This is a genomic window from Pseudochelatococcus sp. B33, assembly GCF_053570585.1.
Genome location: NZ_JBSEFH010000006.1, coordinates 113,814 through 170,824, shown reverse-complemented (window position 1 = coordinate 170,824; position 57,011 = coordinate 113,814). Strand labels below are relative to the sequence as shown.

Below are 57,011 nucleotides of genomic sequence, written 5' to 3'. Positions count from 1 at the left end.
GTGTGGCGCGTTTGGCCTCCTCGGTCACCTGCTGCGAGGTCCGGGACAGGTGCGAGGAGGCGGCGTCGAGTTCGCCCGCCGCCTCGTGCACCTGCCGGATCGCACTGTTGGCGCGGCCCTCGAACGCGGCGATGAGCGCCTCGATGCGCTCCGCGCGCTCCCTGTCGAGCTGCGTCGCCCGGTCCTGCTGCTCGGCCAGCCTGCGCCGCTCGACGGCGTTGTCGCGGAACACGAGGACGGAGCGCGCCATCTGGCCGATCTCGTCGCGCCGCTCGACGCCGGGGATGTCGATGTTGATGTTGTCGTTGGCCAGTTCCTCCATCGATGCGACCAGCCGCGCCGTCGGCGGGGCGATGGAGCGGCCGATCATCACGGCGATGACGATGCCGACGAGCGTCGCCGCGAGCTGCGACAGCAGCGTCATGATCTTGAAGCTGCTGGCGGACTCCTGCACCGCCATCTGCACTTCCTCGTCGAGGCTTGCCTGGTGGTCGATGAAGCGGTTGATGGCGGCGAGCCATTCGATAAAAGCGGGCCCCGCCGCGCCGATGAGCAGGCGCCGGGCCTCGAAATCGGCCGACGCGCTTTCGGCGTCCTCGCGCAGGTCGATGATTCGCGCGACGATCGGCAGCGTCCTCTCCTGAACGGTCGCGATGTCGGCCAGCATCTCCCGCTCGATGGCCGATGCATTCTCGGAGGAGGCGATCATGCGGTTGAGGTCGGCCTCGTTGCGGGCGTAGTCGTCCGCCAGCTTCCGGATCAGCGCCACGGCCGACGCCCGCTGATCGGCGTCCGTCAGCAACACCACATCGCGGATGGCGATGGCACGGTCGTGCACGCTGCCGCGGAAGTTGATTGCATAACGTGCCTTGACGCCATTGACGTCGTTTATCACGCGTATTCCCCTGTTCAACTCGTCCACTTTGGAGATGGACAGTATCGTCAGGGCGATTGCTATCAACATATTGAACGCAAAGAGGAAATAGATGCGATAGTTGATGCTGTAACTATCGAACTGAAATATTCTCATTTTCCTGCCTATGGGCGCTGTCACGGGCCAAACACCGTCTGATATGGCATGCACATGTTAAATAATGATTTGATTTTTCATAAAAATACGTAAATTTAAAATCTCATCGAATGTTAATTTTAAGCGATATATTATCAAGTTTTATCATATATACTTTTTATATATTAATAATATGTCTATTATGTTTTATTTATAATTCTGATTTATCAATTATATTTCATGAATTGCTTCAATATTCTCTGGTGCAGATACGTCAATGCTGCGGAGGGGCCTGTCGCCTCGTAACGCTATGATATGGAACGGTTTTGCGGCGGCCGGCATAGAATGCAAAATCGGTAGATAATTTCGCCGGCGAATGCGAAGCTCGAAGCGGTTCTCCGGGCCGGCATCCCGCCGGAAGCGCCAGTGGGAGATTCGCCGCCAACCAGATGAAGATGCGATCGGATGCCGCGGTGCCGGCCCGTGCCGGCGCGGGTTTCCGCCGGTGCCAAACCGCCATCAGCGCACAGGAAGGATACAATGTCAGATCAGTCCGCCCCCGACACGCCCGCGCCCCTCCATCCGCAGACCCTCGTGCTCCATGGCGGCGCCTACCGCGCCGATCCCGCAACGGGTGCGGTCGCGGTGCCGATCTACCAGACGACGTCCTACCAGTTTCAGGACACCGGCCACGCCGAACGGCTGTTCGCGCTCAAGGAACTGGGGTTCATCTATTCGCGCATCTCCAACCCGACGCAGGACGCCTTCGAGACGCGCATCGCCGCCGTCGAGGGCGGTGCCGCCGCGCTGCTTCTCGCCTCGGGGCAGGCGGCGTCGGCCTATTCGGTACTGAACGTCGCCGGCGCGGGCGACAACATCGTCAGTTCCACCGATCTCTATGGCGGCACCTGGGCGCTGTTCGCGGCCACCCTCAAGCACGTCGGCATCGAAGTGCGCTTCGTCGATCCCGCCGATCCCGAGAACTTCCGCCGCGCCACGGACGACCGCACGCGGGCCTACTATGCCGAGTCGCTGCCCAATCCCAAGCTGCAGGTGTTTCCGATCGCCGAAGTCGCCGCCATCGGGCGCGCGCTCGGCGTGCCGCTGATCGTCGACAATACGGCCGCGCCCCTCACCATCCGCCCCTTCGAGCACGGCGCGGCCGTGGTCGTCTACTCGACGACGAAATACATCGGGGGCCACGGCACGTCGATCGGCGGGGTCATCATCGACGGCGGCAACTTCCCCTGGGAGCAGCACGCGGACCGGTTCCCGACGCTGACGCAGCCCGATCCGAGCTATCACGGCGCGACGTGGCTGGAGATGGCGGCCCCGCTCGGCCCGGTCGCCTATGTGCTGCGCGCCCGCGTCGTGCTGCTGCGCGATATCGGCGCGGCAGTGTCGCCGCTGAATGCGTTCCAGTTCATCCAGGGTCTGGAGACGCTGCATCTGCGCGTGCGCCAGCACAACGACAACGCGGTCGCGGTGGCGAACTTCCTCAAGGACCATCCCGAGGTCGAGCGCGTCATCTTCCCCGCCTTCCAGACCGGCGAGGAGGGGCGGCGTGCACGGGCCTATCTCAAGGATGGCTACGGCGCGCTGGTCGGCTTCGAGCTCAAGGGCGGCAAGGAAGCCGGGCGCAGGTTCATCGACGCGCTCAAGCTGCTCTATCATGTGGCGAATATCGGCGACGCCCGTTCGCTCGCCATTCATCCGGCCACGACGACGCACTCGCAGCTGTCGGAGGAAGACCAGCTGCTCACCGGCGTCACCCCCGGCTACGTACGGCTTGCGGTCGGCATCGAGCATCCCGACGACATCATCAACGATCTGAAGCAGGCGCTGGCCGCTTCCGTGGCCTGACCGCGGGCAAAGAAAAGCCCTTCGGGAAACCCCGGCAGGCGCTGCCGGGGGTCTTTTGTCATCGATCGGCGAGAAGCCTACCGCTGCGGCAGCAGGTGCAGCGCGTTGATGAAGGCGTCGACGTCCTCGCGCGTATTGTAGAACGCGAGCGAGGCGCGCACCGTCGTTTCCACGCCGAAGCGGCGCAGCGCCGGCTGGGCGCAATGGTGACCCGAGCGCGTGGCGATGCCGTGCTTGTCGAGGTGGCGCGACACCTGTTCCGGCTCGAAGCCCTTGACCACGAACGACAGGACGGAAGCCTTCAGCGGCGATGTGCCGATGATGCGCAGCCCCGGCACGGTGGCAAGGCCCTCGTTGGCGTATTCGAGCAGCGCATGCTCGAAGGCCGCGATATCGGCGATGCCGACGCCGTTGATGTAGTCGACCGCCGCGCCGAGCCCGACCGCGCCGGCGATGTCCGGGGTGCCGGCCTCGAATTTCTCGGGCGGCCCCTGGAACACCGTGTGCTCGAACGTGACGTCCTTGATCATGTGCCCGCCGCCCTGCCACGGGGGCAGCGCCTCGAGCCAGTGCTCCTTGCCGTAGAGAATGCCGATGCCGGTCGGGCCGAAGATCTTGTGGCCGGACAGGACGAGGAAATCGGCATCGAGCGCGCGCACGTCGATGGGCAGGTGCGGCGCCGACTGGGCCGCATCGACCAGCACCGGCACACCGCGCGCATGCGAGAGCGCGATAATCTCCGCCACCGGATTGATGGTGCCGAGCGCGTTCGCGACCTGGGTCACGGACACGAACCTCGTCCGCGGCCCGAGCAGGGCCGCGAACCTGTCGAGCAGCAGCGTGCCGTTGTCGTCGACGGGCGCGACCTTGAGCACCGCGCCCGTGCGCTGGGCCAGGAGCTGCCAGGGCACGATGTTGGCGTGGTGCTCGATGTGGGTGATGATGATCTCGTCGCCGGCGCCGATGAACTTTTGCCCATAGCTGTTGGCGACGAGGTTGATCGCCTCCGTCGTGCCGCGCAGGAACACGATCTCGCGCGAGCTTCCCGCCCCGATGAAATCGCGCAGCTTGTCGCGCGCGCCTTCGAACAGGTCGGTGGCGCGGGCGGCGAGCGTATGCGCAGCGCGGTGGATGTTCGAATTATGCCGGGAGTAGAACTCCGACGTGATGTCGATCACGCTCTGCGGCTTCTGGGTCGTGGCGGCATTGTCCAGCCAGATCAGCGGCTTGCCGTTGACGGTCTGGTGCAGGACCGGGAAGTCCTTGCGCACGCCCCGCGACTCGAAGGCCGTGAGCACGCTGTCGCGCGGGGCATTCGCCGCCGTCTCGAAGGCGGGCGCCCGGGCGCTTGCCGGCCGGGCCTGCGCCGACCCGCCCGGCCCGACGCTCGTGGGCACGACGTCGGTGCGCGGCGGTTGGCTCTGCTCCAGGAAGTAGTAGTTCGACGCTGAATCATGGCGCGCGTGATGCTGCGCAATGACGGTGTCGCCGTTCTGCAGATCCCGGTAGCCCTTGGTGAAGCGCGGCTCGCCGAACACCAGCGCGTCGCCCGGGTGCAGCGCGCTGTCGAGCGCGCCGCCCGAAACGCCCGCACGCGAGGGCAGGGGTTCGCCGCCCGCCGGTGCATAGCTGCTGACCGGCGCATAGCCGCTGACCGTGCCGTAGTCCGCCTGCGGCAGGGAGAAGTCGCCCGGCGGGGGCGCGTAATCGCCGGGGAAGAAGCCGTTGCTCGACAAGGGAGACAGGCCCGGCAGGGCGGCGTGACCGGCATGATCCGGCACGAACGCTTGCGCGAGCGAGGCTTCCTGAACCTGCGTCACCGGGTCCGCCTGCGCGATCACATGCGGATCGGGGGTAGGAGATGCCGACGGCAGCGAGGACGCCGCCACCGACACCGAGTCCACCCGCGCAGGCTGCGCAACCGTGGAGGGCGCGGCGGCCTGCGGGGCGACACCGGCGATCCCCTCCGGAGAGGGGATGCCGGCAAAGCCCGAGAACGCCTCGCGCACCAGCTGCGAGATGAGGGGAGTTTGCGGTGATTGGTCCGGACCCGACGGCAATACCGCGCGGGGCTCAGACTGCGTAGTCATGGTAGCGGCCGATCAGCACGTTATCGAGACGGGCGATGGCGTCGTCCACCAGCACCGCCGTCGAGAAATAGCGGGTGACGAGGTGCGAGGCGATCGAGTGCTCGTCCGTGCCGCTGTAGCGCACCGACAGGCCGGGCTCCACCTCGCCGGCGACGCCGGTCTTCTGCAGGCCGACGACGCCCTGATCTGCCTCGCCGACGCGCAGCAGCAGGATGCTGGTCGTCTCCGGCTCGCCGTTGTAGCCGCCCGTGACGGGCAGCTTGTCGGAGGGCACGAGCGGCACGCCGCGCCAAGTCAGGAAGGGGGCGCCGAAGAGGTGGACGATGACCGGCGGCACGCCGCGGCGCGTCGCCTCGCGGCCGAAGGCTGCGATGGCGCGCGGGTGGGCGAGGAAGAAGCCGGGCTTCTTCCACACGCGGGCGAGCAGTTCGTCGAGGTCGTCCGGGGTCGGCGGGCCCGAGCGGGTCGGGATGCGGTTCGAGGGCGCCACCTCGTGCAGCAGGCCGAACTCGGCGTTGTTGATGAGCTCCCACTCCTCGCGCTCCTTGACCGCGTCGACGGTCAGGCGCACCTGCTCGCGCAGCTGGTCGATCTCGTTGCTGTAGAGATCGGTGACGCGGGTATGCGTGTGCAGCACGGTCTGGATGGTGCTCAGGTGGTATTCGCGCGGATGCTCGGCATAGTCGACGAAGGTCGTCGGCAGGCGCGGCTCGCCACTGTGGCCGGACAGCAGCTCGATGGCGGCCTCGCCCCACTCGTTGGTGCGCGCGGCGAGCGCGTGCTGCTCGTCGCTGGAGCGGGCGATGGCCTGACGCAGGCCCGACTGCTCGTCGATCTTGGCGATGTCGAGCTTGAGCACGGTGGCGGGCGTCAGCGCCGTCGCCGTGGTGGCGTTGGCGCCGTCCTGCAGCAGCGTGCGGTGGCCGAAGTAGCCGCCGGCGCCGATCAGGCGCTGGCGCAGCTTGCCGCCGAACGGGTTGAGGCCGGACTGCTCGACCGTGCCTTCGGCGACGATGAACAGCTTGCGCGAGCCGCTGCCGGCTTCGGTCAGCTTCTCGCCCGCCTCGACGTGCTTGACCGTGAACAGGCCGGCGACCTTCTTCAGCTCGTCGGCGTTGAGGCCGCTGAAGGCCGGGATGGCGGTCAGCGATTCAGGGGTGACGGAGAGCTTGTTGCCCTCACCGGCCACGACGACGGCACCCTCACGGGCGCTCAGCACCTTGCGGCGGTTGACGCGGTAGACGCCACCCGCGACATCGACCCACGGCAGCAGCTTGTGCAGCCAGCGGGGCGTGCGCTCGGTGTTCTGAACGACGGTGACGGTGGCCGTGGCGAGATTGCGTGCCGCAGGCGCGCTCACACTGCGCTGCCCGCCATGGCCGATGGAAGAAGTCGTCATTATTAACCCTCTTGTATCCGGGTGGTTGAATCGAAGTCCGCTCCAGACCGGCATCCGGCCCGAAGGGGGCCGCGCACCGATCCGTCAAGTTTGCCCCTCGCCGCCAAGGCCGGTCCGTCGAGACCGGCACACCGTTGCCGGACGGCCGACAACGGGTCAGGCGATGCGTTGCGACGGCCGCGAGGTAACGAAATACCGGGAGGACTCATGCGCGGCGGCGGAGAACTCGTAACGGCATGTCTGGTGAATTTCAATGCCTCGGTCAAGTAGAAAATACCCGAAAACACTCCAAAATTCTTGTTCTGCATTGTCCATATATGCTATATTGTTTACTGAGTTTGGCATTTGACTTCACTCTATTCCAAACGGGCAACGTAATTTTCCGCATTTTACATTACTTTGAGCGATAGGCACCTAATCTGCGTATCGTTTTGCGAATTGTTTTTATTTCACTTGTTGTCCGATGTGGCTTGAATGCATGCCGCGCAGCCGCACCCGCCACCGCACGGGCGCGCTCGAAGGCCCCTTGGCCAGATCCACGGTGATCCCCGGCCGCGGACGCGTTGCCGGGAGCGAGGGCCGAGCCTCGCCAGAGGAATGGTCATGCGCTAACCCCCACTTGTGCGCATCGGCACCGACCGTGCCGCAAAGCCCCGTGCAGACGGCTGGCGAAACCCGGCCCCGAGCCCCACTTCCGGCAAAGCCCCACTTGCCGGAAATCGGCCGGGCCCACCCGCCCGTGGACAAAAGTTCCCGCTAATAAGATATAATGTCAATAGACAATGTCGACATTAGGGGGCATGCCAGGACGCGGGCAGCCGGATCACGGGCGCACACCGCAATGCGAGAGGATAGAATGGCAGCGAAACGGCAGTTGAAACTCGGCGCCTTCATGCGCCCCGTCAGCATCCACACCGGGGCCTGGCGTTATCCGGGCGCGCAGAAGGACGCCAACTTCAATCTTCCGGCGCTCACGCGCTATGCGCAGAAACTCGAGGCGGCGAAGTTCGACGCCTTTTTCATGGCGGATCACCTCGCCGTGCTCAACATGCCCTTCGAGGCCCTGCGGCGCAGCCACACGGTGACGTCGTTCGAGCCGTTCACGCTGCTTTCCGCGCTGGCGGCCTCGACGCGCCGGATCGGCCTCGTCGCCACTGCCTCGACCACGTTCGAGCAGCCGTTCCACCTGGCGCGCCGCTTCGCCTCGCTTGATCACATCAGCAACGGCCGGGCGGGGTGGAACATCGTCACCACCTCGAATCCCGACGCGGCGCTGAACTTCGGCCTCGACGAGCATGTCGCTCACGCCGACCGCTACGCGCGGGCGCGCGAGTTCTACGACGTCGTCACCGGCCTGTGGGACAGCTTCGCCGACGACGCCTTCGTGCGCGACGCGGAGAGCGGCATCTACTTCGACCCCGAGCGGCTCCACGTGCTCAACCACAAGGGGCCGCACTTCTCGGTGCGCGGCCCGCTCCACATCGCGCGTCCCGTGCAGGGCTGGCCGGTGATCGTGCAGGCGGGCGCGTCCGAGCCCGGCCGCCAGCTCGCGGCCGAGACCGCCGAAGTCGTGTTCGCCGCCCCGGGCAGGCTCGAGGACGGGCGGCGGTTCTATGCCGATGTCAAGGGACGTCTCGCGGCGGCCGGGCGCGATCGCGATCACCTGAAGATCCTGCCCGGCGCCTTCGTCGTGGTCGGAGAGACGGTGGAGGAGGCGCGCGCCATCCGCGCCCATCTCGATTCCCTCGTGCATGCCGAGAGCGCCATCGCCTCGCTGTCGATCGCGCTCGGCCATGACGTGTCGGGCTACGATCCGGAGGGTTATCTGCCCGACATTCCCGAGACCGAGGACAGCAAGTCGAGCCGGGAGCGCGTGCTGGCGCTCGCGGAACGCGAAAAACTCACCATCCGCCAGCTCGCCCAGCGGCTCGGCGGCTATTCGGGCCTCGCCTTCGTCGGCACGGCGACGACCATCGCCGACGAGATGGAGGAATGGCTGGAGAGCGAGGGATCGGACGGATTCAACCTGATGTTCCCCTACCTGCCCGGCGGCCTCGACGCCTTCGTCGACAACGTGGTGCCCGAGCTGCAGCGGCGCGGTATCTTCCGCATCGAATACGAGGGCGAGACGCTGCGCGAAAACCTCGGCCTGCCGCGGCCCGCCAACCGCTTCTTCCCGGGGTGAGGGCGATGGCACGAGGGACGAATTTTTCGCTACTACCCTATAGATTAGGTGGCCTGATGCGGCGCCCTGATATAGACTGCCCGCCTATCAGTTCGCTCCCCGCCCTGTCGGGGACCGTCCGCAACGCGCGGCGGCCGGCCCGGATGGCCGTCGCCGCCCATCGGAGATGACGACATGACGATCCAGCTCGGTCAGATCGCGCCTGACTTCGTTCAGAAGAGCACCGAAGGCGACATCCATTTTCACGAGTGGCTTGGCAATTCCTGGGGCATCCTGTTCAGCCATCCGCGCAACTTCACGCCGGTGTGCACGACGGAACTCGGCGAGGTCGCCCGCCTGGCGGACGAGTGGAAGAAGCGCAACGTCAAGGTGATCGGGCTCTCCGTCGATCCGCTCGACGCGCATGAGAAGTGGGGCGAGGACATCGCCGAGACCCAGGGCCACAAGCTCAACTTCCCGCTGCTCGCCGATGACGACAAGAAGGTGTCGGAGCTCTACGGCCTGATCCATCCGGACGCCGATCCCAACATCACCGTGCGGGCGGTGTTCATCATCGATCCGAACAAGAAGGTGCGCCTGACGCTGACCTATCCGCCGAGCGCGGGGCGCAACTTCTCCGAGATCCTGCGCGTCGTCGACAGCCTGCAGCTGACGGACGGCCAGAAGGTATCGACGCCGGTGAACTGGAATCCCGGCGATCCGGTCATCATCGTGCCGGCCGTTTCCGACGAGGAGGCGAAAGAGCGCTTCCCGCAGGGCTTCAAGACCCTCAAGCCCTATCTGCGCATCGTCGAGCTGGACAAGCAGCCCGGCGGCTGATTCCATGCACACGGCGGAAACGCGCCGTTTCCGGCTGGATTCGATGCGGCAATAATAAGGCGGATCGGGTTGGCTTTGCGTTGAATCGCCACGCCGATCTCCCCATCTGATCGGACATGGTCCGTGCTTGAAAGGCGGTTTCCGCTTCCGGGACCGGGCTTCGGCTATAGCGTCGACCCTAAAGAACGGGTACCGTTTCCGGATGGGTTCGGCGCTTTGACAAGAAGGATGGAGCGGCGGGGCGGTTCAGGCGTGTGTCCGCCGCGGAACGACAGGTTCGAAGCATGCAGCGGTCGCCCGCAGACGCCGGTGGCCGCTTCATTGTCGTAAAGGGGGCATCGCGCGGGCATTTTTCCTAATGTCTATAGATTTAATTGACATTAAGTCTGGGCCCGTTCTAGATATCAGCAACGCCACACCCGCGACGGGTTCCGTGTCGTGCGGCCTGCCCGTTGCCATGTTCGGAAAGTGCCAGACGCCTTTCCGGGAATGGCGATGCAGCAGGGAGATGGAGCGGAATGGCAATTCCGTTCCGGGGCCGCCGGTCAGCGGAGGTATGGAGTCGATCAAGTGTCTGATACAATGAAGATTGTCCCCTTTCCGACCGAGCGCCGCCCGCAGACCGGTGAAGGCGCGGCCGCCGGCGGGGCGGTGGATTCGGTGCTTTTCAAGCAGGGGATGCGTCGCCTGGCGGCGGGCGTGTCCATCGTCGCCACCGAGTTCGAGGGCAAGCGCTACGGCCTCGTCGCCACGGCCGTGAGTTCCGTGTCCGCTGACCCGCCCACGCTGCTGGTCTGCGTTTCCCAGTCCGCCTCCGCCCGCGATTTCATCGCCCGGTCGGGGCGCTTCAGTGTCAACGTGCTGCGCGCGCAGGACCGCGCCGTGGCCGAGAAATTCTCCCTGCCCGCCCTGCGTGCGCGCCGTTTCGAATTCGGCGAGTGGACGACCCTGCACACGGGTGCCCCCGTCCTCGCCACCGCGCTGGCGGGTTTCGACTGCCTTGTCGCCGAGGAGGCGCGGGTGGCGAGCCACACGGTGTTCTTCGGCCGTGTGGTCGGCGTGCACGTGCACGAGGGGGCGGTCGATCCGCTGCTGTTCTGGAACGGCGCCTATCAGACCGGGGAGCCGGACGAGTCGTAATTTTTCGCTTATTGCGTAGTGATCGACATGCCGATCAATGAAGGGGGCAATCCGATGGGGTTCATCGATACCGTAAAATCGCCGGGCGCGAAGGCGTTTCTCGGCCGCGTTCTTGCCGCCTCCCTCGTGGTGGCCGGCGGCCTGCTGTCCGCGTCCGCCCATGCCGGCCCGACGCTCGACAAGATCACCCAGCGCGGGTCGATCAAGGCGGGCGTGGGCACGACGCCGGGCTTCTTCTCGCCCGACAGCGCCGGCCGCTGGCAGGGCTTCTTCATCGATATCGGCCGCGCGCTGGCCATCACCACGCTCGGCGATGCCGAGAAGATCGAGTTCACCGTCTCCTCGCCGCAGCAGCGTCTGCCCGCGCTCCAGGCGGGTGAGTTCGACATCCTGCTGTCGGGCGTCACCATCACCATCACCCGCGCGTTCCAGCTCGGCTTCCACTTCGGGCCGACCGTGTTCTACGACGGCCAGGGGCTTCTGGTGCGCAAGGATCTCGGCGTGACCACCGCCACCGATCTCGACGGCGCCACCATCGGCGTGCAGAGCGGCACGACGGGCGAGCTCAACATCGCCGACTTCTTCCGCAAGACCGGCAAGTCCTTCCAGGCGCTCACCATCGAGGACACGCGCCAGTTCAACGCCGCGCTCGAAGAGGGCCGCGTCGACGCCATCACGCAGGACGCCTCGGATCTCGTCGGCAAGTTCAAGCAGCTCAAGGATCCCGAAAATTATGTCCTCCTGCCCGAGCGTCTGTCCAAGGAGCCGCTGGCGCCCGCCATTGCCCGCGGCGACGACCGGTGGCTGGAGATCGTCAACTGGACCGTGAACGCCCTCATCCAGGCCGAGGAATGGGGCATCACCTCCGAGAACGTCGATACCTTCCTGGAGTCGGAGGACCCGGCCATCCGCCGTTTCCTCGGCGCCGATCCCTCGCTGGGGCAGGCCATCGGGCTTGATCCCAAGTGGGCCTACAACATCGTCAAGCAGATCGGCAATTACGGCGAGCTTTTCGATCGCCACCTGAAGCCGCTCGGCTGGGAACGCGGTTACAACAATCTCTGGACCAACGGCGGTCTGCTCTATTCGCCGCCGTTCCGCTGATCGCACCGGCCGTCGATGGCAAGCATCTCCGACAGGGTTTTGACCGGGGCCGGGCGCCCCGGTTTCGTCACGCGTGCACGCCTGTGGTGGGGGCCGCGGATCGCCACCCAGATCGTGGTCATCGTCGCGGCGGTGGGGGTGCTCTACCTGTTCGGCGCCAATACCGTCACCACCATGGACCGGCTCGGCATCAGTCCCGGTTTCGACTTTCTCGGCCGGCCCGCCAATTTTGAGATCGGCGAGTCCATGATCCCCTTCCGCGCGGGCGATCCCTACATCTACGCGATGGTGGCCGGACTGATCAACACGCTCAAGGTGGCGGTCCTCGGCTGCATCCTGACCACGATCCTGGGCGTTTCCGTCGGCATTGCCGGCCTGTCGGGCAATCTGCTGCTGGCGGGGCTGGTGCGCTGGTACATCGAGATCATCCGCAACACGCCGACGCTGCTGCAACTGTTCTTCTGGGTGTCGCTTGCCAAGGCGCTGGCGCCGCCGCGCCAGGCCGAGCCGCTGTTCGACGCCGTCTATCTCACCAACCGCGGCGTTTTCCTGCCCGGCGTTACGCTCGCCGGCGGAACTGGGCTGACGCCGGCGCTCGTCGCGGCGCTGATCGCGGGTTTCGCCGTCTTCGTCGTGCTGGCCCGCCGACGCGCGGCGCTGACCTTCGTGCGGGGCCTTGCGGCGTTCGCGGTTCTCGTCGCCGGCATCGTCCTCGCCGGCGCGCTGACCGGCGTCGAGGCGGGTCTCGACGTGCCGGTGCTGAGCGGCTTCAACATCCGCGGCGGGATGTCGCTGTCGCCGGAATTCGCGGCGCTTCTGACCGGGCTGACGGTGAAATATTCCGCTGCCATCGCCGAGATCGTGCGCGCGGGGGTGGAGTCGGTGGGGCAGGGGCAATGGGAGGCGGCGCGCTCGCTCGGCCTGCATCGCGGCCAGATCATGCGGCTCGTCGTGGTGCCGCAGGCGCTGCGCGTGATCACGCCGCTCATCACCTCGTCCTATCTCGACCTGACCAAGGACTCGAGCCTCGCGGTCGCCATCGGCTATCCGGATCTCGTCAGCGTGATCAACACCACCGCCAACACCACCGGCCAGGCGTTCGAGGCGCTCGCCATCCTGGTCGGCGTCTTTCTCGTCATCAACCTGTCGGTGTCGGCGCTGATGAACGTCTATAACGAGCGCGTGGCGCTGCGCGGGAACGTGACGCGATGACGACCGTCGACGACGTGCTGGCTTCCATCCGGCGCGAGCGGCGCGAGGCGCAACGGCTCGCCGGGCGCGGGCCGGGCGGGGACCTGCACGGCGGCGCGCCGGAATCGGACGGGCCGGGCGGCGGGGTGCTGCCGGCGCTGCCGTCCTGGCTGCACCGGCTGCGGTCCGGCCTCTTCGGCACCTGGGGCAACACGCTGATCACCCTGCTGACGGCGCTGGCGCTGTGGGCCATCGTGCCGCCTTTCGCGCGCTGGGCGATCATCGACGCCACCTGGACCGGCACGTCGGAGGACTGCGCGCGGGCGGCCGGCGCGTGCTGGGCCTTCATCGGCGCGAAGTTCAATTTCATCATCTTCGCCTTCTATCCGCCGGCCCTGCACTGGCGGCCGTTTCTGGTGCTGGTCATCCTTGCCGTCCTGCTCGTCGCAACCGCCATGCCGCGCCTGTGGCGGCCGTGGCTGCTGCTGGCGTGGCCGCTCGGCATCGTCGGCTCGTGGCTGCTGCTGGCCGGCACGTTCACGCCGCCGCCCGTGCCGTCGAACCAATGGGGCGGGCTGCCGATCACGCTGCTGGTGTGGACGGTGTGTTTCGGGCTCGGCACGCTGATCGCCATCGGCCTGGCGCTGGCGCGCCGTTCCGACATGCGCGGCATCCGGGTGCTGGCGGTGGCGTTCATCGAACTGATGCGCGCCGTGCCCTTCATCGCCATTCTCTACGTCGCGATGCTGATCCTGCCCATGGCGGTGCCGGGCGGGGCGCTGATCGACAAGACCATCCGCGCCATGATCATGACGACGCTGTTCTGGTCCGCCTATATCGCCGAGGTGGTGCGCGGCGGGCTGCAGGCCATCCCGCCCGGGCAGGAGGAGGCGGCGAGGGCGCTGGGGCTCGGCTACTGGCGCACGATGCAGCTCATCGTCCTGCCGCAGGCGCTGCGCAACGTGGTGCCGGCGATGGTGAACCAGGCGATCGGCTTCCTGCTGGCCACCGCGCTGCTCGCGGTCATCGGCATCTTCGATCTGCTGAACGCGGCGCGCGCCTCCACCGCCGATCCCGACTGGCTCGGCTATTACGACGAAGCCTATGCGCTGGTAGCGTTCATCTATTTCATTCTGTGCTATGGCGGCTCGCGCTACAGCCTGTGGCTGGAGAAATATATCAACGCCTCCCGACGGCGCTGAACGGCGGGCCGCGCGGATCAGCCCCTGAGCCGCCGCTGCTGCTCGCCGGGCTGGCGCTCCATGTCGTCCTCCTCGCTCTCGATGCTGTCGAGTTCGGCAAGGACGGTATGCAGCGTGAACACCACCTGGGTGGCGAGCACCGCCAGCCCGAACAGGATCTTCATCCGCTGGTGGACGGGTCTCAGCACGGTGCGGAATCTGGCGATGAGCGACCGTTTGACGCCCATGTTCGCCAGATAGGTCTGCACCGCCACCTCGTCGCGGCTGTTGCGCCTGAGCGTATTCTCCGGCTTTTCGGGCTGCTGCACGGGTATCATGGGCCGCCGCTCGCGGCCGGCGACGCGCCGGGGCATCTCGAACGGCCGCGGCGCCGGCCAGCCGGGGATCATGGCGGCGTTGAGGATGAGGGTCTCCATCGCCGCGTCCGGGGCAGCCCGCTGCTGGTCGAGCGCATCGAGGACGGTGTGCTGCGGCAGCTCCAGCCGCGGATTACCGCCAGGCCGCTCCGGCGCGCGCGCCGCCGGCTGGCCCGCTTCCGGTGCGGCGTGGCCCGGCAGACCGGCGCCATCGGCCTCCTCGCCCGAACGCACGTCGGGGCCGTCCGCCGCATGGGCGCGATCCGTCGCCGGCGTCCGGGCGCTTCCGGCCGATGGCGATTGCACCGGTACCGTGCGCGCTCCCGGCGTCGGCGCGGTTTCCCTCGCGGCTGCCTGCCGCCCGTCGCCGTCCGCGCCGCCGATCCGGCTGTCGCGTCCGCCGTCGCCGGCGTCGTCCCGGCCGATGGTCGGGGCCGCCATTCGCGCGGCGGCTTTCTCAGTGGGCGCACGGATGGCGCTGCCGGCCCGGGCTGCGTCGGCGTCCGGCTGCGTCGCCCGATCGCCCAGCCGGCCCTCATCGACGTCGTCCGGCGCGGAGCCGGGTGCGGCGATCTTCTGGAACGGTACCCTCGCCGCGCTGTCGGAAAGGTCGGATGTCTGGCGGGCGGAAGCGCCGTCGCCTTCCGGCACCGCCGGCGTTGCCGCTGCCCGCTGCCCGGCGTCCCGCTGTTCGGGTGCGGGAGTGCTGCCGGTGACTGTCGCGATATAGGCCGTGGCGAGCGAGGCCGTGGCCGCACCGGCGGGGGCCGGCAGGCGCAGGCCGACGAGCGACAGGGAAGCCGTCTTGCCGGGAAGGCTGGCCGCATCGCGCCGGGGCGCGGCGTCGGGAACCTGCGCATGGCTCTCGCCCGTGACGCCGCGTCCCGCGATGTCGGGGGCGGCATCTCCGGCGACGGACGGGCTTGCGCCGGCAGGGGTGCTGCCCTGCCCGCCGGGGACGGGTTGCCCCGCCGCCTGTCCCGATGGCGCGACACGGCCCGTTCCCGCCGCGGGCGGCTGCATCGTGGCGGGCTGGCCGCGAGCGGGCGAGCCGGCGAAGGGGGCGCCCTTGCGGGCGATATCGATGCCCGCAAGGCTCTTTGCGAGCGCCATATAGGCGTTGACGATGCCGCTAAGCTTCATGGGCGGACCGCGATGCATGGCGGGGCGGCGGCCGTCCGCGCCGGCCGGTTGCCGACCGGAGTCGCGTCCGCGTGTCCGTTCGGGGAGCCGTGTTCCACCACCACCCGCAGCCGCACGGCCTCGGCGGCGATCTCGGCGGGCACATCGGCGCCGGCCCTGGCATCGTAGGCGGCGAGAGCGGCGCGTGCCTGCGGCCACTGCTTGCGATGCAGCGCCAGTTCCAGCAGGTGGAAGAAGGGCACGGCCCAGTCCGGCCGCAGGTTGGTGGCGGTTTCGAACGCCCTTTGCGCCTTGGCGAACTGGCCGGTGAGGCGCATGCAGACGCCGTAGCCCATCCAGAAATCCGCGTCCTCATCCCGCAGGAGACACAGCGCCCGAAACAGCGGTGCGGCCCGGTCGATCTTGCCGAGGGCGAACCAGCGATGCGCCCGCGCGTAGATGCGCTCCACCACGCCGTCCGGCACCGCAAGCGCCTCTCCGATGCTCTGCCCCACTATCAGACGCGCGAAGATCGGGCCGCCGTCGATGCCGAGCGAGGCGGTCAATTCGCCGAACAGCCTGCCCAGAAGGTCGACGTCATCGTTGCCGAGCCGGAGCGATTTGCCGAGCGGCGACGGGGGCGCACCGTGGCCCGCCGTCCCGGGATGCCCGGTGCTTCGGGACGCAGGACCATGAGGCGGGGAGGCTGGCGGCTGGTTCATCGGATAGGCGCGGCGGGCTCACGGGTTGGGGCATCGGAAGGCGGCGGAGGCGCCCGGCTTGCGCCGTGTCGCGTCTTATGCCGAAGCGGCGATCGGTCTCTGGGGCCGCGCCCTCGCGGCTGGATCGTCGCCGGCCGTCCCCGGCCGCGTGGTTCTTTCCGGCAGGGCGGCGAGGCGTGCGAGCATGCGCTCGCTGTCCCGTGCGATCTCGGCGCAGCCGCGGCGCTTGCGGGCGAGGCGCAGCGCCTCGGTGAAGTCGCGGACGGCGTCGTCGTATTCCTCTAGGCCCGCGCTGGCATGCCCGGATAGGTGGTATCCCTCCGGGCTCTCGGGCCTGCATGCGATGACGGCCGAGGCCGCCCGCAGCGCGACGGCGGCAAGGCCCATATCCAGCGCGCAGGCGGCAAGGCCGATCTGGAAGCGCGGCTCGGTGGGGTCGCACAGCACGAGCGTGGCATAGATGCGCAGCGCGCCCTGTTCATCCCCCTGCCGGAACCTGTCCGCGGCGATGTCCAGGCCCGGCAGCAGATGCTCGACGTCAAGCCCGAGCAGCGCGCGAATGGACGACTTGGCGGTCAACGAGTCCGTGAGGGACAGAACAGCCTTGGCAGAATCCGACGCAGTCATAGTCAACGCCTTTCCTCTACGCTCTTGCCGCAACGCCTCCAAAGTGCGTCGTCACCAATCACTCGAAGTATGTCCTATTATACTCTGAAAATAACTTCGTTTTCCATGGGTTTTTCATGCCTTTTGCCATGCAAGTTTTCGCTATCAACTTGCGAGTATGTTTCTTCATGATCTGTTTTTATTATATGGCATACTTTTATGATGTGCGAAATACTTCTTTCTATATTTGAGGTGTCATATTTTCCGTAGGGGATATTTTGTTCAACGAATACGATAGGTTGATCTTGAGTCTGCTTTACATGAACGAGAACGGGCTGGCGTTTCAGGCTGCCCAGCGCCAGTTGCAGCGCCGCCCTGATCTGCGCGCCGCGCTGCGGCTCGCCGCTGGCGAGGGGACCGGCGGTTGCGCGCACGAGCAGGTATTTGCCGCGGTCGGCAAGCAGGATGTCGATATCGTCGACCGTGAGCGCGGCCGTGCGCCCCGGCGGCGGCGCGCCCTGATCGAAGACCTGCCACAATGCGGAGATGATGTCGTCAAAGGCTCCCATGCCGGTTCAGACGGTGCGTTGAGGCGAGCGGCGCGGGCCATGTGCCGCGGGGCGGCCGCCAAGGCCCGCGCGGTCCTGCCGAATAGGGCGCCCTCCCGGCGGGAGAGCGGGGATTCGGGGGTGACTGCAAGCGGCTCCTTGCCGGTTCCCGCGGCGTGTTGCGTGGCGCGATCCTCTCATCTGGCGGACTGTAGCAGCCGCCTTGCGCGCGTATTGTGCCGTAAATGACAGATCGGACATTCCCGGCGCCGGTCCGGATCGGGCCGCGCTCCGCGCTTCTCCCATTCGAGCGAATGACGGTCGATCGGCTGGTTCCATCCGAAGGGCAGGCGCTCCGCCGGCCGCTGTCACTCGGGCTCCTCGACGCCGGAGACGCCGTGGCGCAGATAGGCGTCCAGCGCGTCGCCGGCGTTGTCGCCCATGCCGAGTTCATGCAGGCTGCGCGCCCTGAGATAGCGCCGCATGCGCTGTTTCGGCGACGGCTGATAGGAACCGAAGCGCTCGATCGGGTCCACCCGGTCGAGTTCCTCGAGCGCGGCCAGCGCCGCCGCCCACTCGCTCATCAGGAACCGCGTCACGGCGCGTGCCAGCAGCACGTCCGCGGTGGTCTCGCCCATCAGATAGAGGGCATCGGCGAAGATGCGCGCCTGCTCGATATAGCCATGCCGGGCGAAGACGTAGATGTTCAGCAGCAGGAAGTCGCGCTCCCTGCGCCGCACCGCGCCGGAACGGGGGATTCGGGCGACGATGACATTGCTCATGCCCGGCTCATCCGCGATAGAGCGCAGCGACCGACGCGCGCACCTCCTCATCGAGGAGTTCGTTGCGGTCGATCAGCGCGACGGCACGATCGAACGTCGCCTTCTGCGCGCCGGAGCTGCGCGCCGCGAACTCGCTCAGCAGCGTCCGCGTGTCGATGCGTGCCTCCATGAGCTGGGCCGGCTGCAGCAACTCTGCGTCGATGGTCGCGGGCTGCAGCAACTCGGGCAGGCGCTCGTCCAGCGTCGGACGGTGCAGGACGTCGTGAAGCGGCCTGTATACCGGGAGATAGGCGGGCGCCAAGGCGCCGCCTTCGGGCAAGTGCGCCTCGTCCTCGATCCGCCAGCGCGAGATCGATTCGACGCCGATATCCAGATTCTTGATCTCCGAAACCATGGACGCCTCGCATGATGGATCACGGCTGCCGGACGGCCAGTCTGCGCGCGCAGGCTTGCTCCGGGCTGTCGTGAACCGGCGGGAAGGGGGCGGCCGCGGATGGGCGCGGCGCGGGGCGACATTGGCGGGGGAAGGCGTGTCCGATCCCATGCGACATGATTGACATGCATCAGATCATATATGACATTCAAGACGTCTCGATGTCGGGTCGGTTGCGGAGACAGCGTTTGACATGACACGGTTCCTGCAACTGCTGGCGAAGCGCAACGACCTTGTGCTGGCGTTCCTGCTGGTGGCGATCGTCTTCATGATGGTCCTGCCGCTGCCGACCGAACTGATCGACCTGCTCGTCGGCTTCAATCTGTCGCTCGCCGCGATCCTGCTGATGGCGTCGATGTACATCAAGGACGTGGTGCAGCTTTCCTCGTTTCCGTCGATCCTGCTGCTCACCACGCTGTTCCGCCTGGCGCTCTCCATCAGCACCACACGGCTGATCCTCCTGCAGGCCGATGCCGGCGACATCATCGAGGCTTTCGGCGAGTTCGTGGTCGGCGGCAATCTCGTCGTCGGCCTCGTCGTGTTCCTCATCCTCACCATCGTCAACTTCATGGTGATCACCAAGGGCTCGGAGCGCGTCGCGGAGGTCTCGGCGCGCTTCTCGCTCGATTCGATGCCCGGCAAGCAGATGTCGATCGACTCGGACATGCGCGCCGGCATGATCGAGCTCGACGAGGCCAAGCGCCGGCGCTCCAAGCTGGAGAAGGAAAGCCAGCTCTACGGCGCCATGGACGGCGCGATGAAGTTCGTCAAGGGCGATGCGGTCGCGGGCCTGATCATCACCGCCATCAACCTCATCGGCGGCATCAGTATCGGCGTGATGCAGAACGGTATGACCGTCGGCGACGCGATGAACCGCTATTCGCTGCTCACCATCGGCGACGGCCTCGTGACCCAGATTCCGGCGCTTTTCGTGTCGATCACGGCCGGCTTCATCGTCACCCGCGTGTCGTCGGAGGACAACTCCGACCTCGGCAGCGACATCGTCTCGCAGCTGGGCAGCGAGCCACGCGCGCTGCTGATCACGTCGGGCATCCTGTGTCTTTTCGCCATTGTTCCCGGCTTTCCGACCATCGTCTTTCTCGTGCTCGCCGCCGCCACGGGCGTGGCCGGCTTCCTGCTCCAGCGCGCGGGCAGGCGCGCTGCCGCCAAGGACGCCTCGTCCCACGACATGCCGGCGCTGGCGCCGGCCCTGGCGCAGGCGGGGCAGATGCCCTCCTTCCCCGCCGGGAACGAGAAGGAGGAGAACACGCCGATCGATGTGGTCAATTTCGCCCTCACGGTGCCGCTCATCGTCGACGTGGCGTCGAGCGTGCGCCACTCGATCCGTCCCGAAAAGCTCGACAGGGAGGTGGCGAAGGTCCGCCGGGCGCTCTATTTCGATCTCGGCGTGCCGTTCCCGGGCATCAACCTGCGGCTCAACGACAATCTGAGGGACGGCGAGTACCGCATTCTCGTCAATGAGGTTCTGGTGGCGGCGGGCGTGGCCCGGCCCGGCTACGTGCTGGTGCGCGAGAGCGAGGAGAACCTCAGGATGTTCGACATTCCGGTGGAGCGGGGCGAGGATTTCCTGCCGCGCACGCCGAGCCTGTGGGTATCGAACAGATACCTGCCGCTGCTGGAGCGCGCCGGCATTCAGGTCATGACGCTGTCGACCATGATGACCTACCACCTGGCGCATATCCTCAAGACGCATGCGTCGGAGTTCATCGGCATTCAGGAAACCATGTTCCTGATGAACCAGATGCAGAAGAACTTCGGCGAGCTGGTGCGCGAGGCGACGCGCCTCCTGCCGATCATCACCATCACCGATGTGATGCAGCGTCTCGTCGGCGAGGAGATCTCCATCCGCGACATGCGCACCATCCTGGAGGCGCTGGTAAACTGGGGCCAGCGCGAAAAGGACCCCATCGTGCTCACCGAGCACGTACGCGGGGCGCTCGGCCGCTACATCACGCAGAAGTTTTCCGCCGGGCAGAACATCATCCCCGCCTATCTGATCTCGAAGGAGATCGAGGACGTGGTGCGCGGCGCGGTGCGCCAGACCAGCGGCGCATCCTATCTCGCGCTCGCGCCCGACGTGCACCGCAAGCTCATCGCCACCATGAAGAGCGTCATCGGCGACACCAGCCGCCACGCGACGCAGCCGGTGCTGATGGCGCCGATGGACATCCGCCGCTTCCTGCGCAAGATCATCGAGCGCGATTTTCCCGAGATGCCGGTGCTGTCGTTTCAGGAGCTGTCCGCCAACGCCAATGTCCAGCCGCTTGACAGGATCAAGCTGCAAGGCCAGTTGGGCGCCGCATGAGCCGGCTTGCTGGCGTGGCGCGGGGAACGCCGGAGCGCGCCGACGGGGCGGCCCGCCGACGTGCGCCGGATTTCCACCGGCTGTCGATCTACACGGTCTGCGCCGGGCTGTCGTTCGCGCTGCTGCTGGCGGCCGGCGGCCGGCATTCCGGGATCGTCCATGGCGAGATCGTCTTCTGGCTGCTCGCGGGCTTCGCGGCTTGCGGCATGATCGTCGGCGCGGTGGCGCCGGCCATGGGCGAGGGTTTCGAGCGGGATCTCGCCGGTCCGCGTCTCGCCTTGGGGCGGCTGCCCCAGGCGGCGGTCGGCGTCGCGGCCGTGCTGGCGCTTCTCGCCACGGCGGACGGCGCATCGCCGGTCTGGCCGTCGGTGCTGGTGCTGCTGTTCGCCGGCCGGGTGCTGGTGGAAATCGCCGATCTGCGGCTGTGGCTGGCGTGGCGGGCGCCGCTGCGCCGTCATCCGGCCGCGTCGGTGCAGTCGGCGGGGGCGGCGCTGGCGTTCGGCGGCTTTCTCGCCCTCGTGTTCGAGCAGGCGGCGGCGCTCGCCATGCGTACGCCCGGCGTGCGCGCGGTTCTCCCGCAGGGCGGCGACGGCGTGCCGACGGCGGCCAGCGTCGCCGTCGATGCATTGCTCGGCGACACGCCGGTGCACCGGGCGCTCATCTACCTGTTCTTCGTGGTCGTCGCCTTTGTCGCCGACGCCTGGCGGCTGCATTGGCGCGATCGCGCCGCTCTCGCGGCGCTGGGGCGGCTGCTGGAGCATGCCGGGGATGACGGGAAAAGCGAGGGGGGTTCGGATCCCATGCTCCCGGCGGCGCTGGACAGGCTCGCGCCCCTCCACCCGGGCAGCCGCGCCCTGCTCGCCTGCCGCACGATCGCCGACGGCACCGATGCGGCCGCGCTGGCGGCGTTCCGCGCGGTGACGGACTTTCATCTGGCGTCGCGCCGGTTCGTCAAGAGCGTCGTGCCGCTGCTGCCGCTGCTCGGTTTCGTCGGCACAGTGATCGGGCTGTCGATCACGCTGGGCGAACTGCCGCGCGACACCGGCGACGGCGTGCGTGCCGCCGCCGACATCAGCGCCAGTCTCGGCGGGCTGGCGATCAAGTTTCAGACGACGCTGCTCGGGCTCGTCGGCGGCATGGTCGCCTCGACGGCGCTCAACGCGCTGGAGAAGGCGGAAACGGAGCTCATGGCCGAATGCGCGCTCATCGTCGCCGCGGCGGCTGCCCGGCCATCCGCGTCCGTCCCGCCGCCGGGCGCCTGAACGGGAGCCGGGACGATGCGCGCGACAGACGGCGCTCCCGGCCGGAACACCGGGCAGGGGGCTTCCCATGAGGCCCGATACAATCCCGGCGACGATGACGCGCCGGGGGCGGTGTCGTTCGATCCCTTCGCCGATCTGCTGCTGGGCCTCATCGCCATTCTGGTGCCGGTCATCAGCCTGCTGCTGGCGAGCGGCGCCGGCACGCCGCAGGCCGCTGACGCCGCGCTCCCGCCCGCGCACGTCATCGCGACCGCCGCCGGGCTGCGGGTGGAGGCGGATGCGGCGCGGACGCCGCCTCTCGACGTGCCGCTGGGGCATATTCTGGAGGACGAGGGACTGGCGCGCCGCCTGCGGGGCGTGCGGGACAGGGGCGAGCCCCTGCTGCTCGACATCGCGGCGGACGGCCTCGAAGCCGCGTTCCTGTTCGAGACTGTCGCCGCCCGCCACGGCCCGCCGGTCGTCCGCCAGCGGCGGCTGGAGGCGCGGACGCCGGGGGCGCGGCCATGATCGGCTGGCGCTTCGAGTTCGGCACGTTGTCCGATCTGTCGGCGACCATATTCTCGGTGTTCCTGCTGCTGCTCGTGCTGCTGATCGACACCGCCGTCGGTCCGCGCCCGGCGCAGCGCGAGGCTAGGGCGATCGAGCGCGCGCCCATGGACGCGGCGGCCATGACGGACCTGCTCTACCAGCGCCGCCTCGAGGCAGTGGGAACGCGCATCGACGTCCTGCCCGGACGCATCACGGTCGTCACACCGTCCGGGACGCTGACGCTCGCGCCGCAGGCGCTGGACGGCCCGCTGCGGGCCGGGTGGATGCCCGATCCCGTCAGCCTCTATGTCTTCGCCAACGAGTCCTACGCGCCTGTCATTGCCGTCCTGCGGGCGCGCGGGCGGGCGTGGCGCGAGTTATCCGTGCCCGCCGCACTCCGGCAAACCTCCCCCGGCGGCGAGGGCGGCTGGACAGCCGATTTTAGCGCATTGCTCGCCCGGCCCCTGCCGAAAGAAGCTTTCGTCCGTGAACTCGCCACCCTTCTGGGAGGTGGAGCCAAGCAAAGCGACATGAATACATCCGGCGACAGCGGGGACAGGGGCTCCCGATACGCGGAAGGATACAATGGTGGCGTCGGCTATATTATCGCGTTATCGACAAATATTCCGCTGGATGCTATTTTGAGTATTCTGTCGGGTGTGTCCGGCATCGGCATCATGATGCTGGTCGAGCGTCGCTCGCGCGCCCGTGCGTCGTGAGGATCCCGGCGCCACGGGCACCGGCCGGCGCGCAACGCAATGGGAGGGAGACGATCATGGCAGCAAGCGAAATCGGGCGTTACGCCTCGCCGCCCGCATTGCCCGTCGTTCCGGTGCAGCCGCCGTCCGCGCCGGAGACGCCGCCCGACGGCCAGACGGGAGCGTCCGCCGTTCGTCTCGCGCCGGTGACGTCGGAAGCGGCGGCTCAGGTGTCGGCACCCGCGTTCGACGCCCGGCCCCTCGACGCGGGCACGCCGGTTTTGGGAACGTCGATCTTCACCGCCGATCCATCTGTCGAGAATTTCGCCGAGGACTACCTCAACAAGCCCCGGAACGTGCCGCCCGAGACCGGCCGGTCCGACAACGTCAGCGCGCTGTTCTCCCGCAACAACGCCGGACGCAACACCGGCGTGCTCTGATCCTGCCCGCATCGGAACGTGTGCCCCCCCCCTTTGGGTCGATGCCTTATCGCGGGTGGATCTGCGCCCGCAGCAGCTTGGTGATGTCCTCGAGCTGGTTGGTGTTGCGGATGACCCGCGGCGTCAGCATGATCAGCAGCTCGACGCGGCGTACGCGGTCCGTGCGCGACTTGAACAGATCGCCGATGATCGGGGCATTCTGCAGCACCGGCACGCCCGTTTCCGTATCCTCGAAACGATCCTGGATGAGCCCGCCGAGCAGGATGGTCCGGCCGGACTGGCCGAGCACGTTCGACGTCACCTCGCGCGTGGCGATGACGGGGTTGCCGTTCTGGATGGTCGCGGACGGCGTGCTGACTGACTGGTTGATGCGCATCGCCACCGAATTGCTGGCGTAGATACGCGGCGTCACGTCGAGAACGATGCCGGTATCCTTGATCTCGATCTGCTGCGTCACCGTGACGTTGCCGGAGTTCTGCGACGTCTGGTTGCTGACGGCATATGAAATCTGGTCGCCGACGACGAGGCGCGCGGTCTTGCCGTCGAGCACCGTCAGGTAGGGCGAGGAGATGACCTTGATCCTGGTGACCGCCTGAAGGGCGGACATGATGGCCTCGATGCGATAATTGCCCACCTGCCCGCCGAGCGAGACGAAAGCTTTGTTGTCCCCGGTATCCTCCACCACGCCCAGGCCGCCCGCGGGCAGGGCCGATCCCGCCGTGCGGGCCGCCACGTTCGGGCCTTGCAGATACATCTGCACCCCGTGTTCGAGCTGGTCGTTGAGCTCTACTTCCACGATCATCGCCTCGATGGCGAGCTGGGATTGCGGCACGTCCATTGTGCTCAGCACGTCGCGGATGCGCTGGAAATCGGCGAAGGTCGAATAGACCATCAGCGTGTTCGTGCGCGGGTCGGGAACGATGCGCACGCTGCCCGTGTTGCTCGCCTCGGCGAGCAGGCGGCTGCCGCCGCCGGCGCTGCGCGGGCTCGCCAGCGCCTCGGCGGTCGATGAGCGCCGGTTCGCAGCCCGGCGGCCGGAGGCGTCGTTCACGAGCCCGGGCATGCTGAACCGCGGGGCCGCCTCCGAACCGAGATCGGAATCGTGCAGCATGCCTTCCTGCGGGATCGTCGGCATCCGGCGCGGCATGTCCTGCGTGGCCGCCGCCTGGCGTCCGCCGCTGCCGGTCGCGCCCGCCTCGCTGCCGCCGGCTGCGCGCTGGGCCGCACTGGCGCTACGGGTGTTCTGCGGGCTGTTCCCGGAGCCGCCGAATATCTCGTTCAGCGGCCCCGCGATTTCCTCGGCGACGAGATGGCGCAATTCGATGACGCGCAGCGTCGGCTCGTCCGTCGCCTCCCGGTCCATGAGCTGGGCCAGTTGCCGGATGCCGTTCAGCATCCCCATGTCGCGGGCCGCGATGAGGATCGCCCGCTGGCGCTCCAGCGGCACGATGGTCGGCATGTCCGCGCCGTTGGGAATCCGCGCTTCGTAGAAGGCGGTCAACTGCGCGGCGAGGCGCTCCGGCGCGCTGTGCTGCACGGGCACGACGGCCACCTTGTCGTCTCCCAGGCCGTCGCGGGAGATCGATTGCAGTGTGCGCTCGATCTGCTGGATGTCCTGGCTCGGGGCGCGCAGGATGATCTTGTCCGAGACGTTGCTCGGCATCAGCGTGACGTTGTCGGGCAGCAGGCGGCCGGCGATGCTGATGACATTGGCCGCATTGTGCTTGGCGAGCTGGACGACGCGGGTCGTCACGTCCCCGCCGTCCTCGCGGGCATTCGCCTGCAGGGCCTCGATCACCTGCGGCGAGCCGATGTGGTAGATGCCGTTCAGGTAGCGGATGGCGAGCCCGTTGCGGGTGAGGATATCCCGCACGACATAGAGAAGCTGGCTTTTGGGCACCGGTTCCTCGGTGCGGAAGGTGACCGAGCCGCCGAGATCGTCCGGGGCGATGTAGTTCACGCCGAGCGCGCCGCCGAGCAGCTGCGTCAGCACGAAGTTGATGCTGGCCCGGATGAAGTCTATCGTCACCCGCTCCTCGGGGTTGAGGGCCGGCGCGCCGGCGTTCTGGAGGTTGACGACGTCGCGGAAAACGGATTCGGGGTTGGGGGCGTAGTCGACGCGCACGCTGTCGACATAGCCGACGAAGGGCACGACATTGGGCGGCGGTCCGTTCAGCCGCGCGGTGTCGAGAACGCCCCCGGTCGGAGCGGCCTCGCCGGTGTAAAGCAACGACTGGTCGTTGCCCTGATACAGGACCGAGCGCTGGCGGGATGCGGAGAAGAAGCCGTCCTTGCAGCGGCTGCTGACAGAGCCGTCGACACCGGACACCGTACACGAGTCGCCGCTGAGCCTGCCGCAGGAGGCAAGAGTCGCGATGACGATACATGCAACCGCAAGCCGAAAAGCACGACTGAAGGTGAGCATTACTGCTTTAGCGCAAACATTACCCGAATTTCTCTCGCGATGTATCCGGGATATCGAATAGTAGCGCATAAATCATACCAGCCCGCCCGAACTCCGAACAACGGCATGAATATAGCATATGGGATTCTAAAATCACAAAACTATATTCAGTATCTATTTTAGATATTGCGTGAATTGATGGTATATGTATCAAATATTAAGATAATTTGATTTATATATGTGTGTTGTTTTTCGATACTTTGTTTTTGAGAATGCAACTATAGAAACTACCCGATTCAAATATCGGCCGTTCCCTTGTCAGAGGGTATGACCACCAATTAACTGTTTATAAACCTGCGGCTGCGGTGTGCGATGCCATCCCGTCCTTCGTGTTGGGTATCGCCCCTCCCTGTGCCGTTCGGCACAGGGAGGGGCGGCCGTTAGGGGTACGCTCCGGCAGACTGCGGCTCCCTGTATTCGCCATGCGCGTCGACGATGCCGCGGGCGGGCGCGGAGATGACGCCTGGCAGCGTCTCCATGGGCTGCGGGTGGGTGACGGGTGGCCGGCGGCGTTGCGTCGCCGGTGCGCCGCATGGTTGGGAGCTCTTGATGTCGTCGCATTCTCCTGCTCTGGGTGAGGCGTTGCTCGACTTGCCGGCACCGTGGGCAAAGACGTGGCGAAGATCCGCTCCCGTGTCTCCGGATGGCATTCGAGAGCGGCTGTCGCTGGCCCATTTTCATGCCCGTGAGCAGGCCCGCGCGGGCGAGGAGATCTTCCGTGTGGTCGTCGCCCTGCAGGACAGCGTCGTCGACGATCTGCTCCCCTCGACCCTGTCGTCGTTCACACACACGCTCCATTCCCCCCAGGGCTTTTCCCGAGATTCTGCTCAAGTCGATTCTTCTCCCGATTCATCCTGGGCGGCAGATGGTCGCGGGGCGTCCGATTCCGCGCGGGATCGTCGGCCGTTGCCCGATGCGCACGCCTGCGGGGAAGGGGAACTCCCGGATGCCGGCAGTGACGACGCGGATTGCGTGTTCGCCTTGCGCGCCCAGGCGGTTGCGCTCGTGGCGGCGGGCGACATCGGCGGCGCGATCACCGTGCTTTGCGCCCTGCTGGATTGGCCGGCGGCGCGCAACGACGCGCTTCTGGGGCTCGCCATCTGCGCGCTGCGGCTCGAGCGCCACGACGCAGCACTGGCGCTGGCGCTGGACTATCTCAAGCGCGGCGGCAAACATCCGCGCGCGCATTGCATCGTCGGCGTGTGCCATCTGCGCAAGGGCGACAGGCGCGCGGCGCAGAATCACCTCGCGATCGCCGCCCGCGCCGCGCGCGGGGATACGGCTTTTCGCGACGAACTGCGCGCGGCGCAGCGGCTGCTGATCGTGCTGAATTTCGGCCGCTAAAGCAGTTTGCGTTTAATTTGAGCATCAAATTAAACGCATGTCGCGGAAAACTACAGAAATGAGAGCGGGTTGCGCAACAGACCCTGATTCAGCAATGATGCAACCCGCTCTGAGAAAAATGCATTGAATCTGAATCGCTATTTTTCTCTATCCATTTGTTAACGCATCAAATTTTTCCAGAAAGTGCGCATACTTTTTGGTCTGATACTGTAGAGCGTTCTCCGATCAGATGATGCCATCTGATCGATCAGAATTCGCTCCAAGGAAAGCAGCGAGCGGGCGCGTGTTACCCAGCCGTTACCCGGAGGGACAACCGGCTGGCAAAGAAAGTCTCTAACGATCTGATTTGAATGGTACAGCTGGCCCGGTTCGAACGGGCGACCTCTTGATCCACAATCAAGCGCTCTAACCAACTGAGCTACAGCTGCAAAACCACTTCGGAGCAATTGCCGGATGCCGGCTGCTTCGCGTTTTCCGATCGCGTCTCCCGCCGGGGAAGAATCGGATGCTGTCCAATAGCAAGTACGCGACTGTGACGCAAGAGCGACGATGTCCGCGCCGACAATTGCGCGCCGCGTCACCGGACGGCGACGCGCGAACTGCCGGTCGGACCTTGCTCCGGGATGGAAACCGCGCGGCACCCGCCGCCCCGGGCGGATGCCTGTCCGATCACGCGGACGGGATCAGTCGCGCGTCGTCTTGCGGTCGATGGAACGGGGAGGCGTCAGCACCTCGGTGAAGAGCCGGTTCGACGTCTGCGCGATGTCCTTTAGCTGGCTGGACGTCGATTCGAACTGCCGCCGCAATTCCCGCGTCTGCACCTCCACCGCCTCGGCCAGCGACCCTGCGCTCAGCAGCCGCCGCCACAGGTCGATGGCGCCGTCCGTCTGGATACGCACCAGATCGAAGAGCTTGCTGTTGAGTTCGGTCACGCCGCGGGTCGCGATGGAGACGTTCCGCGTCCACAGTTCGCTCTGCTCGTGAAAGGCCGTGTACCCGGCGTGCGTGGCGGGAAACGCCGCCGCCGCGAGGCGGGAAGGGGCCTCGGCCGTGACATGGGCTTTGACTTGGGTCGCAGACGTCACCTGGGCCGTGGACGTGACTTGGGCAGCGGGCGTGGCCTGGGCCGTGGACGTGACTTGGGCAGCGGGCGTGGCCTGGGCCGCCACATGGATCTGGCGTACCGTAGCCGTTTCCTGGCCCGCAGTCGGGGCGGGGGCGGTTTTCGAGGCCGCCGGCTGCGTCTTTGCCGAGGCGGGCGCCGAGGTTTCCCCGGCCGTGCCGGTCACCGGCGTCTTCTTGTCGAACAGTCCGCCGACGGGCTCGCTGGCCGCACGGGCGCTCGCCGGCGCCGCGGCGGCCGGCTTGGCGTCGGCAGGTGCCGCCGCAGGCGCCCTGGGAGGCTCGACTTTGGCCGTCTCGGGCTTGGCCGTCTCGGACTTGGGCGTCTCGGACTTGGGCGTCTCGGGCTTGGGCGTTTCAGGTTTCGGGGCTTCAGGCTTCGGCGTCTCCGCCTTGGGAGGCTCAGCCTTGGGGGGCTCGGCTTTGAGGGTCTCAGCCTTGGGAGCTTCGGGCTTGGACGTCTCGGGCTTGGACGGTTCGGATTTGGGCGCCTCGGTTGCGACGGCCTTCGTTGCGGCCGGAGCCGGGCGGGTTTCTGCGGGCTTCGCGGCAGCTGCCGGCGCGCTCGGCCGGGCCGGGCTGCTTGCCTCGGCAGGCTTGGCCGTTTCCTGAGGCTTCGCTGCCTCCACGGGCTTGGCGGGTGCGGTCGCTGCCGGCGCGGGTTTCGCTGCTTCCGCGGGCTTGGCCGGCGCGGCGGGCTTCGTCTCGGCGACGGGCTTGGCAGGGGTGGGGGCCGGTGCGGACGTGCTCGCCGCTGTCGCGGGCTTGGCGGGTGCGGTCGCTGCCGGCGCGGGTTTCGCTGCTTCCGCGGGCTTGGCCGGCGCGGCGGGCTTCGTCTCGGCGACGGGCTTGGCAGGGGTGGGGGCCGGTGCGGAAGGGCTCGCCCCCGTTGCGGGCTTGGCGGGTGCGGCGGCTGCCGGAGCGGTCTTCGCGCTCGTGGCGGGGGCCGGGCTGGCGGCGGATGCGGCTGCGCCGGCCGTCGTAGGAGCCGCGCCAGTGGCCGAAGCCGTGCCCTTGTCCGAGGTCGTCGTTGTGGCTTTTGCCACGCTGGTCTTTTTTCTTCCGCCTGTCGAGGGGCTTTCGCCTGGCTTGCGCGTCGTCATGGAAATCCTGCTCCGTATAATAAATGCCAACCCTGCATCGTCGTGCACCATGGAAAATCGTGCACCTGGAGACCGGGGGCATGCCCCGAAATACGGCCACGCGGACATCCCGCACGGCATGCCTGCGCCGTTTAAAAGACGTCGGCGCTCTGTCCCCGAGGACGCGCCTGTAACCGGATCGGGCAAGTCCTCGCCCCGGTCCCGGTCATTCAGGGCCGTTCATGCAACGCGGCCGCAGAATTCCTCGACAATCCGGCATTCACCCGCCGTTCTTGGGACAGTCCCGAGATTGAAGGATGAAACAGCGCATTTGTCCATAACAGTAATGGACTTGTATGCCGATTTGCGCCAATTACGCTACGCAGGACATCGGCGGAAAATGATCGTCGTCGATGGCCGCGATCCGCCTTCCGGACGGCGGATCCCGAGCCGGACGGCTGCGCCCGAGCATGCACTCCGGCGCAGCCACGCGTTCCTTAAGCGCTGGTCTTGGTGGCTTCCTTGGTGGCCTCGCCCACGGTCTTGGAGACCTCTTTCGCGGCGTCGGTAGCGGTCTGCGTCGCTTCCTTCACGGCGGCCTGAACCTGCTGCGTGGCCTCGGTGGCGGACTTCTGGACCACGGAGCTGAAGTCGCGGGCCTGCTCCTGCAGTGCAGCGAACTGGTTCTTCAGGTACTCGTTCTGATACTGCGAAACCTCGCGCAGATCCTTGGCGCGCACGAGCTTCTCGGCAAGGTCGAAAGCCGCAGCGATGTTGGCCTCGGCGTAGGACAGCGTACGACGGGCGACTTCGTGCGTGTTGAAAGGCACGGCGGTGGACTGGTTCTCGAACGCGGCGACAGCCTTGTGCGCAGCGCTGAGGAAGCCGTCGAAAGCCTTGCGAGCCTGATCGACGCTCTTCTCGGCGAACTCGCGCAGTTCAGCCGGGATCTCGTAAGTGGGAGTGGTGTTGCTCATCGTACGGCTCCTTGGGAAATGCTGGACAAACTCGACACAAAGGCTTGTGCAATGCAATGCATATATGTTGCAGCGCAACATTGCAAGAGTGGTGTCTTACTCAATTTCTCCGCGCCATCGGCCCGAAGGGATACCCCCTTCGTGCGGTTCCGGCGTCGGCGTTGAAGAAACCGGAGCGACGGCGCGCGGTACCAACCTGCGTGAAGCCCGGGGTGCGCGCCAGCGGTAACTGCGGCCCGCCAGGGAAGCCGAGTGGCGTCCCCAGCGGCGTTAACGTTGATGCCAGCTTGCATCCGTCAGGGTACGCAGTTTTCGTGACGCTCTGAGCACAAAGATATATTAACATTTCGTTAGTCATATGTCGCGGTGCTTATGCGACGATCGAATGGATGATTCGCATGTCCCGAGGTTCGGACACGACCACGCAGCAGCTTTGGAGCGACCCGGCGCTCGCGGAACTCGTCGAGCGGGAAACCGCCGCCGTGCTCTGGTCGCTCGACGGGAGCCGGGTGATCGGCGCTTCCGTGGGGACGGCCGGGCTTGCGCCGGCGTTGCGTGCCGCTGGCGGCGAAAGCCTGCGCGGGCGCCTGCGCCGCGTCGCGGCGGCGCTGTCGGCGGGCAGCGGCGTGCGCCTCGAGCGCGTCACTCTGCCGCAGGGGTATGGCATCACCCGCCTGCTGCTCGAATGCCACCGCGTGGCGACCCAGGACGGCGAGTTCCTGCTCACCATCCTGCGCGGGCCGCTGCCGCGCCTGCCGCGCGTGGTGGTGGAGGGCCCCGCCGGCCCCGGCCCCGCGCCCGGCGCCGATGCCGCCGGTTCTGTTGTATCACGGGATCGCGGCGGCGCGGCGGGTACGCCGGGTAGACAGCCAGATATACAGCAAAGTTCGCTGGAGCGCCTGCGCGCCTTCGCCGGGCAACGGCGGACGGTCCGCTTCGTCTGGGAGAGCGACGCGGAGGGTCGGCTCACCCGGGTGTCGGGAGAGCTCGCGGCGCTCGTCGGCGATGCCGCCGGCCGGGTCGAGGACCGGCCGTGGCAGGCGCTCGTGGACGAGGGCATCGTCAGCGATCCCGATGGCGCGGTCGCGGCGGCGCTGGCGCAGCATGCGACATGGAGCGGCAAGGAGGTGCTGTGGCGTCTCGGTGACGACGCATCGGCGCTGCGTCTGCCGGTGGAGCTCGCGGGCATTCCCGTTCACGACCCCAGGCGCCGTTTCCGGGGGTATCGCGGCTTCGGCCTCGCCCGCGTTTCGCGCCTGGGCGATCCGGCGGCGGCCGCCGGGCCCGGCGATGCGCATGCCGGCGATGCGCATGGACCGCAACGGCAGGAGCCCGGTCTGCCTCGGGACGCAGAGCCCCGTGGGGAACCGCATCAAGACGAGCCGCAGCGTTCCGGGCTTTCCGAAAACGAGAAGCAGGCGTTCCGCGACATCGCCCGCGCGCTGGGCGGCGCCGCCCGGCCCGGCGCCGATGAGGCGGCGGCCGGGGAGGCGGAGCCGACGGTTCCTCCCGCCGATGGCGAGGCGACGGCGGGACGCGGCGTGCGGCGCCTGCGGCTGGTCGCTGGCGATGCGGACGGCAAGGGGCGCGGGCGTCCTTCTGCCGATGGCTTTGTGGCCGAAAGCTCCGGCGGGGAGGGTTTGGCCCCGGAGGGGCAGGCCGAAGACAAGCAGGTCGAAGACGATTGGGCCGCAGCGCCCCCGGCATGGCTGCCGCCCTATGCCGACAGCCACGAGCGCAGCCTCGCCAAGCCGGACGATCCCGATCAGGTGCAACCCGCCTTCACCGCGCCCGCGGAGCCGGGGCGGGCGGAAGCATCGCCTTCGGAAGCATCGCCTGTGGCACTTGGGCCGGATGCGCCGTCCGCCGCCGGGCCTGCCGCGGCCGCATCGGCCAACAGGGGAGCGGATGCGACGGATTCGGTCGCGCTCATCGCCAACCGGCTGCCGATCGGCATGCTGGTGAGCCGCGACGGCGAGGTGCTGTTCGTCAACCGCGCGCTGCTCGACCTGCTGGGCTATGACGACGCGCCGGCGTTCCGGCGCGCCGGCGGGCTGCGTTCGCTGTTCATGAGCACGCCCGGCGGCGGCGAGGCGCCGCTGGCGCTGCGCACCGCCTATGGCGCGCCGCTGTCGGTCGATGCGCGCATGGCCACCATCCCCTGGCGGGACACGGTCCCTGGGCGCAACCGGCCGGCGACGCTGATGTCGTTCCGCCGCGCCATCGAGCCGCGCACGGAGGCGCATCTGCGTGCGCTCGAGCGCGAACTGCGACATCAGGAAGCGCGCGTGCGTGCGCTCGACACCATTCTCGACACCGCCACCGACGGCGTCGTGACGCTCGACGGCCTCGGCCGGCTGCTGTCCATGAACCGCTCTGCCGAGGCGCTGTTCGGCTGCGAGGAGACCGACGTCGTCGGCGGGTCGTTCTGGCATCTGCTGTCGGCGCAGAGCCGCACGGTCGCCACGGCCTATTTCGAGGGGCTGCGCGCCGGCGGGCTCGCCAGCGTGCTCAACGACGGTCTGGCGGTCAGGGCGCGGGCGCCGGCGGGTTCCGCGTCGGGATCGGGCGAGATCCCGCTGATGATGATCATGGGCCGGCTCGCGCCCGATCCCGGTGACGAAACGCCCGGCGCGGGCAGGGGAGCGGCCAGGGGGGCGGCCGGGCGCGCGCAGCGCTTCTTCGCCATCCTGCGCGACGTGAGCGCCGCGCCCGGCGGCGTGCAGGCGGGCGCCGTCGGCGGCCTCCATATAAATGGACGCCGTGAATCGGGCGATCAGGCGCAGTTCCTCGCCCGCGTCAGCCACGAGATCCGCACCCCGCTCAACGCCATCATCGGCTTTGCCGAGATCATGCTGGAGGAGCGTTTCGGCCCCATCGGCACCGAGCGCTACCGCGAATACCTGCGCGACATCCACGCCTCCGGCGGGCAGGTCATCAGCCTCGTCAACGATCTGCTCGATCTGGCGCGCATCGAGGCGGGCAGGCTCGAACTCGCGCCCGCCGATGTGTCGCTGAACGACGTGGTGTCCGGCTGCGTCGGGCTGATGATGCCCCAGGCCGAGCGCCAGCGGGTGGTGCTGCGCACGAGCCTTCTGCCGGGGCTCGCCAGCGTCAACATCGACGAGCGCGCGCTGCAGCAGATCGTGCTCAACCTGCTGTCGAACGCGGTGAAGTTCACGGATGCGGGCGGACAGGTGATCGTCTCCACGGCGCAGGCCGACGACGGCGGCGCGACCCTGCGTATCCGCGACACCGGCATCGGCATGACGCGCTCGCAGGTGACGGCGGCGCTGACGCCGTTCGCGCAGCTCAACACGACGCATCTCGGCCGCCCGGACGGTGCAGGGCTCGGCCTGCCGCTCACGCGCGCGCTCGTCGAGGCGAGCGGCGGGCGGTTCGCGATCACCAGCGCACCGATGGAGGGAACGCTGGTCGAGATCGCCTTCCCGCGCGCCGAGCAGCCGGCCGGCCTGACCGCGCCGAGACCCTATCCATAGCGCGGCGTGCAAAAAACGGATACCACCTTTCAAAGTATGGGTCAGGCGCCATTGTGCCCGGGCATTGCGCCGGGGCGAACGTCCTATGACGCGCTGCCTGCCGCTGCACGTCCTGATCAACAGCGCCGGGATCATGGCCGGGCCGGAACTGGCTCGCGATACCCGCGGCACGCGATGCGGTTCTCGACCGACCACCACGGCCATTTCCGGTTGACCCTGCGGCTCTCGCCCGCCCTGGTTCGCGCGTACGGCGCCCGCCTGCCGGACTGATCCCCCGATGCTGCGCTTGCCGCTTCCGCCGCAACGTCCGGCGCTCTACCCGCCGACGGCTTCCAGCCCCTCGTCCCAATAGGGCGTGGGGCCGAAGATCTCGGCGAGATAGTCGACGAACACGCGCACCTTCTGCTCCATGTGGCGACGGCTCGGATAGACCGCGTGGACCGCCACCCGGCGCGACGCGCCGTAGCCGGGCAGCACCGTGCGCAGCCGGCCGTCGCGCAGTTCCGGTCCCACGTCCCACGTCGAGCGCAGCGCGATGCCCATGCCGGCGATCACCGCCTCGCGCACCACCTCGCTCGAATTGGTGCGCAGCGCCGCGTTGATGCGCACCAGGTGCAGGTCCTGCGGCCCTTCCGGCCCCTCCAGCCGCCAGTGGTCGGCGTTGTGGGCGATCAGCGTATGGTGCGCGAGGTCGTCGATGTGCGCCGGCGTACCGGCCCGCTCCAGATAGGCGGGCGCGGCGACCAGCAGCCGGTGATTGGGCGCGAGGCGGCGCGCCACGAGGCTTGAATCGGCGAGGTCCGCGATGCGCACCGCAACGTCGAACCCGTGCCCGACGAGGTCGATGAACTCGTCGGAGAGGTTGAGATCGACGGTGAGATCCGGATGGCGTTCCAGAAACGGCAGCAGGCGCGGGGCGATGTGCAGCCGCCCGAACGAGGTGGGGGCGGAGACCTTCAGCACGCCCCGCACCACGGCGCTGCCGCGCGCCACCCACGCCTCCGCCTCCTCGACGCTGGCGAGGATGGCGACCGCGCGCTCGAAGAGGCCCTGGCCGGCTTCGGTCAGCGTGATCTGCCGCGTGGTGCGCTGCAGCAGGCGCACCCCGAGCCGCTCCTCCAGCCGCCTGATGCGCTTCGAGATGACGGCGGTCGACAAACCCATCTCGCGCCCCGCCGCCGACATGCTGCGGGCGGTCACCACCTGCGCGAAGATATCGAGATCGCCCATCCTGTCCATGGGCGGCACTATGGTAGATTGTTAGTTTACAGGCAACAGTGGTTTTTCATTGAGTGTATTGACAGCAACGGCCGTGGCTGCTCTCGGCAGGGCTCGATATTCTGCCACGGCATTTGCCACGGTGAGGCGGTCGCGCCTCACCGCTTCTTCTGAAAGAATGCCCGCAGCATAGCCGCCGCCTCGCTCGCGCGCAGGCCGCCGTAGACCTCCGGCGCGTGGTGGCAGGTGGGCGAGCCGAACAGGCGCACGCCGTTGTCGACCGCGCCGCCCTTCGGGTCTTCCGCGCCATAGTAGAGCCGCCGGATGCGGGCGAAGGAAATCGTCGCCGCGCACAGCGGGCAGGGTTCCAGCGTCACGTAGAGGTCGCAGCCGGGCAGGCGCTCGCTCTCCATCAGGCGGCAGGCGGCGCGGATGGCGAGCACTTCCGCGTGCGCCGTCGGGTCGTTGTCGCGGCGGGTACGGTTGTGGGCGCGGGCGATCACGATGCCGTCCCGCGCCACCACCGCCCCCACCGGCACCTCGCCCGCGATTGCGGCGAGCCGCGCCTCATCGAAGGCGATCGACATGGGATCTTCAGGCAAGAGGGGCGATTGCGGTGACATTGTGATGCAACGGTTCTCCGGCATGAAATAAAAGCGCGCGTGCGGCCGGATATTATGCTTGGATGCTCTCGCGTCAATGCGATCACTCTGCTATGAGCAGCCGATGACCGACAAATCGAAGAACGAGCGACGCCCCGCTCGGCGGCCCGGCGGCGATGCTGCGCGGACGTCCAAAGGCGCTACGAGATCCGCCGGCCCGGGGAAATTCTCCGGCCGCCCGTTCGCGGGCGGCAAGGATGCGGGCGGCAAGGATGCGGGCGACAAGACCGGCGGACGCAGGTTCGGTGACGGCAAGCCCGCCGGCGGAAAATTCGGCGCAGGCAAGTTCGGCGCGGGCAAGCCCGCCCGCGGCGAGCCACGCTCCGGCCGGTCCGCTGGCGATCGCGCCGAGGGCGGCCCATCGTCCGCCGGCAAGTCTTTCGGGGGCAAGTCCTTCGGGGGCAAGTCTTTCGGGGGCAAGTCCTTCGGCAACAAGTCCTTCCGTGACAAGCCCGCAGGCGGCAAGTTCGCCGGCGGGCGCCCCGGGCGTGAAGAGCGGCCCGCGCGTCCGTTCCGTGGCGACCGTGCCGCTGCCCGCCGTCCGGAGGCCGCTTTCCCCCGCGCTGCGTTCCCCGACGTCGCGCCCGCCGAGGCCGTCCGCCCCGACGCGCCCGAGCGCATTGCCAAGGCGATGTCGCGCGCCGGCGTCGCCTCGCGCCGCGATGCCGAGATCATGGTCGCGGAAGGCCGCGTGGCGGTGAACGGGCAGGTGATCGACACCCCGGTCACGCTGGTGACGTCGAAGGATCGCATCGAGATCGACGGCGCGCCGATGCCGCGCCGCGACCGCACCCGCCTGTGGCTCTATCACAAGCCGCGCGGCCTCGTGACCACCGCCCGCGACCCCGAGGGACGGCCCACCGTGTTCGACGCCCTGCCGGAGGAGCTGCCGCGCGTGGTGACTATCGGGCGGCTCGACATCAACACCGAGGGGTTGCTGCTGCTCACCAACGACGGCGGCCTGTCGCGCGTGCTGGCCCATCCCGAAACCGGCTGGCTGCGCCGCTACCGCGTGCGCGCCTATGGCGACATCGACCAGGCGCAGCTCGACGCGCTGAGCCATGGCATCACCATCGACGACATGCACTATGGCCCGGTCGAGGCCGCGATCCAGCGCAAGCAGGGCGACAACGTCTGGCTGACGCTCGGCCTGCGCGAGGGCAAGAATCGCGAGGTCAAGCGCATCCTCGAACATCTGGGCCTGCGCGTGAACCGGCTCATCCGCGTGTCGTTCGGCCCCTTCCAGCTCGGCGATCTGCCCGAGGGCGAGCTGCAGGAGGTGCGCACGCGCATCCTCAGGGACCAGCTCGGCGAGAAGCTCGCCGGCGAGGCCGGGGCGGATTTCGATGCCGGCTCGTTCGAGCCGAGCGCGCCGCGCCCGCCGGCGGATCGCCCGGCCCGGGCCGACGGCGCCGCCGGCCGCGAGGGCCGCTATCGCAGCAAGGAGGATTTCCTCGCCCGCGCCCCGCGCGCGCAGCGCACCGCGCCCGCGCCCTACAAGCGCGAGGCCTTCGAGGAACGCTCGCGCGAGCGCGCCGTGTGGCGTGACGACGAGACGGAGGGCGGACGTCCGAGGGGAACCCGCGTTCCCCGCCGCGGCGCGGACGCCCACGCCGCGCGCGCCTTGAGCGCGGAGCGCGTGCACGAGCGCGTGGGCGCGATCACCGACCCCGACGGGCGCAAGGTGAAGGTGGAGCGCATCGTCGCCACGCCGCGCCTCGCCGAGCGCCCGGCGCGGCCCCGCCGCGAGCGCGGCGACGATACGGCCCCTGAACGCGCCTCCGGCGGTTTCCGGCCCCGCGGCGAGCGCCCGGCACGCAAGTTCGGCGAGGACCGCCCGGCGCGCCGGTTCAACGACGGCGAGCGGCCGGAACGGCGCGGCTTTGCCGACCGGGGTGCGCGTCCCGAGCGGGCCGAACGGTCCGAGGGCCGCGAGCGCTTCGCGGAACGCGGCAACCGCTTCGCCGATCGCGGCGAGCGCCCCGCCGAGCGCAGGCCCGCCCGAGAGGGATTCGCGGCGAAGGCCGAGCGCTCCTTTGGCGAGCGTTCCCCTGGTAAGGGAGAGTTCGGCAAGGAGCGATCCGGACGGGAACGGTTCGACAGGGGCAACGCCGACAAGCGCCCGTTCGACAAGCGTGATGACCGTCCGGCGGGCAAGTCCTTCACGGGCAAGTCCTTCACGGGCAAGTCCTTCACGGGCAAGTCCTTCGGCGGCAAGCCGTTTGCGGGTAAGCCATTCGGTGGCAAATCGTCCGCTGGCAAATCGTCCGCTGGCAAGTCCGGTGCTGGTCGTCCCTCCGCTGGCCGTCCTTCTTCCGGCCGGCCCGGCGGCGGGTCGCGGCCGCCGCGCAAATACTGACGGAGCCTGAGAGCCTTGCGCATCGTCGCCGGCCGCTTCAAGGGCCATGCGCTGGCCGCGCCGAAGTCGGACGCCATCCGCCCGACGTCCGACCGCCTGCGCGAGGCCATCTTCAACGTGCTCGCCCATGCCTACGACGATCCGGTGACCGGCGCGCGTGTGCTCGACCTGTTCGCCGGCACCGGCGCGCTGGCGCTGGAGGCGATCTCGCGCGGCGCCGCCTTCGCGCTGCTCGTGGACGAGGGCGCGGAGGCGCGCGGCCTGATCCGCACCAATACGGATGCGCTGGGCGTCGGTGGCTTCACCCGCATCTACCGCCGCGACGCCACGCGGCTCGGGCCGGCCAAGCCGCTGGAGCCGTTCTCGCTGGTGTTCTGCGACCCGCCCTACGGCAGGGGGCTCGCCGAGAAGGCCCTCGCCTCGGCGCTCGAAGGCGGCTGGCTGATGGCGGATGCGCTGGTGCTGGTCGAGGAGGCGGCAAGCGCCGATTTCACCTTTCCGCCCGGCATCGCGGAGATCGAGCGGCGCGACTACGGCGACACGCGGCTGTTCATCGGCCGGCGGGGCTGAGGGAGTGGGCAATGCGCACGGTCGAGGCGGCGGATATCCTGCGGCTTGCGTGCGAGGACCAGGTGAGGTGCGTTTCGCCCGGGCACTGATCGATGGTCCTGATCGGCTGGCTCGGCCGCGGCAGCCGCTTCGCCGGCCTCGGGCTCGGCGAGGTGTGCTGCTGTTCGACGCGATCCGCACTGTCGCGACCGCGCCCATCGGCGCCCACGCGATCTTCGCCGACGCGGTCGACGACCGGGCGGCGGCATTCTACTTGGCGTTCGGCTTTATCCCGCTCATCGATCGCCCGCACAAGCTCTGCCTGCCGGTCGCCGTCGCCGCCGGGCTCATCCGGGGGTGACCGGCGCGCGAAAACCGGGGAGAGCCCTCAGCTGCGCCCGAACAGCCGCTCGATATCGGTGAGCTTCAGCTCGACATAGGTCGGGCGGCCGTGGTTGCACTGGCCGGAGAAGGGGGTCGACTCCATCTCGCGCAGCAGGGCGTTCATCTCGTCCGGGCGCAGCCTGCGGCCCGCGCGCACGGAGCCGTGGCAGGCCATGGTGGCGAGCACGTGGTCGAGCCGTTCTTCGAGCGCGCGCGCGTCGCCCCATTCGGTCAGCGTGTCGGCGACGTCGCGCACCAGCCCCTTGATGTCGCCGCCAACGAGCGCCGCCGGCACCTCCTGCACCGCCACCGCGCCCGCGCCGAAGCCTTCCACCACCAGGCCGAGGGAGGCGAGAATGTCCGCGTGCGCCAGCAGCCGGTCGGCCTCGGACGGGTCGAGCTCGACCACCTCCGGGATCAGCATCAGCTGGCGGGCGATGCCGGCAGCCGCGCGCTCGCGCTTGAGCCGCTCGTAGACGAGCCGCTCGTGCGCCGCGTGCTGGTCGACGATGACGATGCCGTCCGTGGTCTGGCTGATGATGTAGTTCTCGTGCACCTGCGCCCGCGCCGCGCCGAGCGGCTGCGCCTCCTCGGTGGTGGAAACGGGGACTTCGCCCGCGCGCATATCGGCGGTGGGCGCGAAAACGGGCGGTGCCGGGGCGGCTGGATCGGGCGCGTGGCCGAACGGCGCCTGCCGCGTTTCCGCGAAGCCGCCGAACGCCGGCCCCAGTGGGTCGATCGGCGCCTGCCAGCCGGCGAAGCCGCCGGCAGTCGGCCGGGGATGTTCCGGGAGCGGCGCGTAATCCGACAGGCCCGAATGGAGGCGCAGTTGCGTCGCCGCCACCTGTGGCCGCAGGGCGGCGAGCGTGCGCGTTCCCCCGGTGGAGGAGGCGAGGTGGCCGGCGCCGGCGATCGCCTGCTTGAGCGCGCCCACGATCAGCCCGCGCACCAGGCCCGGATCGCGGAACCGCACCTCGGACTTGGCCGGATGCACGTTGACGTCGACGAGGCGCGGGTCGCATTCGATGCGCAGCACGAGCGCCGGATGGCGGTCGGCGGGCAGGAAGTCCATGTAGGCGGCGCGCACGGCGCCGGCGATCAGCTTGTCGCGCACCGGCCGGCCGTTGACGGTGGCGTGTACGTGCGCCGCCGTGCCGCGATGGTAGGTCGGCAGGCCGGCGAAGCCGCGCACCATCACGCCCTCCCGCTCGGCGTCGATGGGCAGCGCATTGGGCGCGAAGTCCTCGCCGATGAGGCGCGCGAGCCGGCGCAGCAGCGCTGCGTCGCCGTCACCCTCCGCCGGCAGGTCGATGGGGGAAAGGTGTTCGCCGGCCATGGAGAAGCGCACGCCGGGGTGGGCCAGCGCCAGCCGCTTCACCGCCTCGGCCGCGGCCTGCGCCTCGGCGCGGTCGGTCTTGAGGAACTTGAGCCGCGCCGGTGTGGCCGAGAACAGGTCCGTCACCTCGATGCGGGTGCCGCGCGCGGCAGGCGCCGGACGCACCGCCTCCCTGCGCCCGCCGTCGACCACGATCGACCAGCCGTTGGCGTCATCGCCGTTGCGGGTGACGATGGCAAGCCGCGCCACCGCGCCGATGGAGGGCAGGGCCTCGCCGCGAAAGCCGAGCGTGCGGATGTCGAAGAGGTCACCCTCGGGCAGCTTCGACGTCGCGTGCCGCTCGACGGCGAGTTCGAGATCCTGCGCCGACATGCCTTGGCCGTCGTCGGTGACGCGGATGAGCCGCTTGCCGCCCGCCTCCACCACCACCTCGATGGTGCGCGCGCCGGCGTCGAGCGCGTTCTCGACGAGTTCCTTGATCGCGGCGGCCGGGCGCTCGATCACCTCGCCCGCCGCGATCCGGTCGATCAGCACGGGCTCCAGGCGGCGAACGGCGGCGGCGCGGCCGGTCATGGGTCAGCCCTTGCCTTCCGCCAGGTACTGCTTGGCGAGGATCTTGGCCTCCTCCACGGCGGGCTGATCGAAGGGATCGATGCCGAGCGCGTAGCCAGCCAACACCGTTTCCAGCATGAAATGCGTCAGCAGCGCGCCGAGGCCGCGCTCGTCGAGCCGGGGCAGGCGGATCTGGCGCACCGGCCGGCCGTTGCGGGCGAAGGTGTCGGCCATGGCGAGCCCCTGCGCTGCGACGAGATCGCCGATGTGCCGGCCGGCGAAGCCCGCCTGTCCGGCGCGCGCGGCGAGCTCCGGATCGATCACCGGGCCCGCGCCCTTCACGTCGAGGGTGACGACGGTGAAGAGCTTGTCGGCCGGACCGTCGAGATAGAGCTGCTGCTGGCTGTGCTGGTCGACGGGGCCGAGGGCGTCGACGGGCTGCGAGCCCTTGCCGTCCTTGCCGAGGCTTTCCGCCCAGAGCTGGATCCACCACTTGGCGAGCCGCTCCAACCGGTCGGAATAGGCCATCAGCACGGTGATGCCCTTGCCTTCGAGATAGGCTGCGACATTGAGCGCCGCGCCCACGGCGGCGGGGACCGCGCGCACGTCCTCGGTCGTCAGCGTGCCGATGACGTTCTTCGCCCCCTCGCGGACGGCGGCGATGTCGAGGCCGACAAGGGCCGCGGGCAGCAGGCCGACGTTGCTCAGCACGGAATAGCGCCCGCCGATGCCGGGGTGATGGTCGAGGAAGGTCACGCCCTCGGGCTCGAGCAGATCGCGCAGCGCGTTGCTGCCGCCCGGCCGGCGCGGTTCGGACAGGCCGAGCACGTGCTTGCCTACCTCGGCGCGCAGGCCCGCCCGCTCGAAGGCGGAGAGAAGGGTGATCGCCTGCACCAGCGTTTCGCCGGTGCCGCCCGATTTGGAGACGACGAGCACGCGGGTGGTGGCGAGCGGCAGGCGCGCCAGGGTGACGTCGAAGGTGAACGGGTCGAGGTTGTCGAAGAAATGCAGCCGGGGCGCGTCCACGCGCCCGAGGCCGGGCGTCTGGTGGAACGCGAGCTGGGCGAGCGCCTGCGCGCCGAGGCTCGACCCCCCAGTGCCCAGCGCCACGATATCCGTGACCGGGCCGGTGCCGGCAAGCCGCGCCGCCGCTTGCGTGATATCGGCGAGGTCGCTGCTGCCCGCCGCTATGCCGACGAACGGCAACCCGCCGGCGGCGATCTCGTCGTTGAGCCGGTTCAGCGCCGTGGCCACGGCCGCGAAGGCGGCGTCGACGGCGGTGTCCGGCAGCCCGCCGCCGCCGATGCGGGAGGCGAGCGTCAGGTCGATGGATTGATGATACGGCAGTTGATCGAGCGTCGATTGATTGAGCACCATGGGATTTCTCCGATGAGTGAAGGCGATCAGACCAGTCCTTCCGGTCGTCCTGCCGCGATGACCAGCAACTGGCTCGTGCCGAAGAGCCGCTCGCCGACACGCTTCACATCCGTGAGCGTCACCGCCTCGATCAGCCCGTTGCGGCGGTCGATGTAATCGATGCCGAGATCGTCGAGGGCGATCTGCAGCAACTGGCGGGCGATCTTGGACGAGCTGTCGAACTGCAGCGGGTAGGAGCCGACAAGGTATTGCCTCGCCTTGGCGAGTTCCTCCTCCGCCGGCCCCTCGCTGGCGAGGCGGGCGATTTCCTCGCGGATGACGGCGAGCGACTCGGCGGCGCGTTCGTTCTTGGTTGCCGTGCCGCCCACGACGAGGCCGGCGGCCCGGAATGTCGTCAGCGACGTCGAGACGCCGTAGGCGAGGCCGCGCTTCTCGCGCACCTCCTGGAACAGCCGCGAGGTGAACGCGCCGCCGCCCAGGATGTGGTTGAAAACGATCGCTGGGATGAAATCGGGATCCTTGCGCAGCAGTCCCGGCACGGCGAAGCGCAGGGAGGTCTGCGGCACGTCGACGTCGATGATATCGAGCCCGCCCGTCGCCAGCGGCGTTGCCGGCGGCACGGGCGCAAGGCGCGTGGTCGCGGGCAGCGTGCCGAACACCGCGTCGAGCTGCTTCGCCAGCGTCTCTGCATCGATCGCGCCCACGACGCTCACCACGAGGCCCGCGCGCGTCAGGGCGTCGGGCCTGATGCCGGCGATGAGGTCGCGGGTGAGGCCGGGCACCGTCTCGACCGTGCCCTTGACCGGCCGCGCGTAGGGGTGGTCGCCGAAAGCCCTGGCGAACAGGGCCTTGGAGGCGAGGGCGTCCGGATCGTTGGCTTCGTGACGCAGCCCCGCGAGCACCTGCTCGCGCACCCGCTCCACGGCGGATTCGTCGAAGCGCGGCTCGTTGACCGCCAGGCGCAGCAGCTCGAACGCCCGGTCGGCGTTGCGGGAGAGCGTCTTGAGCGAGCCGCGCCACGCGTCGCGGTCGGCGTTGAAGGTCAATTCGATGGCGTGTTCGGCCAGCTGCTCCTGGAACGCCTCGGAATCGTAGGGGCCCGCGCCCTCGTCGAGGAGGCTCGCGAAGATCCGCGCCGCGCCGGCGTGCGCTGCGCTGTCGTGGGCCGCCCCGCCCCGGAAGGCGAGCTCGACCGCGATCAGCGGCACGGCGTATTCCTCCACCAGCCATGCTTCGATGCCGAGCGTCGAGACGACGCGCTGCACTTTACGCGGCGCGGCGGATTGCGTGGATGTGGTCTGGGAACCCGGTTCGACAAGCGACATGCGATGACCTCGAAAACAATGAACGGACGGCCTTGCGGCGTTCAGCCCTGCGGTGTTCGGCTTCAGGCGGGCAGCAGATAGCCTGCCGTGTGCGGCCGGGTCAGGAAGCGGCGCGCCGCCTCCTGCACCGCGGCGGCATCGACGGCCTCGATGCGGCGCGTCCACTGCTGCACGTCCTCGACCGTCTCCCCGATGGCGAGCGCCGATCCGTAGATGTGCGCCATGTGCACCTGGCTGTCCTGGGCATAGATCATTTCGGCGATGAAGCGCGTGCGCGCCCGCTCCAGCTCCGCCTCGGCCACGCTTTCGTCGATCAGGCGCTTGATGACGGCGCCCACCGCCTCGTCGAGCGCATCGAGCGTCACGCCCGGCGCCGGCACGGCGTAGACGTCGAAGCGCGAGTCGTCGAGCATGGTGGCGTGGTAGCTCGCGCCCGCGCCCACGGCCACGCGCCGGTCGAGCACGAGCTGGCGGTAGAGCAGGGACGTCTGCCCGCCGCCGAGGATCTCGGCGAGCAGTTCGAGCGCATAGGCTTCGGTTCCGGTCTGGGTGCGCACCGAGGGCACGACCCAGCTGCGCTGCAGATAGGGCTGCTCCACGCGCGCGTCCGCCACCGAAACCCGCTTGGAGGCGACCGCCGCCGGCTCCTGCGGGCGCCCGCGCACGGGGCGTTCGCCGCGCGGCGCGATCTGGCCGTATGTCCCTTCGGCGAGGTGGATGACCTCGTCGGCCTCCACGTCGCCCGCGACCACGAGGATGGCGTTCTCGGGGGTGTAGAAGCGCTCGTAGTAGGCGAGGGCGTCGTGGCGGTCGAGCGTCTCGATCTCGTGCTGCCAGCCGATGATGGGCGTGCCGTACGGGTTGTGGGTGTAGAGCGCGGCGGCGAGCGCCTCGTGCAACTGCGCCGACGGGTCGGTGTCGGTGCGCATGCGCCGCTCCTCCAGCACCACGAGCCGCTCGGGATCGACCACCTCATCGGTGAGCACGAGGCCGGTCATGCGGTCGGCCTCGAAGCTCATCATGGTCGCGAGATGCTCCTTGGCGATGCGCTGGTAATAGGCGGTGTAGTCATAGGAGGTGAAGGCGTTCTCCTGCCCGCCGAGGCTCGCGACGAGGTGCGAGAACTCGCCGATCGCGTGCGTCCTCGTGCCCTTGAACATCAGGTGCTCGAGAAAATGCGCGATGCCGGACTTGCGCGCCGGGTCGTCGCCGGAGCCGTTGCGATACCACACCATGTGCGTCACCACCGGCACGCGCCGGTCCGGAATCACCACGATATCGAGACCGTTGGCGAGCGTGTGGGTGACGATCTCGGGCCCCGTCCTGGCGCCGCCCGCGGCGGCCGCTTCCGCGATGGCGGCTGCGCGGATGAAACGTCTATGGGGAAAGCCCTTGCCGGCGAATGGATTGGTCATGCACAACTCACTGGTTAATGGCGCGTGCTACTGTATCAAACCAAAAAATGGGGACCGTTTTTTTGTCAAATTTGATGCATGGACAGAAGCATCAAACCAAAAATGGGGACCGTTCCTTGGCCGAATTCGATGCGTGAACAGAAAGATGGAGCGGCACGATTCTGGTCCGTGTCCGGCGCTCCATCGTCAATGTCGGAGACCACCGATCGGACGGTTGCGGTCCGGTCATGTCCGGCCCGGTCCGGGACCGCGGACGACGGCACCGGAGCCCGATGCGGGATGGCGATGGCAGGCACGACGATCCGGCCGTCCGGATTCGACTCGAGCCGCGGACCGGCTAGTTGCGGTTGCGGTTGAGGAAGAAATAGGGGCTCGACGGATCGAGATACTCGAGCGGCGCCGCCTCGGGCTTCGGAATCGGCGCGTTGTCGACCGGCCTGCGGTAACCCGTCGGCGGCTGGGTCAGGTTGGCGCGCTCCGGCTCCTGGCCGTGGGCGATGACCGGTTCCTGCGTCCGGCGCGGCGCGGTGTTGCGCAGCTCGCGCGGATTGAGGGGGCGCCCGCCGCAGGAGTCGCCGTAGCAGGCGTCGAAGGAGGGCTGGGGCGCACCGCCGCCGCCGACGCGCCGTCCGGCGCGGAGTTCGTCCGGCGACAGCACGCGGCCTGTCTCGCGGTTGACGGGCACGGGCGCGTTCGCCTCCTCGATCGCGCGCTGGCGCGCGGCGACGTCGGGATCGTTGGGCCAGTTCGGATGGCTCGTCGCCTCGGCGGCCCCCACGCGCGGGGGCGGCAGCGCGCCGCCGCCACCGCCGGGCGGCAGCACCAGTGCCGGCCGCTCGCGATAGTCGATCCGCGGCGCCTCGCCCTCGATGATGCCGAGCGTTCCCAGCACGTCCCTCATGAAGACGCCGGTGTTGTCCGCGGGCTGCTGCGCCCGTGCGCCGGACGTTCCGGCGACGACCGCCGCCGCCACGAAGCCGATCGCGATGCCGGCTGTCCTCAGATCAATGCGTGCCATGCTTCATCCCGTCCTGTTGGCTGGCCTGAACCATCCTTGCCCGAGCCATCCTTGCCCAGCTATGCGGCGATTTGCGGGCCGGGTGCATGCCGAACCGAGATTTTCGGCCGGGCATCATCCATCTCAACCGGAGGATTGACCGGCCCCGCTCTAACCGCTTTCGCCCGAATCTCCGCCGGACGCGTTCCGCCGCCGTTCGACGACAAGCGAATCATATATAAGTCCGGCCACCCCGGCAACAATGGCGGCGTCGGCGACATTGAAGACATACCAGCTGAAGCCGGCGGTGTGGAAATGCAGGAAATCGAGCACGGCGCCGTAGATGCTGCGGTCGATGGCGTTGCCGGCGGCCCCGCCGACGATGAGCCCCAGCGACACGCCGACGAGCCGCGTCTTCGCCCTGAGCGCCCAGATGGCGAGCGCGACAGCCGCCACCAGCGATACGCCGACGAGCAGCCACCGGCCCCAGTCCGTATCCTGCTGGAACAGACCGTAGGACACGCCCCTGTTCCACACCAGCACGATGTTGAAGAACGGCGTCACCTCCACGATGCCGCGGGAGGCAATATCGAAAACGTGATAGACCCACACCTTGGTGGCCTGGTCCAGCGCGAGCGTCGCCAGGGCGACGAGCATGCCCGCCCGCTGCGGCGACATCCGCGCCGGCTCCGGCGCTGGCTCCCCGCCCGGAGTAGGGGGGAGCTGGCGGGCTTGCATGTTCATGCCGCGCTGTTTCCGGCCGCGGCGCGCGCGTGGGCGGCGTCCCACTCCCTGAGCGCCTCGGCGTCGCGCGGCGTCACGTCGGGATAGTCGGCGTCCGTGCCCACTTCCGGCAGGATCTTCCACGAGCGCGCGCACTTGCGCCCCTGTGCCAGGGCGAAGACAACGGCGACGCCCGGCACTTCCGGCAGCCGGAAGGCGTCCTCGGGACCCTCGCCGCGCTCGACCGTGATTGCGGAGGTGATGCAGATGTCGGCGAAGTTGAGGCCGTCGAGCGCCTCGCGCAGGCCGTCGTCGGCGATGAAGACGTGCGGCGCGGCCTCGAGGCTCGATCCGATGGTCTTGGCGGCGCGCTTCACCTCAAGCGCGCCGGTGACCACGCGGCGCACCTCGCGCACCTTCTCCCACTTCTCCTTCAGCCGGTCGTTGCGCCACGTCGGCGGGATGATCGGGAAGGCCTCCAGATGCACCGATCCGTCCTCGGAGGGGAAGCGCGACAGCCACGCCTCCTCGGCGGTGAAGGCGAGGATGGGGGCAAGCCACACCGTGACCGTGCGGAACACCTGGTCGATGACGGTCAGCGCCGCATGGCGCGTCTTGCTCGACCGCGGATCGCAATAGAGCGTGTCCTTGCGGATGTCGAAATAGAACGCCGACAGATCCGTGTTGAGGAAGGCGGAGAGCACCGCCACCACGCGCTTGTAGTCATAGGCGGCATAGGACTTGCGCACCTCCTCGTCGAGCTCGGCGAGGCGGTGCAGGATGAGCTTCTCCAGTTCCGGCAGCGCCTCGTAGACGACCGTGCGGCTGCCGTCGAAGTGGTGCAGCGAGCCCAGCATCCAGCGCAGCGTGTTGCGCAGCTTGCGGTAGGTCTCGGCGAAGGTCTTGACGATCTCGGGGCCGATGCGCAGGTCGTCCGCATAGTCGGAGGCGGCGATCCACAGCCGCAGGATGTCGGCGCCCGAGGTCTTGATGATGTCCTGCGGTGCGGTGACGTTGCCCTTCGACTTCGACATCTTCTCGCCGCGCTCGTCGAGCACGAAGCCGTGGGTCAGCACCACATCGTAGGGCGCGCGCCCGCGCGTGCCGCAGCTCTCCAGCAGCGACGAGTGGAACCAGCCGCGGTGCTGGTCCGAGCCTTCCAGATACATCACCCGGTCCGGCCCGCCGTCGATGACGCGCTTCGTCCTGAGGTCGTCGCGCGCCTCGAGCGTGAACGTGTGCGTCGAGCCCGAATCGAACCACACGTCGAGGATGTCGTTGACCGGCGTCCACGCGGCGGGGTCCTCGACGAGCCCGTCGAGGAAGCGGCGCGGGTCGTCGCTGAACCACGCGTCCGCGCCCTCGCGCTCGAACGCGTCGGCGATGCGCCTCGACAGTTCCTCGCTCCTGGCGAAGTCCGGCCCCGGCGCGATTTCGGCGACGTTGCCGGCCGCGTCCTCGCGCACGAAGACGGTGATCGGCACGCCCCAGGCGCGCTGGCGCGACACCACCCAGTCCGGCCGGTTGGCGATCATGCCGGTGATGCGGTTCTCGCCCGAGGCCGGCACCCATTGCGTCTGCGTGATGGCCTTGAGCGCCCGCTCGCGCAGCGTCGAGCCGCCAGAAGAGCCACCTTGGCCGCCGATGGGCCTGTCCATGGCGATGAACCATTGCGGCGTGTTGCGGTAGATGACCGGTGCCTTCGAGCGCCACGAGTGCGGGTACTGGTGCTTGATGCGCCCGCGCGCGACGAGCGCGTCCGCTTCCCTGAGCGCCGCGATGACGCGCTCGTTGGCGTCGCCTTCCTTGCCCTTGTCGTCGAGGACGCGCGCGCCCGCGAACAGCGGCACGTGCGGATAATAGGCGCCGTCCGGCCCCACCGTGTGCGGCAGTTCCTCGGTGCCGTTTCTGACAAACAGCGCCCGGTTGGCCAGGAAGGCGTTGTAGTCGTCCGCGCCGTGGCCCGGCGCCGTGTGCACGAAGCCCGTGCCGGCGTCGTCGGTGACGTAGTCGGTGGCGACGAGCGGCACGCCGAAGTCGTATCCCCGGCCGCGCAGCGGATGCGCCGCCGTGCGGATCGTGGCCGGATCGACCGCGCGCACCTTGCGGTAACCCTCGACGCGCGCGGCCTTGAACAGGTTCTCGGCAAGGCCGTCGGCCACGACGAGCCGCGCGCCCACCCGTACCCAGTTGTCGGCCGGCGCGTCGGTGACTTCATAGAGGCCGTAGGCGATGTCCTTCGAGAAGGCGATGGCGCGGTTCGCCGGGATGGTCCAGGGCGTCGTCGTCCAGATCACCACCCGCGCGTCCGCGAGGTCGGCGTCGTCCGTCTCCACGATGGGGAAGGCGACGAAGATGCTCGGCGAGGTGTGCTCGTGGTACTCGACCTCGGCCTCGGCGAGCGCGGTGCGCTCGACGACCGACCACATCACCGGCTTCGAGCCGCGGTAGAGCTGGCCGGAGGCCGCGAATTTCATGATCTCGCGGGCGATCTGGGCTTCCGCCGGCAGCGCCATGGTGAGATAGGGATTGTCCCAGTCGCCGGTGACGCCGAGCCGCTTGAACTCCTCGCGCTGCACGTCGATCCAGTGCTCGGCGAAGGCGCGGCACTCGCGGCGGAACTCGACCACCGGCACCGCGTCCTTGTCCTGCCCCCGGCTGCGGTACTGCTCCTCGATCTTCCATTCGATGGGCAGGCCGTGGCAGTCCCAGCCGGGCACGTAGTTGGCGTCGTGGCCGAGTATGGTCTGGGCACGCACGATCATGTCCTTCAACACCTTGTTGAGGGCATGGCCGATGTGGATGTTGCCGTTGGCGTAGGGCGGGCCGTCGTGCAGCACGAAGCGCTTCCTGCCCTTGCCCGCCTTGCGCAACTGGCGGTAGAGGTCGTTGCGCTGCCAGCGCGCGAGGATTTCCGGCTCGCGCTGGGGCAGGCCGGCGCGCATGGGAAAATCCGTCCTCGGCAGGAAAAGCGTCTCGGTATAGTCGCGGCCGGTGGCGGCCTCGGCGGTTTCTGATGGCGTCTCGTTCTTGTTCGTCATTGGATGAGGCAACGTTTCTGTCTGCCGCCGCTTAACGGGCGAGCGTGTCATCGGGCAAGGGTGAAGGAACCGCGCCGGGCCTCTCGCCGCCTCACACGGTTGCCGGTTCCCGGACCCGGTTCATATCGCCGCAAGCGGCGACATGGCGACCGGGGCCGGGCCGTTAATTCGCCCGCCGCCCGTCCGGCCGGGGATCCATCTCGCGACGGGTGCGTCAAATCCATGGTGCATCATGGCCAGACTTCTATCAGCCCGGAGGCGGCAACGTAAAGAACGAATGCGCGTCCGCCGCCGCGCTCACCCGAGCAGGGAGACGACGCCCTCCTGCCTGACGGCGAGGGCGGCGCGGGCGTGGCGGCTGTCCTCGTCCATGCGCGCGACGAGCGCCTCGACGCTGTCGAATTTCAGCTCCGGCCTGATCCAGGCGAGAAACTCGACCTCCGGCCGCTTGCCGTAGAGATCGCCGGCGAAATCGAACAGATGCACTTCGAGCAGGGCCAGGCCGTCGTCGAAGGTCGGCCGCCGGCCGAAACTCGCCACCCCGTCGCGGACGATGCCGTCGACGCGCGCCCGCACGGCATAGATGCCGTGGCGCAGGCCGGTGTCCGGCGAGAGCCTCATATTGGCGGTCGGGTAGCCGAGGGTGCGCCCGCGCGCGTCGCCGTGGACGATCTCCGCCTGCACGATCCAGCGGTAGCCGAGCAGGCGGTTCGCGGTGGCGATGTCGCCGTCGGCGAGCGCCGCGCGGATGGCCGACGACGAGACCGGCCTGTCGCCGTCCGAGACCGGGTGAACGACCGTCACCGGCAGGCTGAGCCCCTGCGCGTGGCGCTGCAGGAAGGCCGGCGAGCCCTCGCGCCCCTTGCCGAAATGGAAATCGTGCCCGACGACGACGCCCGCCGCGCCATAGTGGCCGATCAGGATGTCGTCGATGAACTGCGCCGCCGTCCGGGCGGCGAAGGCGGCGTCGAAGGTGAACACGATCACCACGTCGATCCCGAAGCCCTGTGCGATCGCCGCCTTGAGAGGCGCTGGCGTGAGGCGGAACATCGGCCGCTGCGGCGCGAAGAAGGCGCGCGGATGCGGCTCGAAAGTCAGCACGGCGGCGGGGCGGCCCTGCCGGTGGGCGAGGTCGCGCGCCGCCGCTATCACCGCCTGATGGCCCCGGTGCACGCCGTCGAAATTGCCGATGGCGATGACCGGCCGCGACAGAAGCTCGGGCAGCACGTCGAAGCCGCGCACCACCGGCGCGGGATGCAGCGGCAGATGCGGCGCCGGAAAGGGGCCGGAGGAAAAGTCGTGGGACGGGGTACGCGCGACCATGATGCTCGGATTTGCGATTGTCGGATAGGCCAGTTTTGATATGCCAGATTTTCTGAGGCGCACCTGTCTACCACGCAAGCCGCTCGATCGCCATGGTCGGCGCGTGGGGCTGGCCGGCGAGCCAGCCGGGCAGGCGATCGCGGTCGATTCGGCCGGCGGCGTCGAGCGTCTCGGCGGCGTGGATGCCGCGCGCGACGAACAGCGTGTCGAGGCCCGCGCGCGCCGCGCCGGCGATATCGGTGCGGATGGCGTCGCCGATGGCGAGGATGCGCGCCGGCGGGGCGGTCCGCCCGCGGATCTCGCCCGCGGTGGCGATGGCGCGTTCGTAGATCGGCGCGTGCGGCTTGCCGGCATAGATCGCCTCGCCGCCGATCAGCTCGTAGGCCTCGGCGATCGCGCCGGCGCAATAGATCAGCTGGCTGCCGCGCTCGACCACGAGATCGGGGTTGGCGCACACCATGGTGAGCCCGCGCGCATGGAGCGTGTGCAGCAGGCCGGCGTAGTTTGCCGGCGTTTCGGTGTCGTCGTCGAAGAGCCCGGTGCACACGACATAGGCCGCTTCCGTCTCGGAGGTCAGGGTGACGTCGAGGCCCTCGAACACCGGCAGGTCGCGCGCGGGGCCGAGGTGATAGGCGGGCGCGCCGGGGCGCACGGCGATCTCGCCGCGCGTCACGTCGCCGGAGGTGACGATGGCGTCCCACGCGTCCGGGCGGGCGTGCAGCCGTTCCAGCAGTCTGCGCACGATGGTGTGCGGACGCGGCGCGTTGGTGATGAGCACCACGGTGCCCCCTGCGGCACGGAACCGAGCCAGCGCGTCGCCGGCCTCGGGGAAGGCCGCGACGCCGTCGTGCAGGACGCCCCAGACGTCGCACAGGATGATGTCGTAGCGGTCGGCGACCGGCGCGAGGCCGGCGACGACCTCGGTGGCTGTGGCGTTGGCTGCTGGCATGCCGGACTTTTCCTCGTGACGGGTATTCCCTGCGGCGGGAGGCGCGCAAATCCCATCAGGCGCTACAGGCCGCGCCCCCCGTCTGTCAAGGCCGGAGCGTGCGCCGGGCGGGGGCGCACGCCGGAGGCCCGCGCGGCGGACTCACGGATATGTTATCGGCTATCCGCCGGCCCCGGTTGGCGAAGCGGGGGAGGAATCCCTACCTTTTCCGACGGCTGCAGGCGTATCGCCGCGCCGCATCGCTTCGAGGAGGATAGCGACGTGAACCCGCAGGAACGTGATGTCATCAATGGAATTTTCGACCGGCTGAAGCAGGCCGAAGGCCAGCCGCGCGACCCGGAAGCCGAGGCGCTCATCGGCGAGCGCCTCGCTTCCCAGCCCGGTGCCGCCTATCTGCTGGCGCAGATCGTGCACGTGCAGGAACAGGCGCTGACCAATCTCAACGACCGCGTCAACGCGCTGGAGACGGAAGTCGTGCAGGCCAGGGAGCAGGCAAGCGCGGCACCGGCGGCCGGCGGCTTCCTGTCGAGCCTCTTCGGTGCCTCCACGCCGCCTGCCGCGCAGGCGCGTCCCGCCGCCGCACGGCCCGCCCAGCGTCCGGCCGGCGCCCAGCCCGGCGGTGCCGCGGGCCGTCCGGCCGCCGGTCCCTGGGGCGGCCAGCCCGGTGCCGCCCAGCAGCCCGGCCCGTGGGGCAATCGCGCCGGCGGCGGCTTTCTGGCCTCCGCCATGACCACGGCGGCGGGTGTCGCCGGCGGTCTGGTGCTCGGCAACGTGCTCACCAACGCTTTCGGCCTCAACGGCAACGCCGAGGCGGGGACCCCGGGCGCCGATCAGGCGGCAGCCCAAGATACGGCTACTGGAGATACGGCTACTCAGGACACGGCCGCTCTGGATCAGGATGCCGGCTACGATGACGCGACCTATCAGGACGCGAGCTACGACGAGGGCCTCGACGGCGGCTTCGACGACTTCGGCGGCGGCGGCGACAGCGACTGGGTGTGACGGCGGGTCGCCGGCGTGAGGCCACGCTGGCGAGGACGATGACGCCCCGGTTCGCCGGGGCGTTTTTGTTTGGGCGAACCGGTCAGGCCACCGGCACCAGCGCGGCGTCGCTCGCCACGCCCTCGGCCGACAGCCCGACGCGCCTGTCGTGGAAGGCATCCAGCGTCGAGCGGTGGCCGATGGAGACCACCGTCGTGTCCGGCAGCGCGGTGGCGAGCAGCGCGTAGATGGCGCGTTCGGTGGGCTCGTCGAGAGCGGCGGTGGCCTCGTCGAGCAGCAGCCAGTCGGGCCGCTCCAGCAGCGCGCGGGCGATGGCGAGCCGCTGCTGCTCGCCGAGCGACAGCGTCTGGCCCCAGGGCGCCTCGTCATCGAGCTTGGGGATGAGCTGCTGCAGCCGCACCGCCTCGAGCGCCAGCGCGACGTCCTCGCGGCGGTAGCTGTCCGCCGACGACGGATAGGTCACCGTGCCGACGAGCGGGCCGATGGGAATGTAGGGCCGCTGCGGCAGCAGCATGACGTTCTGGCCCTCCGGCAGGGTGATGCTGCCGGCGCCGAACGGCCAGATGCCGGCGATCGCCCGGAACAGCGTCGACTTGCCGATGCCCGACGGCCCCGTCACCAGCGTGCGCTCGCCGGCGCGGAACGTCAGCTCGGGCAGGGTCATGATGGTGCGGCCGGAGGGGATGCGCAGGTCGAGATCGCTGATCACGATGGCCGGCGCGCCGCCGTCGGTGCGCGGCCTGAGCGCCTCCGCGCCGGCGGCGGACGGGCGGTCGAGCCTGCGCGAGGCCTCGATCGCGTCCTCGAAGCTCGACAGGCGGTCGACCACGGCCTTGTAGTCCGCGAAGGCGGTATAGGCGGAAACGAAGAAGGTCAGCGCATCCTGCACCCGCGAGAACGCGGTCACGGTCTGCATCATCTGGCCGAGCGTGATCTGGCCGGTGAAGAGGTAGGGCGCGGTGAAGATGTAGGGAACGACCACGTTCGCCTGGAAGAACGATGCCGTGAAGGCGGTGAGCTTCTTCTGCCGGCTGAGGATCGCCATGTAGTTGTCCACCACGCGGCGGAAGCGCTCGCCGAGGCGCTCCTTCTCCGCCGCCTCACCCGACAGCAGCGCGACCTGCTCGCCGTATTCACGCAGGCGCGCCAGCGAGAAGCGGAAGTCGGCCTCATACCGCTGCTGGATGAAGTTGAGCCTTATCAGCGGCTTGCCGATGAGGTGCGTCAGCCAGGTGCCGATGACGGCGTAGATCAGCGCCACCCACAGCAGCAGCCCCGGCACGGGCACGTCGGTGCCGGGCAGGGTGAAGTTCGCCGACAGCGACCACAGCACGGCCGCGAACGAGACCAGCGTCGCCACCTGCGACAGCAGGCCGAGGCTGAGCACGCGCGTGTTGGCGATGAACAGGTTGATGTCTTCCGCGATGCGCTGGTCCGGGTTGTCGGCGTCGGAACCCGTGAGCAGCATCTTGTAGTGGGCGCTGCCCGCGAGCCAGTTGTCGATGTAGCGGCGCGTCAGCCATTGCCGCCAGCGGATGTGGAAGATGTACTGGATGACGAGCTCGATGATGGCCACCGTGATCCAGACCGCGGCGAGCGGCACGAAGATGAACAGCAGCTGATACCAGAAGGCGTCGGCGTTCATCTCCTGCAGCGCGTTGTACATGTCGCGCGAGAAATAGCTGAGGCGCACCGTCAGCCCGACCTGGAACAGGTTGATCGCGACCAGCAGGACGAAGAAGCCGATGCCGATGAAGCGTTCCTGAAGCCGCACCCGCCCGATGAGCGGGATGGTCAATTCGCCGACGTCGCGCGTGATGGCATAGGGCAGGATGAGCCGCCAGATGGTGAGGAGCGCCTGCTTCAACCCGTGCATCGACGTGTGTGCTTCCCGTTTCTGCGCGCGCCTCAGAAGGCCTTGAACGCGATGATGGTGCGGGTGTCCGCGATGCCGGGGATGGTCTGCACCTTCTCGCCGACGAAGTGGCCGATATCCACATCCGAATCCACGTGAAATTTGGCGATGATGTCGTAGTTCCCGGCGATGGAATAGATCTCGGAAGCAATCTCCAGGTCCGCCAGCGCGCTGGCGACCGCATAAGTCTGACCGAGCTGACACTTTATCTCAACAAAAAAGGTCTGCATGGTCCTCATCCTTCCCGAGATCTCCTCCTGATTCCTGTATGAAATTTCCCATCTTTTGGCAAGTTCGATAGCTTACGCCCGAAGTTCGATAGCTTACACCGATGTGACATATATTACACGATTTGCGCCTCGATCGCGGCGCATGCGGGTGCAGGCGGGCACGGGCGGTCATGCGCCGGATCGTCGCGCCAGGGCAAGGATGCGGGCAAGGGCGCGGCATTCGCACTTGCGAGCGGCCGACGTGCGTCATCCAGCCGCTGACAGGTGCGAAATAAAATAATGTCGCAAGTTCTGCGCGGGTATCGTCAGGGTGTTTGTCGCTGGTTACTGTTGTCGCCGTTCCGGTTTGCACCGCCTTGCAGGGATCCCTTGATGACCCATGTCTTCCTTCCCAGCGTCCCTCTTCCCAGCCAGCTCGCCGGGCGCCTCGCCGCGCGGCGGGACGCCATCGAAAGACAGAAGGATGCGGCCGGCATTCTGTCGGCGTGGCGACAAACTTACATCATGTCGAGAAAAGAAGCACGCTCCAAGGCGCGCGAATGGATGGAGCGCCCGCACCGCTCCGCCTACGTCACCGAGATGGAGAGCTGGCGCGACCTCGGCGACGGGCGCATCGAATGCACGGTGCGCCGCGTGCCGGCGGACTGACGCGCCGCCCGGACGGGCGCCGCGGCCCGCGCGGCAGCAGCGACATATTCACGCATGCGGCGGGAGCGGCGTCCGCCCCGGCGGGCGGGCTTCGGCCTCAGGCGATGTCGTCTTCTTCGTCTTCGTCGTCCTCTTCCTCCTGATCGTCGAGATCGAGCTCGTCCTCGTCGTCGAAGAGGATGAGGGTCTCGGGAGGCAGCAGCGTCGTGCGGAAATTATCCTCGCTGTCGGCGTACCAAACGACGGTAACGCCTTCGCTTCCCACACCCGTGACGGTGAGGGCGGGTCCGCCCGATTTGAGCATGACGACATCGCCGACGGTGAAGCTCATGTCCATTCTCCTCGCATGAGAGTGCAGATCGGAAGATCGGTATCAGGTGCATATGACAGCTTTACGGCCCGCGCCGCAAGCGATGGGCGGCGAGCGGGTCTAGGCGTCGGGAAACGCGTGCGAATCTGTTGCTCATTGAGACCGTTGCAGTGTAGCTCTGGACATAATTCTGGAACCGTGCCAAAGAGCCTTGGGCACGGAACCGCCGGGCGGCGAGTCCGGGGTGGCAGGTCTTGCGGCTTGCGTGCCCCGTGGTTCGGCGCCCTCATGCGGGCTGCGCCGGGGTGTGGCGTCGTTCCGGGTCAGAGGTTTGTTTTTGGGCGCATGTGGCCCTGCGCGGGCCGGCGCCGGAAGAACGATT

At 68.3% G+C, this 57,011-nt stretch carries 46 protein-coding genes and 1 tRNA gene (1 of these 47 only partly in view); 20 read left to right on the top strand and 27 right to left on the bottom strand.

Annotated elements, in window-relative coordinates; genetic code table 11:
• Positions 1–1,030, bottom strand: the 5' portion of a protein-coding gene (locus tag ACUSIJ_RS08480; RefSeq protein ID WP_449307941.1) for a methyl-accepting chemotaxis protein. 692 nt of this gene lie to the left of the window's left edge; only the first 1,030 of its 1,722 coding nucleotides appear in the window; it begins with the start codon at positions 1,028–1,030; its stop codon lies beyond the left edge, outside the window.
• A gap of 519 nt (positions 1,031–1,549) precedes the next feature.
• Between ACUSIJ_RS08480 and ACUSIJ_RS08475 the strand changes: the two genes are divergently transcribed.
• Positions 1,550–2,872, top strand: coding sequence for an O-acetylhomoserine aminocarboxypropyltransferase/cysteine synthase family protein (locus tag ACUSIJ_RS08475; protein ID WP_449307940.1), 1,323 nt, complete (start codon positions 1,550–1,552; stop codon positions 2,870–2,872).
• Positions 2,873–2,949: 77 nt separating this feature from the next.
• Here the strand turns inward: ACUSIJ_RS08475 and ACUSIJ_RS08470 are convergent, their stop codons facing one another.
• Together ACUSIJ_RS08470 and ACUSIJ_RS08465 are read right to left on the bottom strand one after the other, a co-directional pair.
• Positions 2,950–4,962: a SufS family cysteine desulfurase gene (locus ACUSIJ_RS08470; protein WP_449307939.1), complete on the bottom strand. Its 2,013-nt coding sequence runs from the start codon at positions 4,960–4,962 to the stop codon at positions 2,950–2,952.
• Positions 4,946–6,361, bottom strand: coding sequence for a family 2B encapsulin nanocompartment shell protein (locus tag ACUSIJ_RS08465; protein ID WP_449307938.1), 1,416 nt, complete (start codon positions 6,359–6,361; stop codon positions 4,946–4,948). Before ACUSIJ_RS08465 ends, ACUSIJ_RS08470 begins: the two co-directional genes overlap by 17 nt.
• Before the next feature lie 856 nt (positions 6,362–7,217).
• Here ACUSIJ_RS08465 and ACUSIJ_RS08460 point away from each other — a divergent pair.
• The 6 genes from ACUSIJ_RS08460 to ACUSIJ_RS08435 all read left to right on the top strand — a co-directional run bounded on the left by ACUSIJ_RS08460 (position 7,218) and on the right by ACUSIJ_RS08435 (position 14,002).
• Positions 7,218–8,546, top strand: coding sequence for an LLM class flavin-dependent oxidoreductase (locus tag ACUSIJ_RS08460; RefSeq protein WP_449307937.1), 1,329 nt, complete (start codon positions 7,218–7,220; stop codon positions 8,544–8,546).
• Between the two features lie 174 nt (positions 8,547–8,720).
• Positions 8,721–9,365 carry a peroxiredoxin gene (locus ACUSIJ_RS08455; RefSeq protein ID WP_449307936.1) on the top strand — a complete coding sequence of 215 codons (645 nt, stop codon included), beginning with the start codon at positions 8,721–8,723 and terminating at the stop codon, positions 9,363–9,365.
• Between the two features lie 570 nt (positions 9,366–9,935).
• Positions 9,936–10,505 carry a flavin reductase family protein gene (locus ACUSIJ_RS08450; RefSeq protein WP_449307935.1) on the top strand — a complete coding sequence of 190 codons (570 nt, stop codon included), beginning with the start codon at positions 9,936–9,938 and terminating at the stop codon, positions 10,503–10,505.
• A gap of 27 nt (positions 10,506–10,532) precedes the next feature.
• The gene (locus ACUSIJ_RS08445) at positions 10,533–11,609 is read left to right on the top strand and encodes an amino acid ABC transporter substrate-binding protein (protein ID WP_449307934.1); all 1,077 of its coding nucleotides are present in this window, start codon (positions 10,533–10,535) and stop codon (positions 11,607–11,609) included.
• Between the two features lie 15 nt (positions 11,610–11,624).
• Positions 11,625–12,821 carry an amino acid ABC transporter permease gene (locus tag ACUSIJ_RS08440; RefSeq protein WP_449307933.1) on the top strand — a complete coding sequence of 399 codons (1,197 nt, stop codon included), beginning with the start codon at positions 11,625–11,627 and terminating at the stop codon, positions 12,819–12,821.
• The gene (locus tag ACUSIJ_RS08435; RefSeq protein ID WP_449307932.1) at positions 12,818–14,002 is read left to right on the top strand and encodes an amino acid ABC transporter permease; all 1,185 of its coding nucleotides are present in this window, start codon (positions 12,818–12,820) and stop codon (positions 14,000–14,002) included. The genes ACUSIJ_RS08440 and ACUSIJ_RS08435 overlap by 4 nt, the downstream gene beginning before the upstream one ends.
• 17 nt (positions 14,003–14,019) lie before the next feature.
• On the opposite strand, the gene ACUSIJ_RS08430 is transcribed toward ACUSIJ_RS08435, so the two are convergent.
• The 6 genes from ACUSIJ_RS08430 to sctX form a co-directional block, all read right to left on the bottom strand.
• Complete coding sequence (locus ACUSIJ_RS08430) at positions 14,020–15,501, bottom strand: hypothetical protein (RefSeq protein WP_449307931.1); 1,482 nt, start codon at positions 15,499–15,501, stop codon at positions 14,020–14,022.
• Positions 15,498–16,202 carry a hypothetical protein gene (locus ACUSIJ_RS08425; RefSeq protein WP_449307930.1) on the bottom strand — a complete coding sequence of 235 codons (705 nt, stop codon included), beginning with the start codon at positions 16,200–16,202 and terminating at the stop codon, positions 15,498–15,500. The genes ACUSIJ_RS08430 and ACUSIJ_RS08425 overlap by 4 nt, the downstream gene beginning before the upstream one ends.
• A gap of 75 nt (positions 16,203–16,277) precedes the next feature.
• Positions 16,278–16,829 (bottom strand): hypothetical protein, encoded by a 552-nt coding sequence (locus ACUSIJ_RS08420; protein ID WP_449307929.1) that lies wholly within the window; start codon positions 16,827–16,829, stop codon positions 16,278–16,280.
• 77 nt (positions 16,830–16,906) lie between these two features.
• Positions 16,907–17,377, bottom strand: a complete 471-nt coding sequence (locus ACUSIJ_RS08415; RefSeq protein ID WP_449307928.1) for a hypothetical protein — start codon at positions 17,375–17,377, stop codon at positions 16,907–16,909.
• A 347-nt stretch (positions 17,378–17,724) separates the two neighbouring features.
• On the bottom strand, positions 17,725–18,138 hold the full coding sequence (locus tag ACUSIJ_RS08410) for a hypothetical protein (protein WP_449307927.1): 414 nt from the start codon (positions 18,136–18,138) through the stop codon (positions 17,725–17,727).
• A 7-nt stretch (positions 18,139–18,145) separates the two neighbouring features.
• Positions 18,146–18,532: a type III secretion apparatus assembly protein SctX gene (sctX, locus tag ACUSIJ_RS08405; protein WP_449307926.1), complete on the bottom strand. Its 387-nt coding sequence runs from the start codon at positions 18,530–18,532 to the stop codon at positions 18,146–18,148.
• A 232-nt stretch (positions 18,533–18,764) separates the two neighbouring features.
• Here sctX and sctV point away from each other — a divergent pair, with 232 nt between their 5' ends.
• Genes sctV through ACUSIJ_RS08380 form a run of 5 tightly spaced genes read left to right on the top strand, consistent with a single transcriptional unit; the run spans position 18,765 to position 23,825 of the window.
• The gene (sctV, locus tag ACUSIJ_RS08400) at positions 18,765–20,897 is read left to right on the top strand and encodes a type III secretion system export apparatus subunit SctV (RefSeq protein ID WP_449307925.1); all 2,133 of its coding nucleotides are present in this window, start codon (positions 18,765–18,767) and stop codon (positions 20,895–20,897) included.
• Entirely contained in the window at positions 20,894–22,159 is a 1,266-nt protein-coding gene (locus ACUSIJ_RS08395; RefSeq protein WP_449307924.1) for a MotA/TolQ/ExbB proton channel family protein, read from the top strand. The genes sctV and ACUSIJ_RS08395 overlap by 4 nt, the downstream gene beginning before the upstream one ends.
• A 15-nt stretch (positions 22,160–22,174) precedes the next feature.
• Positions 22,175–22,666, top strand: a complete 492-nt coding sequence (locus ACUSIJ_RS08390; protein WP_449307923.1) for a hypothetical protein — start codon at positions 22,175–22,177, stop codon at positions 22,664–22,666.
• On the top strand, positions 22,663–23,406 hold the full coding sequence (locus tag ACUSIJ_RS08385) for a hypothetical protein (protein WP_449307922.1): 744 nt from the start codon (positions 22,663–22,665) through the stop codon (positions 23,404–23,406). The genes ACUSIJ_RS08390 and ACUSIJ_RS08385 overlap by 4 nt, the downstream gene beginning before the upstream one ends.
• 56 nt (positions 23,407–23,462) lie before the next feature.
• Entirely contained in the window at positions 23,463–23,825 is a 363-nt protein-coding gene (locus ACUSIJ_RS08380) for a hypothetical protein (RefSeq protein ID WP_449307921.1), read from the top strand.
• 46 nt (positions 23,826–23,871) lie between these two features.
• Here the strand turns inward: ACUSIJ_RS08380 and ACUSIJ_RS08375 are convergent, their stop codons facing one another.
• A complete protein-coding gene (locus ACUSIJ_RS08375; protein ID WP_449307920.1) occupies positions 23,872–26,154 on the bottom strand; it encodes a secretin N-terminal domain-containing protein in 2,283 nt (760 codons plus the stop codon).
• Positions 26,155–26,838: 684 nt separating this feature from the next.
• On the opposite strand from ACUSIJ_RS08375, the gene ACUSIJ_RS08370 reads away from it, so the two are divergent.
• A complete protein-coding gene (locus tag ACUSIJ_RS08370) occupies positions 26,839–27,633 on the top strand; it encodes a hypothetical protein (protein WP_449307919.1) in 795 nt (264 codons plus the stop codon).
• A 351-nt stretch (positions 27,634–27,984) separates the two neighbouring features.
• Here ACUSIJ_RS08370 and ACUSIJ_RS08365 read toward each other — a convergent pair.
• From ACUSIJ_RS08365 to ACUSIJ_RS08355, 3 genes are all read right to left on the bottom strand, one after another.
• Positions 27,985–28,061 (bottom strand) — tRNA-His (locus tag ACUSIJ_RS08365).
• 255 nt (positions 28,062–28,316) lie between these two features.
• Positions 28,317–29,801: a phasin family protein gene (locus ACUSIJ_RS08360; protein ID WP_449307918.1), complete on the bottom strand. Its 1,485-nt coding sequence runs from the start codon at positions 29,799–29,801 to the stop codon at positions 28,317–28,319.
• Between the two features lie 533 nt (positions 29,802–30,334).
• Positions 30,335–30,814 (bottom strand): phasin, encoded by a 480-nt coding sequence (locus ACUSIJ_RS08355; RefSeq protein ID WP_449307917.1) that lies wholly within the window; start codon positions 30,812–30,814, stop codon positions 30,335–30,337.
• 398 nt (positions 30,815–31,212) lie between these two features.
• On the opposite strand from ACUSIJ_RS08355, the gene ACUSIJ_RS08350 reads away from it, so the two are divergent.
• Together ACUSIJ_RS08350 and ACUSIJ_RS08345 are read left to right on the top strand one after the other, a co-directional pair.
• The gene (locus ACUSIJ_RS08350; protein WP_449307916.1) at positions 31,213–34,314 is read left to right on the top strand and encodes an ATP-binding protein; all 3,102 of its coding nucleotides are present in this window, start codon (positions 31,213–31,215) and stop codon (positions 34,312–34,314) included.
• Between the two features lie 85 nt (positions 34,315–34,399).
• Positions 34,400–34,528, top strand: coding sequence for a hypothetical protein (locus ACUSIJ_RS08345; protein WP_449307915.1), 129 nt, complete (start codon positions 34,400–34,402; stop codon positions 34,526–34,528).
• A 101-nt stretch (positions 34,529–34,629) separates the two neighbouring features.
• Here the strand turns inward: ACUSIJ_RS08345 and ACUSIJ_RS08340 are convergent, their stop codons facing one another.
• A complete protein-coding gene (locus ACUSIJ_RS08340; RefSeq protein ID WP_449307914.1) occupies positions 34,630–35,553 on the bottom strand; it encodes a LysR family transcriptional regulator in 924 nt (307 codons plus the stop codon).
• Positions 35,554–35,690: 137 nt separating this feature from the next.
• A complete protein-coding gene (locus tag ACUSIJ_RS08335; RefSeq protein ID WP_449307913.1) occupies positions 35,691–36,119 on the bottom strand; it encodes a nucleoside deaminase in 429 nt (142 codons plus the stop codon).
• 139 nt (positions 36,120–36,258) lie between these two features.
• Between ACUSIJ_RS08335 and ACUSIJ_RS08330 the strand changes: the two genes are divergently transcribed.
• The 3 genes from ACUSIJ_RS08330 to ACUSIJ_RS08320 all read left to right on the top strand — a co-directional run bounded on the left by ACUSIJ_RS08330 (position 36,259) and on the right by ACUSIJ_RS08320 (position 39,463).
• Complete coding sequence (locus ACUSIJ_RS08330) at positions 36,259–38,553, top strand: pseudouridine synthase (RefSeq protein WP_449307912.1); 2,295 nt, start codon at positions 36,259–36,261, stop codon at positions 38,551–38,553.
• Between the two features lie 15 nt (positions 38,554–38,568).
• The gene (gene rsmD / locus ACUSIJ_RS08325; RefSeq protein ID WP_449307911.1) at positions 38,569–39,123 is read left to right on the top strand and encodes a 16S rRNA (guanine(966)-N(2))-methyltransferase RsmD; all 555 of its coding nucleotides are present in this window, start codon (positions 38,569–38,571) and stop codon (positions 39,121–39,123) included.
• Between the two features lie 154 nt (positions 39,124–39,277).
• Entirely contained in the window at positions 39,278–39,463 is a 186-nt protein-coding gene (locus ACUSIJ_RS08320; RefSeq protein ID WP_449307910.1) for a hypothetical protein, read from the top strand.
• Positions 39,464–39,490: 27 nt separating this feature from the next.
• Here the strand turns inward: ACUSIJ_RS08320 and mutL are convergent, their stop codons facing one another.
• From mutL to ACUSIJ_RS08275, 9 genes are all read right to left on the bottom strand, one after another.
• Positions 39,491–41,395 (bottom strand): DNA mismatch repair endonuclease MutL, encoded by a 1,905-nt coding sequence (mutL, locus tag ACUSIJ_RS08315; RefSeq protein WP_449307909.1) that lies wholly within the window; start codon positions 41,393–41,395, stop codon positions 39,491–39,493.
• Positions 41,396–41,398: 3 nt separating this feature from the next.
• Positions 41,399–42,751: a glucose-6-phosphate isomerase gene (locus ACUSIJ_RS08310; RefSeq protein WP_449307908.1), complete on the bottom strand. Its 1,353-nt coding sequence runs from the start codon at positions 42,749–42,751 to the stop codon at positions 41,399–41,401.
• A 26-nt stretch (positions 42,752–42,777) separates the two neighbouring features.
• Positions 42,778–44,076 (bottom strand): M16 family metallopeptidase, encoded by a 1,299-nt coding sequence (locus ACUSIJ_RS08305; RefSeq protein WP_449307907.1) that lies wholly within the window; start codon positions 44,074–44,076, stop codon positions 42,778–42,780.
• A 62-nt stretch (positions 44,077–44,138) separates the two neighbouring features.
• Positions 44,139–45,491, bottom strand: coding sequence for a M16 family metallopeptidase (locus ACUSIJ_RS08300; protein ID WP_449307906.1), 1,353 nt, complete (start codon positions 45,489–45,491; stop codon positions 44,139–44,141).
• A gap of 337 nt (positions 45,492–45,828) precedes the next feature.
• Entirely contained in the window at positions 45,829–46,509 is a 681-nt protein-coding gene (locus tag ACUSIJ_RS08295; protein ID WP_449307905.1) for a hypothetical protein, read from the bottom strand.
• Positions 46,510–46,659: 150 nt separating this feature from the next.
• Positions 46,660–47,166, bottom strand: coding sequence for a signal peptidase II (gene lspA, locus ACUSIJ_RS08290; protein ID WP_449308037.1), 507 nt, complete (start codon positions 47,164–47,166; stop codon positions 46,660–46,662).
• A 62-nt stretch (positions 47,167–47,228) separates the two neighbouring features.
• Entirely contained in the window at positions 47,229–50,252 is a 3,024-nt protein-coding gene (ileS, locus tag ACUSIJ_RS08285; RefSeq protein WP_449307904.1) for an isoleucine--tRNA ligase, read from the bottom strand.
• 297 nt (positions 50,253–50,549) lie between these two features.
• On the bottom strand, positions 50,550–51,575 hold the full coding sequence (locus tag ACUSIJ_RS08280) for a bifunctional riboflavin kinase/FAD synthetase (RefSeq protein ID WP_449307903.1): 1,026 nt from the start codon (positions 51,573–51,575) through the stop codon (positions 50,550–50,552).
• A 67-nt stretch (positions 51,576–51,642) separates the two neighbouring features.
• Positions 51,643–52,524 carry a TIGR01459 family HAD-type hydrolase gene (locus tag ACUSIJ_RS08275; RefSeq protein ID WP_449307902.1) on the bottom strand — a complete coding sequence of 294 codons (882 nt, stop codon included), beginning with the start codon at positions 52,522–52,524 and terminating at the stop codon, positions 51,643–51,645.
• A gap of 261 nt (positions 52,525–52,785) precedes the next feature.
• On the opposite strand from ACUSIJ_RS08275, the gene ACUSIJ_RS08270 reads away from it, so the two are divergent.
• Positions 52,786–53,526 carry a DUF2076 domain-containing protein gene (locus tag ACUSIJ_RS08270; RefSeq protein WP_449307901.1) on the top strand — a complete coding sequence of 247 codons (741 nt, stop codon included), beginning with the start codon at positions 52,786–52,788 and terminating at the stop codon, positions 53,524–53,526.
• An 82-nt stretch (positions 53,527–53,608) separates the two neighbouring features.
• On the opposite strand, the gene ACUSIJ_RS08265 is transcribed toward ACUSIJ_RS08270, so the two are convergent.
• Together ACUSIJ_RS08265 and ACUSIJ_RS08260 are read right to left on the bottom strand one after the other, a co-directional pair.
• On the bottom strand, positions 53,609–55,402 hold the full coding sequence (locus ACUSIJ_RS08265; protein WP_449307900.1) for an ABC transporter ATP-binding protein/permease: 1,794 nt from the start codon (positions 55,400–55,402) through the stop codon (positions 53,609–53,611).
• Positions 55,403–55,434: 32 nt separating this feature from the next.
• Complete coding sequence (locus ACUSIJ_RS08260) at positions 55,435–55,671, bottom strand: Lrp/AsnC ligand binding domain-containing protein (protein WP_449308036.1); 237 nt, start codon at positions 55,669–55,671, stop codon at positions 55,435–55,437.
• A 372-nt stretch (positions 55,672–56,043) separates the two neighbouring features.
• Here ACUSIJ_RS08260 and ACUSIJ_RS08255 point away from each other — a divergent pair, with 372 nt between their 5' ends.
• Positions 56,044–56,319, top strand: a complete 276-nt coding sequence (locus tag ACUSIJ_RS08255) for a hypothetical protein (protein ID WP_449307899.1) — start codon at positions 56,044–56,046, stop codon at positions 56,317–56,319.
• Positions 56,320–56,416: 97 nt separating this feature from the next.
• On the opposite strand, the gene ACUSIJ_RS08250 is transcribed toward ACUSIJ_RS08255, so the two are convergent.
• Positions 56,417–56,650: a YodC family protein gene (locus ACUSIJ_RS08250; protein WP_449307898.1), complete on the bottom strand. Its 234-nt coding sequence runs from the start codon at positions 56,648–56,650 to the stop codon at positions 56,417–56,419.
• Positions 56,651–57,011 lie beyond the last annotated feature (361 nt).

Bases quoted from the DNA above. Each gene is read 5' to 3' on its own strand.
- ACUSIJ_RS08475 (WP_449307940.1), top strand. From the start codon at position 1,550: ATGTCAGATCAGTCCGCCCCCGACACGCCCGCGCCCCTCCATCCGCAG.
- ACUSIJ_RS08470 (WP_449307939.1), bottom strand. From the start codon at position 4,962: ATGACTACGCAGTCTGAGCCCCGCGCGGTATTGCCGTCGGGTCCGGAC.
- ACUSIJ_RS08465 (WP_449307938.1), bottom strand. From the start codon at position 6,361: ATGACGACTTCTTCCATCGGCCATGGCGGGCAGCGCAGTGTGAGCGCG.
- ACUSIJ_RS08460 (WP_449307937.1), top strand. From the start codon at position 7,218: ATGGCAGCGAAACGGCAGTTGAAACTCGGCGCCTTCATGCGCCCCGTC.
- ACUSIJ_RS08455 (WP_449307936.1), top strand. From the start codon at position 8,721: ATGACGATCCAGCTCGGTCAGATCGCGCCTGACTTCGTTCAGAAGAGC.
- ACUSIJ_RS08445 (WP_449307934.1), top strand. From the start codon at position 10,533: ATGCCGATCAATGAAGGGGGCAATCCGATGGGGTTCATCGATACCGTA.
- ACUSIJ_RS08440 (WP_449307933.1), top strand. From the start codon at position 11,625: ATGGCAAGCATCTCCGACAGGGTTTTGACCGGGGCCGGGCGCCCCGGT.
- ACUSIJ_RS08435 (WP_449307932.1), top strand. From the start codon at position 12,818: ATGACGACCGTCGACGACGTGCTGGCTTCCATCCGGCGCGAGCGGCGC.
- ACUSIJ_RS08430 (WP_449307931.1), bottom strand. From the start codon at position 15,501: ATGAAGCTTAGCGGCATCGTCAACGCCTATATGGCGCTCGCAAAGAGC.
- ACUSIJ_RS08425 (WP_449307930.1), bottom strand. From the start codon at position 16,202: ATGAACCAGCCGCCAGCCTCCCCGCCTCATGGTCCTGCGTCCCGAAGC.
- ACUSIJ_RS08420 (WP_449307929.1), bottom strand. From the start codon at position 16,829: ATGACTGCGTCGGATTCTGCCAAGGCTGTTCTGTCCCTCACGGACTCG.
- ACUSIJ_RS08415 (WP_449307928.1), bottom strand. From the start codon at position 17,377: ATGGGAGCCTTTGACGACATCATCTCCGCATTGTGGCAGGTCTTCGAT.
- ACUSIJ_RS08410 (WP_449307927.1), bottom strand. From the start codon at position 18,138: ATGAGCAATGTCATCGTCGCCCGAATCCCCCGTTCCGGCGCGGTGCGG.
- sctX (WP_449307926.1), bottom strand. From the start codon at position 18,532: ATGGTTTCGGAGATCAAGAATCTGGATATCGGCGTCGAATCGATCTCG.
- sctV (WP_449307925.1), top strand. From the start codon at position 18,765: ATGACACGGTTCCTGCAACTGCTGGCGAAGCGCAACGACCTTGTGCTG.
- ACUSIJ_RS08395 (WP_449307924.1), top strand. From the start codon at position 20,894: ATGAGCCGGCTTGCTGGCGTGGCGCGGGGAACGCCGGAGCGCGCCGAC.
- ACUSIJ_RS08390 (WP_449307923.1), top strand. From the start codon at position 22,175: ATGCGCGCGACAGACGGCGCTCCCGGCCGGAACACCGGGCAGGGGGCT.
- ACUSIJ_RS08385 (WP_449307922.1), top strand. From the start codon at position 22,663: ATGATCGGCTGGCGCTTCGAGTTCGGCACGTTGTCCGATCTGTCGGCG.
- ACUSIJ_RS08380 (WP_449307921.1), top strand. From the start codon at position 23,463: ATGGCAGCAAGCGAAATCGGGCGTTACGCCTCGCCGCCCGCATTGCCC.
- ACUSIJ_RS08370 (WP_449307919.1), top strand. From the start codon at position 26,839: ATGTCGTCGCATTCTCCTGCTCTGGGTGAGGCGTTGCTCGACTTGCCG.
- ACUSIJ_RS08355 (WP_449307917.1), bottom strand. From the start codon at position 30,814: ATGAGCAACACCACTCCCACTTACGAGATCCCGGCTGAACTGCGCGAG.
- ACUSIJ_RS08350 (WP_449307916.1), top strand. From the start codon at position 31,213: ATGTCCCGAGGTTCGGACACGACCACGCAGCAGCTTTGGAGCGACCCG.
- ACUSIJ_RS08345 (WP_449307915.1), top strand. From the start codon at position 34,400: ATGACGCGCTGCCTGCCGCTGCACGTCCTGATCAACAGCGCCGGGATC.
- ACUSIJ_RS08340 (WP_449307914.1), bottom strand. From the start codon at position 35,553: ATGGACAGGATGGGCGATCTCGATATCTTCGCGCAGGTGGTGACCGCC.
- ACUSIJ_RS08335 (WP_449307913.1), bottom strand. From the start codon at position 36,119: ATGTCGATCGCCTTCGATGAGGCGCGGCTCGCCGCAATCGCGGGCGAG.
- ACUSIJ_RS08330 (WP_449307912.1), top strand. From the start codon at position 36,259: ATGACCGACAAATCGAAGAACGAGCGACGCCCCGCTCGGCGGCCCGGC.
- mutL (WP_449307909.1), bottom strand. From the start codon at position 41,395: ATGACCGGCCGCGCCGCCGCCGTTCGCCGCCTGGAGCCCGTGCTGATC.
- ACUSIJ_RS08310 (WP_449307908.1), bottom strand. From the start codon at position 42,751: ATGGTGCTCAATCAATCGACGCTCGATCAACTGCCGTATCATCAATCC.
- ACUSIJ_RS08305 (WP_449307907.1), bottom strand. From the start codon at position 44,076: ATGTCGCTTGTCGAACCGGGTTCCCAGACCACATCCACGCAATCCGCC.
- ACUSIJ_RS08300 (WP_449307906.1), bottom strand. From the start codon at position 45,491: ATGACCAATCCATTCGCCGGCAAGGGCTTTCCCCATAGACGTTTCATC.
- ACUSIJ_RS08295 (WP_449307905.1), bottom strand. From the start codon at position 46,509: ATGGCACGCATTGATCTGAGGACAGCCGGCATCGCGATCGGCTTCGTG.
- lspA (WP_449308037.1), bottom strand. From the start codon at position 47,166: ATGTCGCCGCAGCGGGCGGGCATGCTCGTCGCCCTGGCGACGCTCGCG.
- ileS (WP_449307904.1), bottom strand. From the start codon at position 50,252: ATGACGAACAAGAACGAGACGCCATCAGAAACCGCCGAGGCCGCCACC.
- ACUSIJ_RS08280 (WP_449307903.1), bottom strand. From the start codon at position 51,575: ATGGTCGCGCGTACCCCGTCCCACGACTTTTCCTCCGGCCCCTTTCCG.
- ACUSIJ_RS08275 (WP_449307902.1), bottom strand. From the start codon at position 52,524: ATGCCAGCAGCCAACGCCACAGCCACCGAGGTCGTCGCCGGCCTCGCG.
- ACUSIJ_RS08265 (WP_449307900.1), bottom strand. From the start codon at position 55,402: ATGCACGGGTTGAAGCAGGCGCTCCTCACCATCTGGCGGCTCATCCTG.
- ACUSIJ_RS08260 (WP_449308036.1), bottom strand. From the start codon at position 55,671: ATGCAGACCTTTTTTGTTGAGATAAAGTGTCAGCTCGGTCAGACTTAT.
- ACUSIJ_RS08255 (WP_449307899.1), top strand. From the start codon at position 56,044: ATGACCCATGTCTTCCTTCCCAGCGTCCCTCTTCCCAGCCAGCTCGCC.
- ACUSIJ_RS08250 (WP_449307898.1), bottom strand. From the start codon at position 56,650: ATGAGCTTCACCGTCGGCGATGTCGTCATGCTCAAATCGGGCGGACCC.